Origin of the sequence: Pseudomonas sp. Root569 (assembly GCF_001427465.1) — a bacterium.
GTDB lineage: Bacteria > Pseudomonadota > Gammaproteobacteria > Pseudomonadales > Pseudomonadaceae > Aquipseudomonas > Aquipseudomonas synxantha.
In genome coordinates, this window is the sequence record NZ_LMGQ01000023.1 from 1 (window position 1) to 57671 (window position 57671).

Below are 57671 nucleotides of genomic sequence, written 5' to 3' on the forward strand. Positions count from 1 at the left end.
TATCGTCTTCTTCAATGAATCAAGCAATTCGTGTGGGAACTTATGGAGCAGCTGATGTCGTCGATTAAGGAGGTGATCCAGCCGCAGGTTCCCCTACGGCTACCTTGTTACGACTTCACCCCAGTCATGAATCACACCGTGGTAACCGTCCTCCCGAAGGTTAGACTAGCTACTTCTGGTGCAACCCACTCCCATGGTGTGACGGGCGGTGTGTACAAGGCCCGGGAACGTATTCACCGCGACATTCTGATTCGCGATTACTAGCGATTCCGACTTCACGCAGTCGAGTTGCAGACTGCGATCCGGACTACGATCGGTTTTCTGGGATTAGCTCCACCTCGCGGCTTGGCAACCCTCTGTACCGACCATTGTAGCACGTGTGTAGCCCAGGCCGTAAGGGCCATGATGACTTGACGTCATCCCCACCTTCCTCCGGTTTGTCACCGGCAGTCTCCTTAGAGTGCCCACCATTACGTGCTGGTAACTAAGGACAAGGGTTGCGCTCGTTACGGGACTTAACCCAACATCTCACGACACGAGCTGACGACAGCCATGCAGCACCTGTCTCAATGTTCCCGAAGGCACCAATCTATCTCTAGAAAGTTCATTGGATGTCAAGGCCTGGTAAGGTTCTTCGCGTTGCTTCGAATTAAACCACATGCTCCACCGCTTGTGCGGGCCCCCGTCAATTCATTTGAGTTTTAACCTTGCGGCCGTACTCCCCAGGCGGTCAACTTAATGCGTTAGCTGCGCCACTAAGAGCTCAAGGCTCCCAACGGCTAGTTGACATCGTTTACGGCGTGGACTACCAGGGTATCTAATCCTGTTTGCTCCCCACGCTTTCGCACCTCAGTGTCAGTATYAGTCCAGGTGGTCGCCTTCGCCACTGGTGTTCCTTCCTATATCTACGCATTTCACCGCTACACAGGAAATTCCACCACCCTCTACCATACTCTAGTCAGTCAGTTTTGAATGCAGTTCCCAGGTTGAGCCCGGGGATTTCACATCCAACTTAACAAACCACCTACGCGCGCTTTACGCCCAGTAATTCCGATTAACGCTTGCACCCTCTGTATTACCGCGGCTGCTGGCACAGAGTTAGCCGGTGCTTATTCTGTCGGTAACGTCAAAATTGCAGAGTATTAATCTACAACCCTTCCTCCCAACTTAAAGTGCTTTACAATCCGAAGACCTTCTTCACACACGCGGCATGGCTGGATCAGGCTTTCGCCCATTGTCCAATATTCCCCACTGCTGCCTCCCGTAGGAGTCTGGACCGTGTCTCAGTTCCAGTGTGACTGATCATCCTCTCAGACCAGTTACGGATCGTCGCCTTGGTGAGCCATTACCCCACCAACTAGCTAATCCGACCTAGGCTCATCTGATAGCGCAAGGCCCGAAGGTCCCCTGCTTTCTCCCGTAGGACGTATGCGGTATTAGCGTCCGTTTCCGAACGTTATCCCCCACTACCAGGCAGATTCCTAGGCATTACTCACCCGTCCGCCGCTCTCAAGAGAAGCAAGCTTCTCTCTACCGCTCGACTTGCATGTGTTAGGCCTGCCGCCAGCGTTCAATCTGAGCCATGATCAAACTCTTCAGTTCAAACATCTTTGGGTTTTTAAGAAACCCTAAACTTGGCTCAGCAATCGTTGGTTACATCTTTGATTTCTCGCGGAGTAACTTGYGATGCTGATAATCTTGTTGACTATCAGTCTGACTCCACAAGCACCCACACGAATTGCTTGATTCAGTTGTTAAAGAGCGGTTGGTTAAGAKCTTTCGTCTCAACCGAGGCGCGCATTCTACAGCAGCCTCATTTRCTGTCAAGTGATTATTTTCAGAAGCTTTCGAAGATTTCTTCAACAACTTCAACCACTTGCGCYTCTGATCTCTCATCAGCGGGAGGCGAATTCTACAGCGTCAACACCTCTTTTTCAACTTCCTTTTGGCTTCGATGAACTGAAGCAACTTGCYGYCGAAAACTTCATAACTCATTGTTTACCAAGGAGTTTTCCGTTTCGACTGCGCCGGAAGTGGGGCGAATTATAGACAGATATAATTCGCCGTCAACACCTAATTTCAGACTTATTCGGATTTGAGCGTAATGCGCGCAAATGCCTTCTTTCCTGCCTGGCACACATGGGTAGCGCCCAGCTCGTATATAAAGGTGCGATCAACTACCTCACCATCTATACGCACGCCGCCCGACCCCAAGAGATCACGAGCGACCGCCGAGTTCTTTACCAGGCCCGCCTTATTAAGGACAGCCGCGATCGGCATCGCCTCAACAGCCGTCAACTCAATCTCCGGCAGATCGTCAGGCAGCTCGCCATCCTTCATACGATTACCCGCAGCGCGATGAGCATTGGCCGCAGCCTCCTCACCATGGAAGCGCGCAACAATCTCTTCTGCCAGCTTGATCTTCACATCGCGAGGATTGGCACCTGCCTTTACATCCGCACGCAGCGCGTTAATTTCGTCCATCGAGCGGAAGCTCAACAGCTCGAAGTAACGCCACATCAAAGCATCCGGAATGGAAACCAGCTTGCCGTACATCACACCCGGCGCTTCCTGAATGCCAACATAGTTACCCAAGGACTTGGACATCTTCTTGACGCCATCCAACCCCTCAAGCAACGGCATGGTCAGAATGCACTGAGCCTCCTGACCATACGCACGCTGCAGCTCACGCCCCATCAGCAGGTTGAATTTCTGATCGGTGCCGCCCAGCTCAACATCCGCACGCAGCGCTACCGAGTCATACCCCTGAACAAGCGGGTAAAGGAACTCATGGATCGCGATTGGCTGATTGGTGGAGTAGCGCTTGTCGAAGTCATCGCGTTCAAGCATGCGCGCCACTGTGTACTGGGAGGTCAGGCGAATGAAGTCTGCCGGCCCCATCTTGTCCATCCAGGTGGAGTTGAACGCCACCTCGGTCTTGGCCGGATCAAGGATCTTGAACACCTGCGTCTTGTAGGTCTCAGCATTGTCGAGTACCTGCTCGCGAGTCAGCGGCGGGCGCGTCGCGCTCTTACCGCTCGGATCACCGATCATCCCGGTGAAGTCACCAATGAGGAAGATGACCTGGTGACCCAACTCCTGGAACTGACGCAGCTTATTAATAAGCACGGTGTGACCCAGGTGCAGATCCGGCGCGGTCGGATCAAAGCCAGCCTTGATACGCAGGGGCTGGCCACGCTTGAGCTTTTCAATCAGCTCAGACTCGACCAACAGTTCGTCCGCACCACGTTTTATCAGCGCTAGCTGCTCTTCAACCGACTTCATAACAGACCCGCAAGGCTCAGATTCAAAAGGGAACCAACCATACAAGATCAGGGACTAATTACAAGTTTTGCCCTGCGCACGGACACCGTTCAGCGAGCCCAGCATTCGCGAGCTTGCGCCACAGATGATTTGGTTATATTTTATACAGTTATTTCATCTTCATCATGTCATTCATCTTTTCCATTTCATCTTCAAAGTCAAAATTACCTATGACCACTGAACCGTCTAAAGCGCCGCCGCTTTACCCGAAGACCCACCTGCTCGCCGCAAGTGGTATCGCCGCCCTTCTCAGCCTGGCACTCCTGGTATTCCCTTCCAGTGACGTAGAAGCCAAACGAACATCCCTTAGCCTTGACCTGGAAAGCCCTGTTGAGCAACTGACACAAGATCAAGACGCTTCCGACGCCCAACAAGCCACAAATACCCCGACCGAATCGCCTTTCGCACAGATCGAAAGCACTCCCGAAGATACCCAACAAGCCACCCAGGACCAACCTGTGGTAGCCGCAGCCAAGAGCCCTCAGCATCGCGAGGTCATCGTCAGCAGAGGCGACACGCTATCAACGCTGTTCGAAAAGGTCGGACTGCCTGCCGCTACCGTCACCGAGGTGTTGGCCAGCGATAAGCAAGCCAAGCAATTCACCCAGCTCAAACACGGTCAAAAACTTGAGTTCGAACTGACGCCCGACGGGCAGTTGAACAATCTGCATACCAGCATCAGCGACCTGGAAAGCATCAGCCTGAGCAAAGGCGCCAAAGGCTTTGCCTTCAACCGCATCACCACCAAGCCGGTCATGCGTTCAGCCTATGTACACGGCGTGATCAACAGCTCCCTGTCGCAATCGGCCGCCCGCGCAGGCCTTTCGCACAGCATGACCATGGACATGGCCAGCGTATTTGGCTACGACATCGACTTCGCCCAGGACATCCGCCAGGGTGACGAATTCGACGTGATCTACGAGCAGAAAGTCGCCAACGGCAAAGTAGTAGGCACCGGCAACATCCTCTCTGCACGCTTCACCAACCGTGGCAAAACCTACACCGCTGTGCGCTACACGAACAAACAAGGCAATAGCAGCTATTACACCGCTGATGGCAACAGCATGCGCAAGGCCTTCATTCGCACCCCTGTGGACTTCGCCCGTATTAGCTCGCGTTTCTCCATGGGTCGCAAGCATCCAATTCTGAACAAAATCCGCGCGCACAAGGGCGTCGACTATGCCGCTCCGCGCGGTACGCCTATCAAGGCAGCTGGCGACGGCAAAGTGCTGTTGGCGGGACGTCGCGGCGGTTACGGCAATACAGTGATCATCCAGCACGGCAATACCTACCGCACGCTGTATGGCCACATGCAAGGGTTCGCCAAGGGCGTCAAGACTGGCGGCAACGTGAAACAGGGCCAAGTAATCGGCTACATCGGCACTACTGGCCTGTCCACGGGGCCGCACTTGCACTATGAGTTCCAAGTCAATGGCGTACACGTTGACCCATTGGGCCAGAAGCTGCCAATGGCCGACCCGATCGCCAAGGCCGAACGCGCACGCTTCATGCAACAGAGCCAGCCGTTGATGGCGCGAATGGATCAAGAGCGTTCCACGTTACTGGCTTCGGCGAAGCGTTAAGGTATGCCGCTCTATATCGGTGTGATGTCCGGGACCAGCCTAGACGGCCTGGATATCGCCCTCATTGAACAAGGCACGGCGATCAATCTGATCGCCACCCGCTACATTCCCATGCCCGACACATTGCGCACTGAGCTATTGAGCCTGTGCGCCAGCGGCCCAGATGAAATCGCCCGGTCTGCTATTGCCCAGCAACAGTGGGTCACGCTGGCCGCCCAAGGCATTCACGCCTTGCTGGATCAGCACAACCTGAAGCCTCAGGACATTCGTGCAATTGGCAGCCATGGCCAGACGATTCGCCATGAACCCGCCCGAGGCTTTACCGTACAGGTCGGCAACCCTGCCCTGCTCACTGAGTTGACCGGCATCACCGTAGTCAGCGACTTCCGCAGCCGTGATGTTGCCGCTGGCGGCCAGGGTGCGCCCTTGGTTCCTGCGTTTCATGAAGCCTTGTTCGGCGAACACACCGGCAACCGCGCGGTATTGAATATCGGCGGGTTCAGCAACCTCAGTCTGATTGAAACGAACAAGCCTGTCGCCGGCTTCGACTGCGGCCCGGGCAACGTCCTCCTGGATGCCTGGATTCACCTGCAGCGCGGCGAACACTTTGATCGCGACGGGCAATGGGCTGCCAGCGGCAGGGTCCAGCCCCGGCTACTCAACACATTGCTCAGCGATCCGTTCTTCTTGACCAAAGGCCCAAAAAGTACGGGTCGCGAAGTCTTCAACCTCGCCTGGCTGCAGGAGCACCTTGCCCGCTTGCCTGTCTTTGAACCTCAGGACATACAGGCCACGTTACTGGAACTGACGGCCTTCACCATCGTCGAGTCCCTGCAAAGCGCCCAACCAACCACAGAGACCTTGCTGATCTGCGGCGGCGGCGCCCATAACAAAACACTGATGGATCGACTGACAGCACTGTTGCCCACCACCCACGTCAGCAGTACAGCTATCTACGGCGTAGATCCCGACTGGGTCGAAGCCATGGCCTTCGCCTGGCTGGCACATTGCTGCCTGGAAGGCATCGCGGCCAACCGCCCCAGCGTCACCGGTGCTCGCGGGCTTCGGGTACTCGGCGCGATCTACCCCGCCTGAATCCCAGACAGCAAAACGCCGCGTGGCTAATCAAGCCAGGCGGCGTTTTTTTGTTGCGCGCGAGGCTACCGATCAGATCGAGAACGAAGAGCCGCAACCACAAGTAGTGGTGGCATTAGGATTTTTGATCACGAAACGCGAACCTTCCAGACCTTCCTGGTAATCCACCTCGGCACCTGCCAGGTACTGGAAACTCATCGGGTCCACGACCAGGCTGACGCCCTCGCGCTCGACGATGGTGTCGTCATCGGCCACATCTTCATCGAAGGTAAAACCGTACTGAAACCCTGAACAACCGCCGCCCGTAACGAATACGCGCAGCTTCAAGCGATCATTACCCTCTTCATCGACCAGGCTCTTCACCTTGTGCGCAGCACCGTGGGTAAATTGCAAAGCCGTGGGGGTGAAGGACTCAACGCTCATGCTGATAATCTCCCGGCGTAGCGCCGTCATATGCGTAATGGCCGGTATTATCCGCTTCTCCTAGAAAAGCGGTCAACTATTGTTACGGTATATCAATCTGCACAGCCGCCATTAAAAACACAAAAGGCCCGATCAACGGGCCTTTTATGTAACGGCCTATCAGCGCTAAGGCAGCATGCCCGCATGGGACAGACCAAACTTCTCATCCAGGCCGAACAGGATGTTCATGTTCTGCACCGCCTGGCCCGACGCGCCCTTGACCAGGTTGTCGATCACCGACAGCACCACGACCAGGTCGCCATCCTGCGGGCGATGCACTGCAATACGGCACACATTGGCGCCACGCACACTGCGGGTTTCCGGATGGCTGCCCGTCGGCATTACATCGACGAACGGCTCATTGGCATAACGCTTTTCAAACAATGCCTGAAGGTCTACCGAGCGGTCAGTAACGGTCGCATACAGCGTGGAGTGAATCCCACGGATCATCGGCGTCAGGTGTGGCACAAAGGTCAGGCCCACGTCCTTGCCGGCAGCGCGACGCAGCCCCTGGCGGATTTCTGGCAAGTGACGATGCCCCTTTACCGCATAGGCTTTCATGCTTTCCGACGTTTCAGAGTACAGAGAACCTACCGCCGCGCCCCGCCCCGCCCCGCTGACACCCGACTTGCAATCGGCGATCAGGCGCGAAGCATCCGCCAAACCAGCTTCCAGCAATGGCAGGAAGCCCAGTTGCGTCGCAGTCGGATAGCAACCCGGTACCGCAATCAGGCGTGCTTGCTTGATCTGCTCACGATTGACTTCCGGCAGGCCGTAGACCGCCTCCTCCAGCAACTGCGGCGCACCGTGGGGTTGGCCGTACCATTTGGCCCACTCATCGGCATCCTGCAGGCGGAAGTCCGCCGACAGGTCGATGACCTTTGTACCGGCCGCCAACAACTCACCCGCCAACGCATGGGCAACACCGTGAGGCGTGGCAAAGAACACCACATCGCAAGCGCCCAGGGTCTTGATATCCGGCACGCTGAACGCCAGGCCATCATAGTGGCCTCGCAGGTTCGGGTACATATCGGCCACGGCCAGCCCAGCTTCGGATCGGGAAGTGATGACCACCACCTCAGCCTGCGGATGCTGGGCCAACAGACGCAGCAATTCGACACCGGTGTAACCCGTGCCGCCGACGATACCGACCTTGACCATAAACCTGCCCTCAACGAACCCACTGGAAAGCCGTCGATAATAGGGGCCGCATCGTCCTGCGACAACCGTCAACGTGACGTACGGGCGCATGAGCCACTACTATCTTGGCTACCGTGAACCTGGGAATAACTAAAAATGCTCTATCTATGGATCAAAGCCTTCCACATCGTCAGCATCGTCTGCTGGTTTGCCGGTCTGTTCTATCTACCGCGCCTGTTCGTCTACCACGCCCAAAGCGAAGACACAGTCAGCAAAGAACGCTTCAGCATCATGGAGCGCAAACTGTACCGAGGCATCATGGGGCCGGCGATGGTTGCCACACTGGTCTTCGGCATCTGGATGCTGGCGCTCAATCCAGGCATTTTCCAATCCGGTGCCTGGATCCACGCCAAGTTGACCCTGGTCGTGCTACTTATCGGCTACCACCATATGTGCGGCGCGCAGGTGAAACGCTTCGCCCGTGGCGAGAACACCCGCAGCCATGTCTTTTATCGCTGGTTCAATGAGGTGCCGGTTCTGATATTGCTGGCTATCGTAATTTTGGTCGTGGTCAAACCGTTCTAACTTCAATTACTCGGGGAACCTCCAATGTCGCTGCCCGCTTTGCTGGAACAACATCTGCGCCTGCCCGTGGTGGCTGCGCCGATGTTTCTGATCTCCAACCCGCAACTGGTTCTGGCCTGCTGCCGCAATGGGGTGGTCGGGAGCTTCCCGGCGCTCAACCAACGCGAAAGCAGCGGTTTCAAGGCCTGGCTGGAAGAAATCGAAGCGGGTCTGGCGCAGCTGGACAACCCAGCACCCTATGCCGTGAACCTGATCGTGCATAACAGCAACCCACGGCTGGAGGCCGATTTGGCGATCTGTGTGGAGCACAAGGTGCCCATCGTCATTACCAGCCTCGGTGCGGTGAAGGAATTGGTAGATGCCGTCCACAGCTACGGCGGCCTGGTGTTTCATGACGTCACGACCCGACGCCATGCCGAGAAAGCCGCTGAGGCGGGCGTCGATGGCCTGATCGCCGTAGCCGCTGGTGCCGGCGGCCATGCTGGCACCTGGAGTCCCTTCTCGCTGATTGCCGAAATTCGCCAATTCTTCGACAAAACCCTGCTGCTGGCCGGTTGCCTCAACCACGGCCACGAAATTCTCGCCGCCCAGTTGCTGGGAGCCGACTTGGCGTATTTCGGCACGCGCTTTATCGGTACTACCGAAAGCCACGCGCCAGATGCCTATAAAGAGATGCTGCTCACATCGCGCGCCGCCGACATCGTGCACACTCCGGCAGTCTCCGGCGTACCTGCGAGCTTTATGCGCCAGAGCCTGGAAAATGCCGGTTTCGACCTCGCCGCGCTGCAAGGCAAAGGTGAAGTCAATTTCGGTTCCAAACTCAAACCATTGAGTGATGAGGCCAAAGCGTGGAAAACTGTATGGTCCGCCGGTCAGGGCGTCGGTGAAATCGATGATTTACCCAGCGTCGATGAACTCGTCGCCCGCCTGGATGCCGAATACCGCAAAGCACGCGAGCATGCCGCGCAACTGCGCTGGCCACGCTGACCCACTGCACGGCCCGCCGATTGGACGGGCCTGCACACCCTCCCTGATTAAGTGACAAGGATGCCCGCATGAGCGACAACCGTTTCAAGATTGTGTTTGACGGAGCCTTGCTCCCGGGTGTCGAAAGCACCACCGCCAAGCTGAACCTCGCCGAGCTGTTCAAGAGTGATGTCGAGGCGATTGAAAAACTCTTTACCGGCCGCCCGGTCGCGCTCAAACGCGACCTTTCCCGCCCCGATGCCGAAACCTATCTGACGGCATTGAAAAACGCCGGGGTCGACGCACGTATCGAAGCCGAACAACCCGTAGCATTCAGCCTGGCCGAAACCCACGAGACGAGCTCTCCTGGCTCCGACTTTTCCCGCTCCGAAGCTTCACCATATGCCCCGCCACGCGCTGCGGTTGGCGATGACTTGCCGGAGTTCGCCACCCTCAAGGTATTCACCATAAACGGGCGCATCGGCCGCCTGCGCTACCTGGCCTGGACGCTGGCACTGACCGTCGCGATGCTGGTGGCTGCTGGCATCATCAGTACCGTCGGCTTCGCGGTGGCGACTGCCTCGCCAACAATCGCCATCATTCTCGGCTCGCTGCTGGGTTTCGCGCTATTTGTTGGACTCGTCGTAGTGAGCGTGCAAATCGGTGTGCAGCGCCTGCACGACCTGGGCTGGTCTGGCTGGCTGTACTTGCTGAACCTGGTTCCACTGGTCAATAGCGTTTTCCCTATCCTGTTGCTGGTATTGCCGGGGAACGCGGGTGCCAACCAATACGGCGCACCGCCACCACCGAACTCTACTGCGGTGAAAATCCTGGCCTCGCTGTGGCTGGCGTTTATTCCATTGATGCTCATCATCGGCCTGACCCTGGGCATGAACGGTTATCTGGACCAACTTGAAGCCAATATGGACAGCAGTTACGAAAGCAGCTCCATCACCTCCGATGAAGACGTCGATCAAAGCGTGATTGTGGATGAAGCCGCAGCGCAAAGTGCTGACGACGCGGCCGAACCTGTAGACTCTCCAGAACAGTGAAGAAACGCCCGCCACCTGTGATGCCACTGTCACAGGTCGGCGGCGTTGCGATGGAGAAAGGCATGACCCGTTACGCTCTGATCACCGGTGCCTCCAGCGGCATCGGCCTGGCTTTGGCCGAAGCCCTGGCTCGACGCGGCCGCAGCTTGATTCTGGTGGCCCGCCAGCGTGATCAGTTGGAAAGCATTGCATTGGAATTGACCCAACGCTTCGGCGTCGAGGTGTTGTTTCGTGCCTGCGACCTGGGCGAACCGCTGCGTTTGTCCGGCTTTTTGCTGGAGCTTGAAGAGGGCGAGCGACAGATTGATCTTTTGGTCAACTGCGCCGGCATTGGTACCAGCGGGCCGTTCCTGGCCCAGGACTGGATGACCGAGCAGGACCTGATCGAAGTCAACATCCTGGCCCTGACCCGCATGTGCCATGCCCTCGGCAATGCCATGGCGCTGCACGGTGGCGGGCAGATTCTAAACGTTGCTTCGGTCGCAGCCTTCCAACCGGGCCCATGGATGAGCAGCTACTACGCCAGCAAAGCCTATGTACTGCACTTTTCAGAAGGCTTGCGCGAAGAGTTGAAGACGTGTGGCATCAAGGTCTCGGTACTTTGCCCGGGCCCTACGCGCACCGCCTTCTTCGGCACCGCGCAAATGGATACGGCAAAACTTGACCACAGCCAGCAACTGATGAGCCCGGAAGAAGTCGCGCTCTACACCGTGCGTGCGCTGGAAAAGAACAAAGCCATCATCATTCCCGGGCGCCGCAACCGCTGGCTCGCATTCAGCCCACGCCTCAGCCCGCGCTGGCTGACCCGCAAGATTGCCGGCGCCATCAACAAGGCCTATTGCCCTCGCTGATCGCCTGGGTACACTCACCCTGCATTTTCATAATGGAGAAACAGCTGTGGATACTCTGTTCACCAAGATCATCAACAGAGAAATACCCGCGAAGATCATCTACGAAGATGATCAAGTCCTCGCCTTCCATGATATCGCCCCGCAGGCGCCGGTACATTTTCTGGTTATTCCGAAAAAGCCCGTCCGCACCCTGAATGATCTGACTGAAGATGATAAGGCCTTGGCCGGCCATATCCTCTTTACAGCCCAACGCCTGGCCCTGGAGCTAGGGTGTGAAGAGGGTTTTCGGGTCGTGATGAATTGCAATGAGTTGGGCGGGCAGACCGTTTATCACATCCATATGCATGTGCTCGGTCAGCGTCAGATGAACTGGCCACCAGGCTGAGGGCCGGAGTCGAATTGACTCAGCGCAAACGCTTCGCCCTCTCTTGCGGTAAACTGGCCGCCGAGATTCTTCCCGGAGGTCAGCATGACTACCCAACGTCACTACTCGCCGATTGACCGTCTGTTGCTGCAAGCCGACATGGCCATGCGCACACTGCTGCCATTCAGCGGCCAACCCTACCGCCCATCGCCCGCCATCGTGCAGCCCGATGCGCAGCTGAGCGAAACGGATACCCGTCACGTGGCCGGCCTGATGCGTATCAACCATACGGGTGAAGTCTGTGCCCAGGCGCTGTATCAAGGCCAGGCGCTGACCGCCAAGTTGCCGCAGGTACGTGCAGCGATGGAGCATGCAGCCGAGGAAGAGATCGACCATCTGGCCTGGTGCGAACAGCGTATCCGCCAGTTGGGCAGCCACCCCAGCGTTCTGAACCCACTGTTTTATGGCTTGTCGTTTGGTATCGGCGCTGCCGCCGGGTTGATCAGCGACAAAGTCAGCCTCGGATTTGTCGCCGCGACCGAACATCAGGTCTGCAAGCACCTGGATGAACATCTGGAGCAGCTGCCGGCCGAAGACGAAAAGTCCCGGGCGATTCTTGAGCAAATGCGCATCGATGAAGAACACCATGCAGAAAGCGCTCTAGACGCCGGCGGCTTCCGTTTTCCAGCACCGGTGAGGTTCGGAATGAGCCTGATGGCCAAGGTCATGACCAAAAGCACCTATAGAATCTAAAAGTGCGTCAAATTCAAACCGGAAAAAGGGCGCTCGAAGCGCCCTTTCTCTTGCCTGCGATTCCAGCAGTCAGCCCAACTCGATGATTTCGTAATCATGAGTGATGACCACACCTGCGGCACCCAGCATGATCGACGCCGAGCAGTACTTCTCGGCGGACAACTCAATGGCACGCTTGACCTGGGCTTCCTTGAGCGCACGGCCCTTGACCACGAAATGCATATGGATCTTGGTAAATACCTTGGGATCCTCAGTGGCGCGCTCGGCTTCCAGGAAGGCTTCGCAGCTTTCCACGGCCTGGCGCGACTTCTTCAGGATGCTGACCACATCGAAATTGCTGCAACCACCGACGCCCAGCAGCAACATTTCCATCGGCCGCACCCCAAGGTTACGGCCACCGGCTTCCGGCGGGCCGTCCATGACCACCACATGGCCGCTACCCGACTCACCGAGGAACATGGCTTCGCCCGCCCATTGGATGCGTGCCTTCATCGCCCAGACTCCACTGCTAAAAAAGGATCGCCAGCTTAGCACAGGGCCTTAAAACCGCAGCGCTCTGGCTGAATTTGATAAATGACAGCGTTTGCCAAGCAATTTCGCTAATCGAGGCAGAATGTGTCTGGTAAGCTGGCGCCAAATCAATGGCGCATTGCCATGATTTTACAGTGCGTATCAATATTGAGACCACTGGATAAAAACAACGCCAACCACACCGCGCAGTCTTTCGGGAAACAACCATGGTTGCTCTTACTCCCACACCCAAGATCAAGAACCTCGACAAGCTGTTGATGCATTGTCAGCGCCGACGTCATCCGGCCAAGCACAACATCATTTGCGCCGGCGAGCGCTCAGAAACCCTGTTTTTCATTATCAAGGGCTCGGTCACCATCCTGATCGAGGATGAAGACGGTCGCGAAATGATCATTGCGTACCTGAACACTGGAGATTTCTTCGGGGAGCTGGGGCTGTTTGAGCAGGCGGGCAAGGAACAGGAGCGCAGTGCTTGGGTCCGCACCAAGGTTGAGTGCGAAGTCGCCGAGATCAGCTATGCGAAATTTCGCGAACTGGCTCAGCATGATCCGGATATCTTGTATGCCCTGAGCGGTCAGATCGCACAACGCCTGCGTGATACCACGCGCAAGGTCGGCGACCTGGCGTTCTTCGATGTCACCGGTCGTGTAGCGCGCTGCCTGCTGGAGTTGTGCAAACAGCCCGACGCCATGACCCATCCCGACGGCATGCAAATCAAGGTCACACGCCAGGAGATAGGGCGTATTGTCGGCTGTTCACGGGAAATGGTCGGCCGTGTGCTCAAGGACCTGGAAGAGCGCAATCTGGTACATGTCAAAGGCAAGACGATGGTGGTATTCGGCACCCGCTAACCCGGCAGGAAGCTGGCCAGCATCTGACGGTACAACCTGTCGAGCCGACTGATCGCATCCGGTGCGGGAAACGCTTCGTGCAGGGCGATATGGCTCTCGGCACGCACCCGCTGTTCCAGGCCACAGGCTTGATTGAAGCGGTTGACCGCATTGATCAGTTCTTCACGATCGTTATCCAGCAACAAGGCGCCGTGGATCAAGCCCACCGGACGACCGCCACTTTGGCGCCAACGCTGGGCGGTACCGACCATCTTGCGGCCATTGAGATTGACGTTATACCGACCATCGCAAAAAGCTCCGTCGATTTCGCCAACGGAGGCATCGCCGCCCAACTCGAGCAGAAAATCGCAGATCGGCTGGCACAAGCGCTGGTAACCGGTTTCGATGCGGCCTTGGTCGCCCTCACTGCGCGGCGGCGCATACACCAAGGCGATATTGACCGTGGCAGCGGACTGCGGCACGGGTTCACCCCCAGTTTCCCGCAGCAACACCGGCCAACCAGCATCCGCCGAGATTTGGCTGGCCACCGCAAATGCCGGCAGCCGACTCAAACGGCGCGGCATGACCAGCGCCTGATCGCTGGGCTGCCAGAACAACAACCCGAAGTCCTGCTCGCCCGCGCCAACGGCTGCCAACAGCTGCTGCTCGGCGGCAAGGCCCGCTTCTACAGGCATGATCACGGGCTGAGTCATCGAACACCTACCTCTCAGATTAAACACAAGGCCCAATGTGGGAGGGGGCTTGCCCCCGACAGCGAACCGTCAGCCGACTGATCATCAACTGAAGGAATGCTATCGGGGCAAGCCCCCTCCCATATTTTATAGCGCATTTGGATCAGTCTAATGTCGAACCGCTGACTGTCACGCCACGCTCTGGGAAGAACAGGCGTTGCAATTCCGCCCCTGGGTTCTCGGCACGCATGAACGTCTCGCCCACCAGGAACGAGTAGACGCCGCTGATTTCCATCAGCTCCACGTCGGCACGATTGACGATGCCACTTTCAGTAATAACCAAGCGATCACGGGGAATACGCGGCAACAGATCCAGGGTATTTTCCAGGCTGACTTCAAACGTATGCAGGTTACGGTTGTTGACCCCCACCAGCGGCGTGTCGAGGGTTTTCAGTGCGCGCTCAAGCTCGTCGCCGTCATGCACTTCGACCAGCACGTCAAGACCGACGCTTTTGGCCACCGCCGCCAACTCAGCCATTTTCACGTCATCCAGTGCGGAGACGATCAATAACACGCAGTCAGCGCCCAAGGCTCGGGCTTCGACGATCTGGTAAGGGTCAACCATGAAGTCCTTGCGGATCACCGGCAACTTGCATGCAGCACGAGCCTGTTGCAGGAACAGGTCGGAACCCTGGAAGTAATCAATATCGGTCAGCACGGACAGGCAAGTCGCCCCGCCCTTCTCATAGCTGGCGGCGATTTCAGCCGGTACAAAGTTTTCGCGAATGACGCCTTTGCTCGGCGAGGCTTTTTTCACCTCGGCGATCACGGCCGGCTGCTTGAGCTTGGCCTGGGCGATCAAGGCATTGGCAAAACCCCGTGGCGCATCGGCGGCCTTCGCCTGCGCCTCCAGCTCGGCCAGGCTTACGCGGGCGCGGCGCTCGGCCACCTCTTCGGCCTTTCGGGCCAGGATCTTTTCCAGAACGGTCGGCACACTCATCCTTCATTCTCCATCTTGAATACGGCAGTGAAGGCTCCCAGCTCTTCGAGCTTCTCACGAGCCAGACCAGTGTGCAGCGCATCGTGGGCCAAGGCGACACCTTCCTTAAGACTATAGGCGTGGTCGGCCGCGTAAAGTGCCGCGCCAGCATTCAGAACAATCATCTCCGCGGCCTTCTGACCGTTTTCGGTCTTACGGCGCCCCAGAGCATCACGAATCAGTTCCAGAGAAGCCGCCGGGCTTTCCACCGCCAAGCCGTGCAAGCTCTGACTCTTCATACCCAAGTCCTCAGGCTCGACCCAATACTCAGTGACCTCATCGTTCTTCAGCTCTGCGACAAAGGTCGGCGCCGCCAGGCTGAATTCGTCCAGGCCATCCTTGGAATGCACCACGAGCACATGCTTGCTGCCCAGACGCTGCAAGACTTCGGCCAGTGGCCGGCACAACGCCTGACTGAACACACCCACCACCTGATGCTTCACACCGGCCGGATTCGTAAGCGGGCCAAGCATGTTGAACAGGGTACGCAGGCCGAGGTCCTTGCGTGGGCCGGCAGCGTGCTTCATCGCGCCGTGATGGGACTGGGCAAACATGAAGCCAATGCCAACGCTGTCAATGCAGCGTGCTACTTGTACCGGCGTGAGGTTCAGGTAGATACCCGCCGCTTCCAGCAAATCGGCACTGCCGCTCTTGCCGGATACCGCACGGTTACCATGCTTGGCGACGGTGCAGCCAGCGGCAGCCACCACAAAAGATGAGGCTGTCGACACGTTGAAAATATTCGCACCGTCACCGCCGGTGCCGACCACATCGACAACGCCGTCGAGGGTCTTGAGTTCGACCCTGTCCGCCAGCTCACGCATCACCGACACCGCACCGACGATTTCATCGATGCTTTCGCTCTTCATGCGCATTGCCATCATAAAGGCGCCGATCTGCGCGTCGGTACATTGACCGGTCATGATCTCGCGCATCACATCGCTCATTTCGGCAGTGCTCAGGTCCAGATGACCGACGATACGGTTCAGGGCAGTCTTGATATCCATGAAAAGTCCTTAGCGCGTGCCGCCGCTCTGCTTGAGAAAGTTGGCGAACAGCTCGTAGCCCTGCTCGGTCAGGATTGATTCAGGGTGAAACTGCACCCCTTCGATATTCAGTGTCTTGTGACGCAGGCCCATGATCTCATCGACCGAGCCGTCCTCTAGCTGGGTCCAGGCGGTCAACTCCAGGCATTCGGGCAAGGTTTCGCGCTTGACCACCAGCGAGTGATAACGGGTCACCGTCACGGGCAGGTTCAGGCCATGAAACACACCCAGATCCTTATGGAACACCGGGCTGGTCTTGCCATGCATGACTTGGCGCGCCCGTACCACGTCACCGCCAAACGCCTGGCCGATGGACTGATGGCCCAGGCATACGCCCAGGATCGGCAGCTTGCCGGCGAAATAGCTGATGGCTTCAAGAGAGATGCCCGCTTCGGTCGGCGTGCAAGGGCCTGGCGAAACCACGATACGCTCCGGATTCAGGGCGGCAATTTCGGCGACGGTCAGTTCATCGTTGCGCACGACCTTGACCTCGGCACCGAGCTCGCCAAGGTACTGCACAACGTTGTAGGTAAAGGAGTCGTAGTTATCAATCATCAGCAACATGTGGGGTTCAAGCCTCTTGAATTCACTGATTTCAAATGACGGCCTTCCTAGAGAGTGACCCGCTGCCAGACGCACGTTCCGATTGCCGGGGGTAGCCGGCAAGGGGCGTCAGACAACGGGTGAAGAAGGCAAATCGTTACAGGTCCGGCCGGGCCGGCGGAGAAAAATGTCAGGCGCGCCAACGCCAACGGGCGTGTGCCTTGACTACTCGCATCAAGAGTTTGCTGATGATCAACACGGGGAGGGTCTCATTCATACGTTCAGGCACAGTAACGTAGCCTAGCCAGCGGTGCAATATGGAGTAGTAAATACGGGGGGGAACGTAGGCGAATTCGGTATATCCCTACAGAAAATGCCAGAAGTTTTGCTAGTGTTTGAGTTCCGATACAAAAACAACCAAATGGAACCTTGCATGTTCAGACCAGCATTTTTCGCGCCCCTTGCCAGCTGTCTCTTGTCACTGGCATGCGCCCAGGCGTTCGCAGCGCCGTCACCGTATTCAACGATGGTGGTTTTTGGTGACAGCTTGGCCGATGCGGGCCAGTTTCCCGATGGCTCGAATGGCTCCACGCTACGCTTTACCAACCGCACAGGCCCGACATTCCAGGGTGAATACGGCCTGGTTTCATCGACCCTGTTGGGCGCGAAACTGGGAGTAGCCCCCAACGACTTGAACGCCTCCACCTCACCGGTTCGCGCAGCCCAGGGGTTGCCAGATGGCAACAACTGGGCCGTCGGTGGCTACCGTACCGACGATATCCTCGACTCCATTACCTCGGTTTCAGATGCCGCCATCCCAGCCGGCAACCCTGGTGCGGGTACAGTTTTGCGCAGCCGCCAGGGATATCTGCCAGCCAACGGCGGACGTGCCGACCCCAATGCGCTGTATTTTCTCTCCGGCGGCGGCAATGACTTCCTCCAAGGCCGCGTACTGAGCCCCGAACAAGCCATCGCCGCCAGCGGGCGCCTGGCTGACAGCGCCCAGGCGCTGCAACAAGCCGGTGCGCGTTACATCATGGTGTGGATGTTGCCCGACCTTGGGTTGACACCGGCCATCAATGGCACCCCGCAGCAGGCCGCAACCTCGGCCCTGAGCACTATATTCAACCAGTCATTGGTCCAGCGCCTGTCGTACGTCGACGCCCAGGTTATCCCTTTGAATATCCCGTTGTTGCTGAAGGAAGCCTTCGCCGATCCAGCGCGCTTCGGCCTGGCCACGGGGCAGAATCTGACCGGTACCTGTTTCAGCGGAAACAGTTGTACCGCCAACCCAACCTATGGCATCGGCGGCACCAACCCGGACCCGACCAAGCTGATCTACAACGACTCGGTCCACCCCACGGTGGCGGGACAACGGTTGATTGCCGACTATGCCTATTCACTGCTGGCGGCGCCCTGGGAGCTGACCTTGCTGCCGGAAATGGCCCAAGGCACATTGCGCGCCCACCAGGACGAGCTACGCAATCAATGGCAAGCAGACAACGGCAACTGGCAAGCCGTCGGTCAATGGCGTGCAATCGTGGCCGGTGGTGGGCAGCGTCTGGATTTCGACGACCAGAGCAGTTCGGCCAGTGGCGACGGCAGCGGCTACAACCTGAATATCGGCAGCAGCTACCGGCTCGATGAAAACTGGCGTGTAGGTGTTGCCGCTGGCCTGTATCGACAGACGCTCGAAGCCGGCACTAACGACTCGGACTACAAACTCAACAGCTACATGGGCACGGCCTTCGCTCAATACCAGCAAAATCACTGGTGGGCCGATGCCGCCTTGACCGGCGGCAAACTGGACTTCGACAGCCTCAAGCGCAAGTTCGCCCTGGGCGTTAACGAAGCGTCCGAAAAAGGCGATACCGAAGGCTGGCTCTGGGCCTTGAGCGGCCGGCTGGGCTATGACCTTGCTGCACCGGGAAGCGACTGGCACCTGTCGCCGTTCATCAGCGCCGACTATGCACGCGTCGAAGTGAATGGTTATTCGGAAAAAAACAGTCGCTCCACCGCACTGACCTTCGATGATCAACAACGCGACTCCAAGCGTCTTGGCGTCGGCCTGCAGGGCAGCTACCGCATCACACCGCAAACCCAGGTGTTCGGCGAAGTGGCTCACGAACACGAGTTCGAAAATGACACGCAGAAGGTGAATATTTCGCTCAACAGCGTGCAGGGAATCGACTTCAAGCTGGACGGGTATACGCCTCGCAGCAATTCCGATCGCTTGAGCCTTGGGGTCAGCCATAAACTGACTCAAGAGCTGGCGTTACGGGCGGCGTATAACCTGAGGAAGGATGACAATTTGACCCAGCAAGGGGTCAATGTCGGGGTGAGCCTGGATTTCTGACGCAGACTCAAGGCAACGCAAAACTAATGTGGGAGGGAGTAAGCCCCCTCCCACACTTAGATCTGAATCGCCGTTAGTCCTGCGGGGTTTGCTCTGCCAGCGCCACGGCACGGAACATCGCCCGGCGCTTGTTCAGGGTTTCTTCCCATTCAAGAGCCGGCACCGAGTCAGCCACAATCCCGCCCCCGGCCTGCACATGCAGTTCGCCGTCCTTGATCACCGCGGTACGGATCGCAATCGCAGTGTCCATATTGCCGTTCCAGGCAAAATACCCCACGGCACCGCCATAGACACCACGCTTGACCGGCTCCAGTTCATCGATGATTTCCATGGCGCGGATCTTCGGCGCACCCGACAACGTGCCTGCCGGCAAGATCGCCCGCAACGCATCCATCGCCGTCAATCCGGCTTTCAGTTCGCCGGTGACGTTGGACACGATATGCATCACGTTGGAATAACGCTCGATGACCATTTTCTCGGTCAGTTTCACCGAGCCGATTTCCGAGACTCGCCCGGTATCGTTGCGGCCCAGGTCGATCAGCATCAGGTGTTCGGCGATTTCCTTGTTGTCGCTGAGCAGATCTTCTTCCAGCGCCACATCCGCTTCTTCGGTCGCGCCGCGCGGGCGAGTACCGGCGATCGGGCGCACGGTGATCAGGTTGTCTTCGACACGTACCAGCACTTCCGGCGAACTGCCCACGACGTGGAAGTCACCAAAATTGAAGAAGTACATGTAGGGCGTCGGGTTGAAGCAACGCAGCGCCCGGTACAGGTCAATCGGCGCAGCCTTGAAGTCGATGGACATACGTTGCGACGGCACCACCTGCATGCAGTCACCGGCAAGGATATATTCCTTGATGGTGTCGACCGCACGCTCGTAGTCGGCCTGGGTAAAGCTGGAACGGAACACCGGGTCGGCCGCCGGTGGACGGCTAAGGTCCAGGCCGCGACGCGGGGTGATCGGCCGGCGCAGTTTTTCCAGCAGCGCTTCAAGGCTGGCCTGGCCTTGCTCGAAGGCGGCCTCTTGGGCAGGGTCGGCGAGAACAATCGCATGCATCTTGCCGGCAAGGTTGTCGAACACCACCACCGCGTCGGAGACCATCAGCAAAATGTCCGGTACACCCAGAGGGTCCGGATTCGGACATTTCCCCAGGCGCTTTTCCACATAACGCACGCAGTCGTAGCCGAAATACCCCACCAAGCCACCGTTGAAACGCGGCAGGCCAGGAATAGTTGGCACGTTGTAGCGTGCCTTGAAGGTTTCGACAAAGGCCAGCGGGTCTTCTACGTCATGGCTTTCGATCTCGACGCCGTCATGGGTGATGCTCACATGATGGTCGTGTACCCGCAACACGGTGCGGCATGGCAGGCCGATGATCGAGTAACGGCCCCACTTCTCGCCGCCCTGCACCGACTCGAGCAGGTAGGAATTGGGCTCGTCGGCCAGTTTCAGGTAGATCGACAGTGGCGTATCGAAGTCGGCCAGGGTTTCGCAGGCCAGGGGAATACGGTTATAGCCGGCAGCGGCCAAACGCAGGAATTCTTCACGGATCATGGGGTGCCTCGTGGCATGAGGGACAAACGGTCAGGTAGGCAAACGTGCCGCAGCGCGGCGAGGATCAGTCAGGCGCGCCAACGCCAGCGGGCCAGGGCCTTGATGACTTTCATCCAGAGTTTGCGAGTGACCACCACGATGACGTTTCCAGAAGGGGACGGATCAATGTCGGGCAACGTTATCTCAGCGCCAGCTCCCAGGCAACCGGGGATTAACAGTCGCAGGTCGTCAATCACCAGGGCCGGCGATTCTTCTGCAATCGGCCGCCCATGGTTGTAGCCGTAGCTCAGGGCCACGCACTTGACTCCGGCGGCCTTTGCCGCCAGCACATCGCTGCGTGAATCGCCGACAAACAACGATTGGGACGCCGGGATATTGGCCATTTTCATCACGAAGAACAGCGCAGCCGGGTCAGGCTTCTTCTGCGGCAAGGTGTCGCCACCGATGATCCAGCGGAAATAACGACCGATCTTCATCTGGTCCAACAAGGGTGCGACAAAACGCTCCGGCTTGTTGGTGATCAAGGCCATTTCCACACCCTGCTTGCTCAACCATTTGAGCGTGTCACGCACACCGGGGTAGACAACTGTGAGCTCATGGCCACTTTCATAGGCCGCATTGAACAGCTCCAGGGCGTGTTCGGCCTCGACGTCATCTACGCCTTCGGCGTCGATATGGTTGGCCAGGGCCCGGCGCACCAGCATCTGCACCCCGTTGCCCACCCATTCACGCACCGATTCGACCCCCGCCGGCTTGCGTCCCAGCTTGAGCAGCATCTCATCCACCGCCGCCGCCAGGTCGGGCACCGAATCGATCAAGGTACCGTCCAGATCGAACATCACCAGCCGTGGCAGTTTGCCGGGGAACAACTGCTCAAAGCCGCTCATGGACGCGCCAGCGCCAGTTCGGCGCGCATTTTGTCGATGACGGCCTGGTAGTCCGGGGCGTTGAAGATTGCTGAGCCAGCCACGAAGGTATCAGCGCCAGCAGCGGCGATCTCACGGATGTTGTTGACGTTAACCCCACCGTCGATTTCCAGGCGGATATCGCGGCCGGACGCATCGATCAGTGCGCGGGCTTCGCGCAGCTTGTTCAGGGTGCCCGGGATGAACTTCTGCCCGCCGAAGCCTGGGTTGACGCTCATCAGCAAGACCATGTCGACCTTGTCCATCACGTACTCAAGCACGCTCAGCGGGGTGGCCGGATTGAACACCAAGCCGGCCTTGCAGCCCCCTTCGTGGATCAGTTGCAGGGTACGGTCGACATGCAAAGACGCCTCCGGGTGCAAGGTGATGTAGGTCGCGCCGGCCTCAACGAAGTCGCCGATGATGCGGTCCACCGGGCTGACCATCAGGTGCGCGTCGATCGGTGCGGTGATGCCGTACTTGCGCAGCGCGGCGCAGACCATCGGGCCAATGGTCAGGTTGGGCACGTAGTGATTGTCCATGACATCGAAGTGCACGAAGTCGGCGCCGGCGGCCAACACTTTGTCCACTTCTTCACCCAGGCGGGCGAAGTCGGCGGAGAGAATCGATGGAGCGATGACGAAGGGCTGCATGACGCACCTTTTTGAGCTAAATCACGATGGCGCGCATTGTATACCTCATGCTTTGCTGCGCGCACGGTGACCTATCTCAATGGTTAATAAGCCGCCCGGTAGATTTTCTCGATATCCGCCGCGCTGAGCTGACGCGGATTATTGCGCATCAGGCGCTCGATACCCGCCGCCTCCGTGGCCATGGACGCAATAGCATCTTCGGGCACCCCGAAACTGCGCAGCCCCGCCGGGATCTCCACTGCGGCACACAAGCGCGTCATGGCCTCCACGGCACGGTCGGCAGCATCGTTGACACTCAAGCCGGCCACGTTCACACCCATGGCCTGAGCAATATCTTGCATTCGTTCAACACATGCCAATTTGTTCCAATGCATGACATAGGGCAGCAGCAGCGCATTGCTCACACCATGGGCGATATTGAAGCGCCCACCCAGCGGATACGCCAGCGCATGCACGGCGCCGACCCCAGCGTTACCAAAGGCCATGCCGGCCATGAGGCTGGCGGTAGCCATGTCGTCACGAGCCTGCAGGTTGGCCGGGTTGGCGTAAGCCTTGGGCAGCGCGCGGGCAATCAACTTGATCGCACCGATGGCCAGGGCGTCAGTAATCGGCGAGGCATTCAGTGACAGGTAGGATTCGATGGCGTGCACCAGAGCGTCCACACCACTGGCGGCAGTGACGCTGCGCGGGCAGGTCAGGGTCATTTGCGGGCTGATCAGCGCCACATCCGGCAGCAGGTAGTCGCTGACGATACCTTTTTTCAGCTGTGCGGCCTTGTCGGAGAGGATCGCCACATTGGTCACTTCCGAGCCGGTGCCGGCCGTGGTGGGGATGGCGATCAGCGGCGGGCCCTTGCGCGGCACCTGGTCGACGCCGAACAAGTCCGCCAGCGCGCCGTGGTAGCCGGCATAGGCTGCCACGCTCTTAGCAATATCAATGGCACTGCCGCCGCCCACGCCAATAAGACCGTCATGCCCACCCTCGCGATACGCACGCATGCAGTCCTCGACGATGGCGATTTCCGGGTCAGGCAGCACGCGATCAAAAATTTCGTAGGCGCGATCACCCAAGTGCTCCAGGGCCAACGCTACGGTGCCGGACTTGACCAGCGCGGCATCGGTGACAATCAGCGGGTTATCGACATCCAAGCGCGTGAGCTCAGCGGCCAGTTGTTCAATGGCGCCCGCGCCGGTCAGCAGTTTGTGGGCGATCTTGAATGAGGAAGTACTCATGTGCGCGGCCTCTTATTAATGTTGGGCTGGCACAAGAATAGCTGCCCACAGGATGTTGTCTGCCATTCATTGGCTGAATGGCCAGAGGGCTCAGACGACGCTCTACTCTTCAAGGCGAACTATAAACAGCCGATAACGAGTTGAACGCGAAAACCACTCCTCACGCCACTGACAAATACCGACCAACCCATTAGGCTGCTGGAATCACTTCTGGCCGGGAATTAACGATGCTTTTTCTTCACCGCTCGGCACTGTCAGCATTGTGCCTATCGCTACTATTGACCAGCGCCCCGTCCGTGCAGGCCGCCGAAGCGCCAGCGCCTGCAGACGAAAAACCGGTTGAACGCCACCCCCTGCCCGAGCGTAGCCAGGCAGAAGCCAGCGCGCTCGAACGGCAGGTTCCGCCACAGGAACAACAACAGTTACAGGCTGGCAGCGATTCGTTTTTGGCACTCTGGAAACCCGCCAACAGTGCCGAAGCTGAAGGTGTGGTGATTATTGTGCCTGGGGCCGGGGAGAACGCTGACTGGCCGCAAGCCATCGCCCCCTTGCGGAGCAAGTTACCGGACGCTCACTGGGGTACCCTGAGCCTGTCGTTGCCGGACGTGAATGTGGACACTCTGCCGCCACGCGTTATCGAGCCGCCCAAGGCTGCGGTCGATACCAGCAGCAAGGAGGGCAGCACCGCCGCCAAACCCGTCGAACAGGCCGCCAGCGCCGAGGCCGAAGGTACTGACCCGGCGGTGGTACCGGGCGCGGATGAACAGGACAAGACCGACGCCAAGCGCATCTTCGACCGTATCGATGCCGCCGTCGCCTTTGCCCAGACCCAGAGCGCCCGCAGCGTGGTATTGCTCGGCCATGGCACCGGCGCCTGGTGGGCGGCACGTTACCTGAGCGAGAAACAGCCCTCGCAGGTGCAGAAATTGGTCATGGTGGCCGGGAAGACGCCCGCTGCGCGTCAACCAGACCTGCAGCAACTGGCGCCGAGCTTGAAGGTGCCTACGGCGGATGTGTTCTATCAAGATGGCGCCTCGGAACGTAAAAACGCCCAGGAGCGTATCCAGGCGGCCAAGCGGGCGAAGAATGACGGCTACAAACAGGTGTCGCTTACGGCTTTGCCAGGCAACAGCGCAGCAGAGCAGGAACAGTTGTATCGGCGGGTTCGTGGGTGGCTGAGCCCGCAGGCCGGCGCCAACTGATCACAAATTCGAAATCAATATAGACCAATGTGGGAGGGGGCTTGCGCCCGATAGCGGTGTATCAGTCAACATATTCATTGGCTGACAGCTCGCAATCGGGGGCAAGCCCCCTCCCACATTAGCTTGGGTTTTCAGGCCAATCGCCTCAGCGAAAATCCCGCCGCTCGCGAATCAACGCATAGGCGTTATGCAGCTCCCGGGTGCGCTCCGTCGCCTCCCGTACCTGCGCGGGGCTGGCACCGCTGCCAGCGATCTTGTCCGGATGGTGACGGCTGAGCAGGCGGCGGTAGGCGCGCTTGATCACTGAAGGTTCGGTAGTTGCCGTCACGCCTAGAATCCGCAACGCCTCCTGATAAGCCCCGCCACGACTCGCCAATGGCTTACGCTCCGGCGCGTAATCGACTGCCAGCGCCTGGAGTTGTTGCGGTGTCCAGCCCAGCCACTTGCCCCACTGGTCGATCAGGTCGCGCTCGGCATCATCCGCCCGGCCGTCCGCCCAGGCCATGCGCCAACAAGCACGCAAGACACCTTCCGCCGCATGGGGCTGGGCCTTGAGTACACGCAGGTAGCTGCGTACACGGACACTGCCGGATTTACCACGGTTGAATGCCATGATGGCGCGGCGCTGGGCCGGCTCGCTCATGTCCAACGAACGCATTTCCTGACGCGCCTGCTGGATATGCCCATCGACAACCCGTCCATTACTCTTGGCCAGCCGCCCCAACAGCACAAACAACAATTCGTCGTGGCGCAATGCCGGCCGCCCGCCCAGGCGTTCGCGCAACTGCGCCCAACTGTGCAGCTGCAGGCGACGATCCAATGCCTGCCCCAGCAATGCACCCAACAATGCCCCCGGGATACTGGCAATGGCAAAGCCAGCCCCCGCGCCAATCAGCGTCCCTGGCCACAACATCCTACTGCCCCGCTGTCAGCAGAGTTTCGACCTGTGCCAGGCGCTCCAACGTGCCGACATCAATCCAACGTCCTGTCATGTGTTCCCCCGTTACCAGCCCTTTAGCCATGGCCGCCCGCAACAGCGGGGCCAGCTTGAAGGCACCCGCGCTGCAACCCGCGAACAATTGAGGGTCTAGCACTGATATGCCACTGAAGGTCAGGTTATCGGCACCGGGCGCCGCATCATGAAGCACACCATGATCCAGATGGAAATCACCACCCGAGGCGTGATGCGCCGGGTTGTCGACCATCACCAGGTGCGCCAGGCCCTTGAGCGGTTGCTTGAGCCGGGCGAAGTCGTAGTCGGTCCAGATATCGCCATTGACCACCAGGAACGGCTCATCCCCCAGTAACGGCAGGGCCTGGAAAATCCCGCCGCCGGTTTCCAGCGGTTCGCCCTCCGGTGAATAGCGGATGCGCAGGCCGAACTGCGCACCATCGCCCAGGTAACTCTCGATCTGTTGACCGAGCCAGGCGTGGTTGATCACGATATCGGTGAAGCCGGCCTTCGCCAGCGCCTCCAGGTGATATTCGATCAGGCGCTTGCCACCGGCCTGCACCAGCGGCTTGGGCGTATGCAGCGTGAGCGGACGCATCCGCTCGCCTTTGCCCGCCGCCAGGATCATGGCCTTCATACGCTCGCCTCGGCGGGTTGGCGAAGGCTGGCAAGCAGCTCGCCCAGTTCGCTCAACTCAGGCCGGTCGGCGAGCACGGCGTCTATATAAGCGAAGAAGCGCGGCACGTCCGCCAGGTAGCGTGGCTTACCGTCGCGGTGGCAAATGCGCGAAAAGATGCCGATAACCTTGAGGTGGCGCTGCACGCCCATCAGGTCGCTGGCACGCAGGAAATCTTCAAAGTCATCCTGTACGGGAATCCCCAGCTGCCCGGCGCGCTGCCAATAGCCACGCTGCCATTCTCTCACGCGGGCCTGGGGCCAGCTGAGGAAGGCGTCCTTGAACAGGCAGGTAATGTCGTAGGTTACCGGGCCGTAGACCGCGTCCTGGAAATCCAGCACGCCAGGGCTGGGCTCGCTGATCATCAGGTTGCGCGGCATATAGTCGCGATGCACCAGCACCTTGGGCTGCGCCAGGGCACTGTCGATCAACTGCTCGCTGACACGCTGCCAGAGGGCCTGTTGCTCGGCGTCAAAGTCGATTCCCAAGTGTCGGCGTACGTACCACTCCGGGAACAATTCCAGCTCGCGGCGCAACAAGGCCACGTCATAGCTGGGCAGTGGTTGGTCCATCGGCAGCTGTTGAAACGCGAGCAGCGCATCGATGGCATCGGCAAATAACTGATCGGCGTTTTCACCGTCAATCACGTCCAGATAGGTTTTTCTGCCCAGGTCATTGAGCAAAAGAAAGCCACGGGGCAAATCTTCTGCATAAATTTTCGGCACATTTATTCCGGATTTCGCCAGCAGATGCGCGATATCGACGAAAGGTTTGCAGTTTTCCTGGGGAGGTGGCGCGTCCATGACAACGAACGTATGGTCACCGCCCTCCCAGCGGAAGTAACGCCTGAAACTCGCGTCACTGCTGGCCGCGGTCAATGTGGCCGGGGGCACGACGCCCCAATCCTGAGCGTTGAATAGGATTGGCAACTGCTCATCCAGCCAGACTTCCAGCTGTTGTAAACGTAGATCTTGCTCGGGCATTACAGAGGTCTCCGACGGCGCTAGCCGTCAAGCGGGGCATGCTTTATTATCACGCATCTTGTGCGACACGCGTAGCGTGTCTCCAGGTTGGCGGTGAGACGTCACCGTCAATGGTTTTCCCTAAGAAAACCGATAGCCCGGTAGCCAATCCGGGAAACAAAACAGCCCAGGGGTCCCACTGCTTAGAAGGACTCGTTGTCGCTGCGGCGACAATAGCGAACCCCAAAGCCGCTTAGCACTCAGAAGCGCGGCTATGGTCCGAATTTCGGACTGGGAGTGCCTACTTCACTACTGATGAGGTCTCTATGCGGAAACGTCTAGCCCTTAAAGCTGATGTATCGGCAAGTCAGACAGATATCTCCAAAGCTCTCGATGACGTCTTGTATCGACTGACTTGGAAATTTGCGGGAATGATATCGGCCTTTACGGTCGTCATTATTTGCGCCGTCTTCTACATCAGATAGCGAATCCACTCAGGCCCTAGGCCTACCCTTGCGGGATGAATCCCCGCAGGGATTCCTCCTGCCTTAAAACAGGAGGAAATACTCTTTGAGCGTGCTGCCTTGCAGTCCTCCGCTCACATCAAACCGGAGACACGAGCGAAAACTCTGTCTGTCATTGTCCAACTATCTTATTTTGAGATAGCAGCGGACTCGTTGTGCGACCAACGATAGCCTAGGAAAACATGCGTCACTGGTAACGGTGGGGTGTGAAGCTTTTCCGACAATGTAGTCCCCATCAGGGTGTGCTTTTGCCGTGAGGCAAAGTACAGACGCTCGGAGCAGTACCGGGTCGAGACGCTAGGCTGGTTGGCATGGGTAACGTAAGTGAACTGCTGATAAACGCCGTAATGATAAACATGCCAAAACTGCTGTCAGGCATGGACCAAAAGGTATGGGGCCAGTTATTCCTGTGGGATGTGGGAATACGTCGCTACAAGGCCTCCGGTGAAAAGGCAGACCCTAAACCAATCGTGTGACAGGTAGGGAACGTGGTAAGCCCGTATGGCCGCCTTCGGGCAGGTGAACCGCAAGGGGATCTGTTGGCTGTGCGGGTATGGGATCGCAGAAAAAGCGAACGCCGAGCTGTAATGGCGCGGATAGGGGTTGGAACATTACCCCACGGGAAACCGGGCAGACTTCTGCGTGGTCTTTTATCGCATGAACGCTGAGTAAACCTGTCTCAATCATCTTCGAAGTCCGGCAGTAATGGGCTTCTTATTCATCCACTCCTGACGGGAGCGTCCATTCCCGTCAGGGGATGCGTACGTCTTCTGCTCGGGAAACTTGAGAGGAAGGCAGCATGTTAGTACCTAGCCAACTGGCCGGGTCTGCGCCTTCCGGCGTTCCGCAGCATTGGCATGACATCGATTGGTGTCGTGTGCAGCAGAACGTACGGGCGATGCAGATACGGATTGCGAAGGCTTGTCGGGAAGGCAACTGGCGCCGGGTGAAAGCCCTGCAACGGATGTTAACCCGCTCTCGTTCGGCCAGATACTTGGCCATACGGCGAGTCACTGAAAACCAGGGCAAGCGCACGGCGGGAGTCGACCGCGTGCTCTGGGATACACCCGATGCCAAATGGAAAGCGGCAAATGGGTTGAAGCGCCACGGGTATAAGCCACGGCCACTACGGCGTGTGTTTATCCCGAAATCGAATGGAAAAGAACGCCCTCTGGGCATTCCAACCATGACTGACAGAGCTATGCAGGCGCTATACCTGCTAGCCCTGGCACCTATCGCTGAGACCACCGGCGATCCAAACAGCTACGGCTTTCGGATCGAACGCTCCACGGCGGATGCGATGGGACAGTTGTTCGTTTGTCTATCCAAGAAGGCTTCGGCCCAATGGGTATTGGAAGCGGACATCAAAGGCTGCTTTGATCACATCAACCATGACTGGCTGATCGAAAATGTCCCAACGGACAAAGAAATCCTCCGAAAATGGTTGAAAGCTGGAGTGATTCACAAAGGCCAGCTACAGGCAACGAATGCCGGTACACCACAGGGCGGGATTATCTCGCCCACCTTGGCTAATTTGGTGCTGGATGGACTGGAATCACAGCTCAAGCAACATCTGGGCGTGACGAAGGCGAAGAAGCTGAAAATTAACGTGGTGCGATATGCGGATGATTTTGTGATTACCGGTAGCTCGAAAGAGATGCTCGAAAATGAGATCAAACCTTGGGTTGAGCAGTTTCTCGCGGTGCGAGGATTGCAGCTGTCGCTTGAGAAAACCCACGTCGTCCACATAGATGAAGGCTTCGACTTCCTTGGTTGGAATTTCCGCAAATACGGCGGAAAACTCCTGATCAAACCTGCCAAAAAGAACGTGAAAGCGTTCTATAGGAAGGTAAAAGAGGTCATCAGCACTAACAAAGCGGTGAAACAGGAGGAGTTGATCCGCCTGCTTAATCCGATACTGCGAGGCTGGGCGCTGTATCACCAGCCTGTGGTCGCCAAGAAGGCGTACAGCCGCATGGACCACCAAATATTCCAAGCGCTTTGGCGTTGGGCGAAAAGGCGGCACCCAAACAAAAGTCTCGATTGGGTAAGGGAGAAGTATTTCCAAACCTACGAAAATCGAAGCTGGGTGTTTGCCACCACGGTCATAACGGAGTCAGGAGGCAAAGAGGCAATTCGGTTATACGCCCTAGAGGCCACGCCGATTGAGAGGCACAGGAAGATCAGCGGGGATTTCAATCCGTTTGATCCCTCTATGGAAGAAATGGGAGAGGCATTGCGGATGTCCCGGATGCTCGGGAAATTGAAGTACCGCAAACAAATTCTTCATCTATTTCAATCCCAAAAAGGACTGTGCGTACTATGCAAAAGCCCAATATCTAGGGAGACTGGGTGGCACGACCACCACATCATTTATCGCTCACAAGGCGGTGGTGACTCGCTGGACAACCGGGTACTATTGCATCCCATTTGCCACCAGCAGCTTCACGCTCGTGGACTAACAGTGTACAAACCGGCTCCCCCAAGGGGGGGCTTCGTAAAGACTTGAGCCGTATGCGCTGAAAGGCGCACGTACGGTTTTTAGGGGGGAGCAGACCAGAAATGGTCTGTTCCTACCCAACTTTCAGACCATCGAGAGGCGTGCGGCCCAAACCGCGGGCAGATGGCACGCAGGAAGCCCGGACTAATAAGATGGCATTGAAATCCCCCGCGTTTCGTAGAAAATTTCCGTTGCTGGTAACCGGCAGTCTGCTGGCCATGCAACCTTTCGCCACTTCACACGTGGTCGCCGCTGAGCAGTATGACTGCTCGGTCTCTGCTTCGGGTGCCTGGGATTGTGCGCCGAAGACCGCCGCCGCCCCGCTGCCGCCGCGTCCGGTGCATGACGGTTCCGCCGTCAGCTCGGCCAACGGTACGCCGCAAGGCGAAGCCGGCGGCAAGGTCGACGCCGAGCCGAAGACCATGCTGGTCACCGAAGCCAAGGGCCGTGGCCTGCGTTCGCGCAGCGCCGACTACAGCCACTTGGACTGGGTGCCTCGCGAGAAGCTGACCGCAGCACAGCTGGCCGAAACCGGTCCTTACTGCAGTGGTGCCTACATCGAGCCTGTTCGTCCTGGCATGAACGACAAGACGAACAAGAGCGACGCGCCGACCTTCATCGGTGCCAAGGCCTCTCGTTACGAGCAGGAGCAGCAGGTTGCGACCCTGGCCGGTGACGTGGTCATGCGCCAGGGCAGCATGCAGCTGGAGTCGGACGAAGCCAGCCTGTACCAGGCCGAGAACCGTGGCGAGCTGAACGGCAAGGTGCGTTTGCGCGACAACGGTGCGCTGATTGTCGGCGACCATGCAGAAGTGCAGCTGGACACCGGTGCCGCCCAGATCGACAACGCCGAATACGTGATGCACAAGTCACGCATCCGCGGTAACGCGCTGTACGCCAAGCGTGCAGAGAACGCGATCATCCGTCTCAAGGACGGTACGTACACCACCTGCGAGCCAGACAGCAACGCCTGGCAGCTCAAGGGCAACAACATCACGTTGAACCCGGCCACCGGTTTCGGTACAGCCACCAACGCGACGTTGCGGGTCAAGAACATCCCGATCCTGTACACCCCTTACATCTACTTCCCGATCGACGACCGTCGTCAATCCGGCTTCCTGCCGCCGAGCTTCAGCACCGGTGGCGAGACGGGCTTCACCCTGGTGACGCCGTACTACTTCAACCTGGCGCCGAACTATGACGCTACGTTGTACCCGCAATACATGACCAAGCGCGGCTTGTTGATGGAAGGCGAATTCCGCTACCTGACCAAGTCGAGTGAAGGGCAGTTTGGTGGGGCGTATCTGAACGACGACAACGACGAGCGCAAGAACCAGACCGATTACGAAAAAACCCGCTATATGCTCAACTGGCAGCATAAGGGTGGGTTGGATTCACGTCTGACTTCCCAGGTGGATTACACCAGGATCAGCGACCCTTACTACTTCCAGGATTTGAAGTCGTATGAGGAAGGGGTTGAGAGCCAGGACGCTCTGAACCAACAGGGCTCCCTGACATATCGGGGCGACTCTTATCAGGCCCGCTTGAATGTGCAGGCCTATCAGCTGGCGACAATCACTCAGATCACCCCATATGACCGCCTGCCCCAGCTCACCTTAAATGGCCAACTGCCATTTCATCCGGGCGGCCTGGATTTCAGCTATGAAACCGAAGCCGTACGTTTTGATCGGGATCTGGAGAACGGTAACTTTACCGACGAAAATGGCCTGGTGTCGCGTCGACTCGATACCAACGTTACTGGCCTGACCCGTGCAAACGGTACGCGCCTGAACCTCGCGCCAGCTGTTTCGTATCCGATGAACTGGTCCTACGGCTTTTTGACGCCGAAGTTGAAGTACGTTTATACCAAGTACGATTTGGACCTTGACGGTACAGGCAAGAGCCAAATGGCTGCTGGAGGTCAAACCTTCAATAGCTCGCAGGATCGCTCAGTACCTATCGCAAGTATCGACAGCGGCCTGTACTTCGACCGCACGACCAATTGGTTCGGCAAAGACTATAACCAGACCCTCGAACCTCGCGCGTTCTACCTCTACGTGCCGAATAAAGACCAAACCGAGATCCCTGTTTTCGACACGAGCGAAAACTCGTTCAGCTACTCCTCACTGTTCCGAGATAATCGCTTCAGCGGCTCCGACCGCATCGGCGACGAGAACAAGCTGTCCTTTGGCCTTACCAGCCGTTGGATCGAAGAGAATGGTTTCGAACGTCAACGCGCGTCCATCGGCCAAGCGGTGTACTTCAAGGACCGTGAAGTTCAATTGCCAGGCATCGATGCCAAGACGCGTGATGATGCGCATTCGAACGTCTCACCAGTTGCTCTGGAATACGAATTCCGTTTCAACCGCGACTGGCGCGCTACGGCCGACTACAACTGGGATACCGAAAGCCATAGCCCTCGTTCCGGTAGTGCAATGTTCCACTACCAGCCGGAAGACAACCCGAACAAGGTCGTCAACCTCGGCTACCGCTATCGTAATGACCAGGTCGTCTACAACCAACTGACCGGTAAATGGCAGTTCGGCGGCGACTTCGGCAGCCCAGGTCAAGAGAATTACGTGAAGGATTACTACAAAATCCAGCAACACGACTTCTCGATGATGTGGCCGATCATTCCGCAGTGGAACCTGATCACCCGTTGGCAGTATGACTATGCCCGCAACCGCACGCTGGAAGCCTTCGGTGGCTTCGAATACGACAACTGCTGCTGGAAGCTTCGTGTCATCAACCGTTACTGGGTTTCCAACGACGAATACACGCAGATCGCCCCGCAGAACGAAAAGGGTGACCACGGGCTCTTCCTCCAGATCGTCCTTAAAGGACTCGGCGGCCTGACCGGCGCCAAGGTAGAGAGCTTCCTCGACAAAGGCATTGAAGGTTATCGTGAACGTGAAGACAAAGCTTTCTGAGTGTTTGCGCCCGCTAGTGCTGGGCGCGCTGTTCCTGGGTACTGTTACGGCACACGCCGCGGTCCAACAGCTGGATAAAGTAGCGGCCATCGTCGATAACGACGTGATCATGCAGAGCCAGTTGGACCAACGGGTCAAGGAAGTACAGCAAACCATCGCCAAGCGTGGCGGTGGCGTGCCGCCGACCAGCGTCCTGGAACCCCAGGTACTGGAGCGTCTGATCGTCGAAAACCTGCAACTGCAGATCGGCGAACGCTCCGGTATCCGAATCTCGGATGAAGAGCTGAACCAGGCCGTCGGCACCATCGCTCAACGCAACAACATGAGCATCGATCAGTTCCGCGCCGCCCTGGCTCACGACGGGTTGTCCTATGAGGACGCCCGTGAGCAGATCAAGCGCGAAATGATCATCAGCCGTGTGCGCCAGCGCCGCGTGGCCGAACGAGTCCAGGTGTCCGAACAGGAAGTGAAGAACTTCCTGGCCTCGGACCTTGGCAAGATGCAGCTCTCCGAAGAACTGCACCTGGCCAATATCCTGATCCCGACGCCAGACAGCGCCAGCGCCGAGCAACTCAACGCCGCAGCCGCCAAGACTCAAGCGGTATACGACCGCCTGAAGGCCGGCGCTGACTTTGCCCAGACCGCGATTGCCGTCTCCGGCAGCGATAACGCCCTGGACGGCGGTGACATGGGCTGGCGTAAAGCCGCGCAACTGCCACCTCCGTTCGACCGTGAACTGAGCGCCATGAACGTGGGTGACATCACCCAGCCAGCACGTACGCCAGGCGGTTTCATTATCCTCAAGCTGCTGGGCAAGCGCGGCGGCGAGACCTCGCTGAAAGACGAAGTACACGTTCGTCATATCCTGGTCAAACCGAGCGAGATCCGCACCGAGGCACAAACCAAGGAACTGGCGCAGAAGATCTACGACCGCATCGAAAGCGGCGAAGACTTCGCCACCCTGGCCAAAAGCTTCTCGGAAGACCCAGGTTCTGCCCTCAACGGCGGCGACTTGAACTGGATCGACCCAAAAGCCCTCGTGCCGGAGTTCCAACAAGTCATGGCCGATACCCCGCAAGGCGTGTTGTCCAAACCGTTCAAGACCCAATACGGCTGGCATGTACTGGAAGTCCTTGGCCGTCGCGCCACGGACAACACCAACCAGGCCCGCGAGCAGCAAGCCCTGACCGTACTGCGTAACCGCAAATACGACGAAGAGCTGCAAACCTGGCTGCGTCAGATCCGTGACGAAGCTTATGTAGAAAACAAGCTGCCAGGCGCCGAGCAAACAGGCACCGACCAGGCCACCCAGTGAAACCCCAGCGTTTCGCGGTGACACCCGGCGAGCCGGCCGGCATTGGTCCAGATCTTTGCCTGCTGCTTGCCTCGCAACTCCAGCCACACCCCCTGATTGCCATCACCAGTCGCGACCTGCTCCTCGAGCGGGCCGCGCAACTGGGTGTGGCTGTCAACCTGTTGGACGTGGCGCCGGGCAACTGGCCTGACCTGCCGGCGCCCGCAGGCAGCCTGTATGTGTGGGATACCCCGCTGCACGCCAAGGTTGTTGCCGGGCAACTGGACAAGGCCAATGCGGCGTTTGTGCTGGAAACCCTGACCCGTGCGGGCCAAGGCTGTATCGACGGTGACTTCGCCGGCATGATCACCGCTCCGGTACACAAAGGCGTGATTAACGAATCCGGCATCGCCTTCTCCGGCCATACCGAATTCCTCGCCGAGCTGACCCACACCGCTCAAGTAGTCATGATGCTCGCCACCCACGGCCTGCGCGTCGCCTTGGTGACGACTCATCTGCCGCTGCGTGAAATCGCCGACGCCATAACCGCCGAGCGCCTCGAGCGTGTCACGCGCATCCTGCACGCCGACCTGCAACAGAAATTCGGCATTGCCCAACCGCGTATCCTGGTCTGCGGGCTCAACCCCCACGCCGGTGAAGGCGGTCACTTGGGCCATGAAGAAATCGACATCATTGAACCGACATTAGAGCGCCTGCGCCAAGAAGGCATGGACCTGCGCGGTCCATTGCCCGCAGACACTCTGTTTACCCCCAAATATCTGGAGCACTGCGACGCAGTGCTGGCGATGTACCATGACCAGGGGCTGCCCGTGCTGAAATACAAAGGCTTCGGCGCCGCAGTCAACGTGACGCTGGGCCTGCCGATCATCCGCACCTCCGTCGACCATGGCACCGCCCTGGACCTGGCGGGCAGCGGCAAGATCGATACCGGCAGCCTGCACGTGGCCCTGGAAACCGCCTATCAGATGGCCGAGACCCGTATATGACTGAGCATTACCAACACCGGGCGCGCAAGCGCTTCGGGCAGAACTTCCTGCACGACGCTGGCGTGATCGACCGCATCCTGCGCTCCATCCATGCCAAACCCGAGGACCGCCTGCTGGAAATCGGCCCGGGTCAGGGCGCGCTGACCCAGGGCTTACTCGCCAGTGGTGGGCAACTGGACGTGGTGGAACTGGACAAGGACCTGATCCCGATCCTCAACCAGCAATTTGCCGGCAAGCCCAACTTCAACCTGCACCAGGGCGACGCACTGAAGTTCGACTTCAACAGCCTCAATGCCTCGCCCAACAGCCTGCGGGTAGTGGGTAACCTGCCGTACAACATCTCCACACCGCTGATTTTCCACCTGCTGAACAACGCCGGGATCATCCGCGACATGCACTTCATGCTGCAAAAAGAAGTGGTGGAACGCCTGGCTGCCGGGCCTGGCGGCGGCGATTGGGGTCGTTTGTCGATCATGGTCCAGTACCATTGCCGTGTGGAGCACCTGTTCAATGTGGGCCCTGGCGCGTTCAACCCTCCGCCGAAGGTCGACTCGGCCATCGTGCGCCTGGTGCCTCACGCCGTGCTGCCGCACCCGGCCAAGGACCATAAATTGCTGGAACGCGTGGTACGCGAAGCGTTCAACCAACGTCGCAAGACCCTGCGCAATACCCTCAAGGCTCTGCTGAGCACCGCTGAAATCGAGGCCGCCGGCGTCGATGGCAGCCTGCGCCCCGAGCAGTTGGACCTGGCCGCATTTGTACGCCTGGCCGACCAGTTGGCTATCCAGCCTGCTCCGACGGCGGAATAAGACAAAAGGACAACATGATCCAAATGTGGGAGGGGGCTTGCTCCCGATAGAGGAGTATCAGTGGATACATTTTCAACTGACACACCGCTATCGGGAGCAAGCCCCCTCCCACATTCTGGATCACGTCATCCCAGACGGCATGTCTGGCCTAGTGCCCACCTGATGGCCTAGACTGAGCCGCATCTGCTGTCCTCCGCTTTTAAGGCCTCTTGCATGTCCGATCCTCGCTACCAGATCGACGTCAGCGTCGTCACCCGCTTCCTGGCGGACCAATCGCAACCTGAACATAACCGTTTCGCCTTTGCCTACACCGTCACAGTGAAAAACAACGGGCTGGTACCGGCCAAGCTGCTGTCACGGCACTGGGTGATCACTGACGGTGATGGCCAGGTCGAGGAAGTGCGCGGCGCCGGCGTGGTGGGCCAGCAACCCTTGATCGACAGCGGTGCCAGCCATACCTATAGCAGTGGCACGGTGATGACCTCCAAAGTCGGCACCATGCAAGGCTCGTATCAAATGAAGGCCACCGACGGCCACTTGTTCGACGCCACCATCAAGCCCTTCCGCCTCGCGGTGCCCGGAGCCCTGCACTGATGGCGACGTACGCGGTCGGTGATCTGCAAGGGTGCCTGGAGCCCCTCAAGTGCCTGCTGGAGCGCGTAGCCTTCGACCCGGCTGAGGATCGCCTGTGGCTGGTGGGGGATTTGGTCAACCGTGGCCCTCAATCCCTGGAAACCCTGCGCTATCTCTATAACCTGCGTGATTCCCTGGTGTGCGTACTGGGCAACCACGACCTGCACCTGCTGGCCGCTGGCAATAATATCGAGCGTCTGAAAAAGGGCGATACCTTACGGGAAATCCTTGATGCGCCCGATCGCGTCGAGCTGCTCGACTGGCTGCGTCGCCAAAAAATCATGCATTACGACGAAGGCCGCAACATCGCCATGGTCCATGCGGGTATCCCGCCCCAATGGACGTTGAAGAAAGCCCTCAAGTGCGCCGCCGAAGTCGAAAGCGCACTTGCTGACGACAACCTGTATACGGCATACCTCGACGGCATGTACGGCAATGACCCGGTGAAGTGGGACAACGACCTCACCGGCGTGACCCGCCTGCGTGTGATCACCAACTACTTCACGCGCATGCGTTTCTGCACCGCCGAGGGTAAGCTGGATCTCAAGAGCAAGGAAGGCGCCGACACTGCGCTGCCGGGTTATAAGCCCTGGTTTGCCCACCCGGAACGCAAGACCCGTGACACTCGGATCATCTTCGGTCACTGGGCCGCCCTGGAAGGCAAGTGCGACGAGCCCGGCGTGTTCGCCCTTGACACCGGTTGTGTGTGGGGCGGCGCCATGACCCTGATGAACATCGACACCGGCGAGCGTCATGACTGCCAGTGCCAAGCCCCCCTTCCCATTACCCAGCCGGCCACCGCCAAGCCTTAGGAGCCCGCCATGAGCGAATTCAAACGTATCCCTCCCGAACAAGCCCAGGCCTTGCGCGAGCAAGGTGCAGTGGTGGTTGATATCCGTGACCAGCCGACTTACGCAGCCGCCCACATCAGCGGCGCCCGGCACCTGGATAACGTCAATATCGCCGACTTCATCCGCGCCGCCGACCTTGATGCGCCCCTGATCGTAGCCTGCTACCACGGCAATTCCAGCCAAAGCGCGGCCGCCTACCTGGTCAGCCAGGGCTTCTCCGACGTCTACAGCCTGGACGGCGGCTTTGAGCTGTGGCGTGCGACTTACCCTTCGGAAATTTCCTCAGGCGATTCGCAATAATTTTTTTCACACCCCGCTACCCCGCGTGACGCTTGGGCTTGCGCCGTTTCTGACGAACGGCGCAGCCAAACTAATTGCGCATCACCCCTTTACCTCCCGGATTCCGAACTATCCTTAAGCGCAGGCCATCCGAATCAGGGGAGAGCCGGTACACCGGCGTACGGGTCATCGGTAGCGTTTCAGGGTGTTCTGGGGGGAAAACAGCCATTGGCGTCCGTCAATGACTGCCAGCATCGACTGATTGATCCGACGTCGGCTCCACGTATCGAGCGAGGTGACGACGTCATGAGTATTTTCAGCCACTTCCAACAACGCTTCGCGTCCACGCAGCAGGAGGAACTCACCCTTCAAGAGTATCTCGAGCTGTGCAAGCAGGACCGCAGCACCTACGCATCTGCGGCCGAGCGCCTGCTACTGGCGATCGGTGAGCCGGAGTTGGTGGAAACCGCCAACAATTCGCGGCTGTCGCGAATATTCTCCAACAAGGTGATCCGCCGCTATCCGGCCTTTGAAGACTTCCATGGCATGGAGGAATGCATCGATCAGATCGTTTCCTACTTCCGCCATGCTGCCCAAGGGCTTGAGGAGAAGAAGCAGATCCTCTATCTGCTCGGCCCCGTCGGTGGCGGTAAGTCGTCCTTGGCCGAAAAACTCAAGCAATTGATCGAGAAGGTGCCTTTCTACGCGATCAAGGGCTCGCCGGTCTTCGAGTCGCCCCTGGGCCTGTTCAACGCCACGGAAGATGGCGCGATCCTTGAAGAAGACTTCGGTATCCCTCGACGCTATCTCAATACCATCATGTCGCCGTGGGCTACCAAGCGCCTGGCCGAGTTTGGTGGAGATATCAGCCAGTTCCGCGTAGTAAAACTCTACCCGTCGATCCTCAACCAGATCGGGGTCGCCAAGACCGAACCGGGCGACGAGAACAACCAGGATATTTCGGCGCTGGTGGGCAAGGTCGATATCCGCAAGCTTGAAGAATTCCCGCAGAACGACGCCGACGCCTACAGCTACTCAGGCGCGCTGTGCCGGGCCAACCAAGGCCTGATGGAGTTTGTGGAGATGTTCAAGGCACCGATCAAGGTGCTCCACCCACTGCTCACCGCGACCCAGGAAGGCAATTACAACAGTACCGAAGGCCTGGGGGCCATTCCCTTCACCGGGATTCTGCTGGCCCACTCCAACGAATCGGAATGGCACACTTTCCGCAACAACAAGAACAACGAAGCCTTCATCGACCGGATCTACATCGTCAAGGTGCCGTACTGCCTGCGGGTCAGCGATGAAATCAAGATCTACGACAAACTGCTGTTCAACAGCTCCCTGGCCAAGGCCCATTGCGCGCCCGATACCCTGAAGATGCTCGCCCAGTTCACCGTGCTGTCGCGCCTCAAGGAGCCGGAGAACTCGAATATCTATTCTAAGATGCGCGTATACGACGGCGAAAACCTCAAGGATACCGATCCCAAGGCCAAGTCGATCCAGGAGTACCGCGATACCGCCGGCGTGGACGAGGGTATGAACGGCCTGTCGACCCGCTTTGCGTTCAAGATCCTGTCCAAGGTCTTCAACTTCGACCCGCATGAGATTGCCGCCAACCCGGTGCACCTGCTCTATGTACTGGAACAGCAGATTGAACAGGAACAGTTCCAGGCCGAAACCCGTGAACGCTATCTTCGATTCCTCAAGGAATACCTGGCACCGCGCTACATCGAGTTTATCGGCAAGGAAATCCAGACCGCGTACCTGGAGTCCTACAGCGAGTACGGCCAGAACATCTTCGACCGCTACGTGCTTTACGCCGATTTCTGGATTCAGGACCAGGAGTACCGCGATCCGGAAACCGGCGAAATCCTCAACCGCGTGGCCCTCAACGAGGAGCTGGAAAAAATCGAGAAACCAGCCGGCATCAGCAATCCGAAGGATTTCCGCAACGAAATCGTCAACTTCGTACTGCGCGCCCGGGCCAATAACAACGGCAAGAACCCTACCTGGCTCAGCTACGAGAAGCTGCGGGTGGTAATCGAGAAGAAAATGTTCTCCAACACCGAAGACCTACTGCCGGTCATCAGCTTCAACGCCAAGGCCAGCAAGGAGGACCAACAAAAACACAACGACTTCGTTACTCGAATGGTCGAGCGAGGCTACACCGACAAACAGGTACGGCTGCTCTCCGAGTGGTATCTGCGGGTGCGCAAATCGCAGTAAGGCAGCGACAAGTGTGCACTGCCAGGCCGTTGGCCTGGCAGCCGACCGCTTGTCCCGAAGCTTCCAGCTAGCAGCTTGAAGCTTGTAACGTGAAGCTGCCCGGAGGGCTCCCTATGAGCTATGTGATCGACCGACGCCTCAATGGCAAGAACAAGAGCACGGTAAACCGCCAGCGTTTCCTGCGGCGTTACCGTGACCACATCAAAAAGGCCGTCGAAGAAGCCGTCAGCCGCCGCTCCATCACTGACATGGAGCACGGCGAACAAATCAGTATCCCGGGGCGGGACATTGACGAGCCGGTGCTTCACCACGGCCGCGGCGGCAAACAGACCGTCGTGCACCCCGGCAACAAGGAATTCACCACCGGCGAACACATCCAGCGCCCACAAGGTGGCGGTGGCGGTAAAGGTCCGGGCAAGGCCGGCAACTCCGGGGAAGGCATGGATGAATTCGTATTCCAGATCACCCAGGAAGAATTCCTCGAATTCATGTTCGAGGATCTGGAACTGCCAAACCTGGTCAAGCGCAACCTGACCGGGACCGACACCTTCAAGACCGTGCGCGCCGGGATCAGCAACGAGGGTAATCCATCGCGCATCAATATCATCCGCACCTTGCGTTCAGCCCATGCACGGCGCATCGCCTTGTCCGGCAGCAGCCGCGCCAAACTGAAGCAGGCCAAGGAGGAGTTGGCGCGCTTGAAGCGTGAAGAACCGGATAACTTCGGCGATATCCAGGAAATCGAGGCAGAAATAGAGAAACTCAGCGCACGCATCCACCGCGTACCGTTCCTCGATACCTTTGATTTGAAATACAACCTGTTGGTCAAACAACCCAACCCAAGCTCCAAAGCGGTGATGTTCTGCCTGATGGACGTGTCCGGCTCCATGACCCAGGCGACCAAGGATATTGCCAAGCGCTTCTTTATCCTGCTGTACCTGTTCCTGAAACGAAATTACGACAAAATCGACGTCGTGTTCATTCGCCATCACACCAGCGCCCGGGAAGTGGATGAAGAAGAGTTCTTTTACTCGCGGGAAACCGGCGGCACCATCGTTTCCAGTGCACTGAAGCTGATGCAGGAGATCATGGCCGAGCGCTACCCTGCCAACGACTGGAACATTTACGCCGCCCAAGCTTCCGACGGCGACAACTGGAACGACGACTCGCCGATCTGCCGTGACATCCTGATCAACCAGATCATGCCGTTTGTGCAGTACTACACCTATGTCGAAATCACCCCCCGTGAGCACCAGGCCCTGTGGTTCGAGTACGAGCGCATCGGCGAAGCCTTTGCCGATACGTTCGCCCAGCAGCAACTGGTCTCGGCCGGCGATATCTACCCGGTCTTCCGTGAACTCTTCCAGCGCAGGTTAGTGACATGACCGCCAAAAAAGAGAACAAGCGTCAACCCATTTCCACCGGTTCCGAGTGGACCTTTGAATTGATCCAGGCCTATGACCGGGAAATCAGCCGTATTGCGGCGGGTTATGCCCTGGATACTTACCCCAACCAGATTGAGGTCATCACCGCCGAGCAAATGATGGATGCCTATGCCTCCGTGGGCATGCCGTTGGGTTACCACCATTGGTCCTATGGCAAACACTTCCTCAGTACCGAGAAGTCGTACACGCGAGGACAGATGGGCCTGGCCTACGAGATCGTGATCAATTCCGACCCGTGCATCGCCTATCTGATGGAAGAAAACACTATCTGCATGCAGGCGCTGGTGGTGGCTCATGCCTGCTATGGACACAACAGTTTTTTCAAGGGCAACTATCTGTTTCGCACCTGGACCGACGCCAGCTCGATCATCGATTACCTGGTGTTTGCCAAGCAGTACATCATGCAGTGTGAGGAACGCCACGGTATCGATGCGGTGGAAGACCTTCTGGACTCCTGCCATGCCCTGATGAATTACGGGGTCGACCGCTACAAACGCCCCTACCCCATTTCCGCCGAAGAGGAACGCTTGCGCCAAAAGGAGCGTGAGGAGCACCTGCAGAAACAGATCAACGACCTATGGCGCACAATCCCCAAACGTGCCGGCAAAAACAACGACAAGGACAATGCGCGCTTCCCCGTCGAACCCCAGGAAAACATCCTCTATTTCCTGGAAAAACATGCTCCGCTGCTAGAGCCTTGGCAACGGGAAATTGTGCGCATCGTACGCAAGATTGCCCAGTACTTTTATCCACAGCGCCAGACCCAGGTGATGAACGAAGGCTGGGCGACTTTCTGGCATTACACGCTGATGAACGATCTGTACGACGAAGGCTTGGTCACTGACGGCTTCATGATGGAGTTTCTTACCTCCCACACCAGCGTGGTGTTCCAACCCGGCTTCGACAGCCCGTATTACAACGGTATCAACCCCTATGCCCTGGGCTTTGCCATGTACCGCGACATCCGCCGCATGTGCGAACACCCCACGGAAGAAGATCGCCGCTGGTTCCCGGAGATCGCTGGCAGCGACTGGTTGTCGACCATCAAGTTCGCCATGAGCAGTTTCAAGGATGAGAGTTTTATCCTGCAATACCTGTCACCTCAGGTGATTCGCGACCTCAAGCTGTTCAGCATCCTCGATGACGACCTCAAGGACGACCTGGTGGTCCCGGCCATCCACGACGAACCGGGGTACCGCATCATTCGCGAAACCCTGGCCGCCCAGTACAACCTGGGCAATCGCGAGCCTAACGTGCAGATCTATAGCATCGATGTGCGCGGCGACCGTTCGCTGACCCTGCGTCACCAGCAGCATGATCGCAAGCCTTTGGGCGAATCCACCGAGGAAGTGCTCAAGCACCTGCATCGACTGTGGGGGTTCGACATCCACCTGGAAACGCTACAGGGCGATCAGGTCATGAAAACCCATCATGTGCCGCCACGCAGCGATCACAACGACAATGACTACGGCCGCCTGGACATGGCCGTCGTTCATCTCTGAAGCAGCAAAGCCTCCACTGGCCAGGCACAGGCGTTATCCTGTGGCGCTAATGGAGGCTTTTTCATGAAAATCTACAAAGTCGGCGGCGCCGTGCGTGATCGCCTTCTAGGCATCAAGGTCACCGATATCGACCGCGTCGTCGTCGGCACAACCACCGAGGAAATGCTCGCCAAAGGCTATAAGCCGGTGGGCGCCGATTTCCCGGTATTTCTCGATCCGAAAAATGGTGATGAATACGCCCTTGCCCGCACCGAACGCAAGAGCGGCAGGGGTTACGGTGGCTTTGTGTTTCACGCAAGCCCCGAGGTCACCCTGGAAGAAGACTTGATCCGTCGTGACCTGACCATCAACGCCATGGCGGAAGATGACGATGGCAACCTGACCGACCCTTATCACGGCCAACGCGATCTTGAAGCGCGTATATTGCGTCATGTTTCCCCCGCGTTCGCCGAAGATCCGCTCCGCGTGCTGCGCGTTGCCCGCTTTGCCGCGCGTTATGCACACCTTGGCTTCAAGGTCGCACCCGAGACACTCGAGCTGATGCGTCAACTCAGTGATTGCGGCGAACTCCAGGCCCTTACCCCCGAACGCAGCTGGAAAGAAATCTCACGGGCGCTGATGGAGGATCACCCTCAGGTATTTATCCAGGTACTGCGCGACTGCGACGCACTGAAAACCCTGATGCCGGAGGTAAACGCGCTGTTCGGTGTGCCCCAACCCGAGGCTCATCATCCGGAAATCGATACCGGCATTCACACATTGAGCGTGCTGGAACAAGCCGCTTTGCACAGACAACCGCTGACAGTGCGCTGGGCCTGCCTGCTGCACGATTTGGGCAAAGGCCTGACGCCTGTGGATAAGTTGCCGCAGCATATTGCCCACGAACACCGCGGCTTAAGGCTGATCAAGGCGGTGAATGAGCGCTTCAAGGTGCCCAGGGATTGCCAGGAACTGGCATTGCTGGTGGGCGAATTTCATACCCACGGCCATCGCGCACTGGAACTCAAAGCCTCGACATTACTGGAATTACTGCAGAGTTTTGACCTGTACCGGCGGCCGCAACGCTTCGAAGAGTTTCTAGTAGCCTGCGAAATGGATGCCCGGGGCCGCAAAGGCTTTGAACAACGCAGTTATCCACAGGCAGATTATTTGCGCGGCGCGGCAAAGGCCGCACGCGAAGTACCGGTTGCACCATTGCTGGAAAAAGGTTTCAAAGGCCCAGAGCTGGGAGCGGCACTCAAGCGCGAACGGCTGAACGCGCTGAAAGCCTACAAGGAACAATACAAGCCTTTGTAGGAACGAGCTTGCCCGCGAAAAACGTCAATGATAAGGCAGCGCCCTCAGGTTTTTTGCGAGCAAGCTCAGCTCCTACAAGAGAGCTTGCGGCGTCAGTTGTCGGCCTTGCCACTCAAAGCCGACAGGCGCCAGCACCTGGTCGATCTGCGCATCGCGCCACAGCTCGGCCATTGTCTTGCCTGCCTCAGGGTGCATACGATCCGGCGCCATCATCGACAGCGGCCACAATACAAAAGCGTTTTTCAGGATTTCTGCCCGTGGCAGGATCAATCCATCGAAATTACCCACCAAATCTCCATACAGCAACACGTCGATATCCAGCGGCAGGCCCTTGCGGTTGGGCGCATAACGGCCATTATCGGCCTCGATGAGTTTCAGTCGGCGATCTAACTCCAACAACGGCAGGTCGGTATAGGCCGACACCACCAAGTTGAAAAATGGCCCGCTCTTGATCCCCACCGGCTGGCTTTCGAACACCGCTGAACAGCGCATATCCGTCAAGAACCCCGCCAGCGCATCCAGGCCGGCGCATAGACGGCTTTCGCGCTCAACATTGCTGCCAAGCCCAAGGTAAATCTGAGTCAACGACATCCGCGCTCGATCTCCACGCCCACGCCCTTGGCAGCCGGCACGGCGCCTGGCTTGGTCAATTTGAGGTGCAGCCAGGGAATCTGGAATTCGCTCATCAGCACCTCGGCCAAGCGCTCGGCGAAGGTTTCCACCAACTGATACTGGGACTGCTCGGCAAAAGCCTGGATACGCGCGGACACGCTGGCGTAATCCAGCGCCAGCGCCAGGTCATCACCTGCAGCGGCCGGGCGATTATCCCAGGCGAAGCTCAGGTCCAGGCGCAAGCACTGCCGGATCCCGCGCTCCCAGTCGTAGGCCCCAATCACGGTGTCGACTTCCAGGCCTTCGATAAACACTCTGTCCAAGTACTCTTCTCCGCAGCACGACAAGGGCGCGATGCCCCGTTAGAATCAGGGCATCCTCGCCCGGAATAGTTAGCATGTTTTGGTCACTGGCGATTCTCGCCTACCTGCTCGGCTCGCTGTCCTTCGCCATTTTGCTCAGCCGCCTGACGGGAAATCCCGACCCGCGAATGAGTGGCTCAGGCAATGCCGGCGCCACCAATATGTTGCGCCTGGCCGGCAAGAAACTTGCCGTCCTGACGTTGCTGGGCGACGTGTGCAAGGGCTTGCTGCCCGTGCTGATCGCCAGCCTCCTCGGCCTTTCCTTGCAACAGCAAGCCTGGGTGGGCGTGTGCGCCGTCCTGGGCCACCTGTTCCCGCTGTACTTCCGTTTTCGCGGCGGTAAAGGCGTTGCCACAGCGGCCGGTATGCTGCTGGGCATCTACCCACCGGCCGCGTTACTGGCCATGCTCGCCTGGCTGCTGACGTTCTACCTGACCCGAACCAGCTCGCTGGCCGCGCTGATCGCCACCCCGCTGACCCTGCCGCTGTTGGCCTGGCAGGAACCGCAGGCCTTGCTGCCGATGAGCATGCTGACCCTGCTGATCGTCTGGCGTCACCGCGGCAATCTACGCGACCTGTTTGCCGGGCGCGAACGGCATTTTTAAATCCGCCCTTGCGTCGGCTCTTACAACGGCGGCAACTGTTCCATTGGCCAACGTGCCTGCACGCTGATCGCCAGGCTTTCGTGCTGTCCGGCCTGCAAGCGCTGGCAACCGGCATAGGCGATCATCGCGCCGTTATCAGTGCAGAACTCAGGGCGTGCGTAGAACACATGACCATTCATGTCGCCGAGCATTTTCTCCAAGGACACGCGCAGTGCCTTGTTGGCACTGACGCCGCCAGCAATCACCAGCCGCTTCATACCCGCCTGCTTCAGGGCGCGCTTGCACTTGATGGTCAAAGTCTCCACCACGGCCTGCTGGAACGCCAGAGCGATGTCGCAACGGGCTTGTTGACCGTCGTCCCCGGCACTGACGCTCTGCTGCCAGGTGTTCAAGGCGGAGGTTTTCAAACCGCTGAAACTGAACATCAGGCCAGGGCGATCACACATCGGACGCGGGAAGGTGTAGCGCCCGGCCACGCCTTTCTCGGCAAGACGGGCGATTTCCGGGCCACCTGGATAATTGAGCCCCATCATCTTCGCAGTTTTATCGAAAGCTTCGCCGGCGGCGTCGTCCAGGGACTCACCCAGCAAGGTGTATTGGCCGATACCATCGACCTGAACCAGCTGCGTATGGCCGCCCGAAACCAACAAAGCGACGAACGGGAACTGCGGTGGTGTTTCTTCCAGCATGGGCGCCAGTAAATGGCCTTCCATATGGTGCACGCCAAGAGCCGGAATGCCCCAGGCAAAAGCCAGCGCCTGGGCGCAAGAGGCCCCAACCAGCAGGGCTCCAACCAATCCAGGGCCCGCAGTGTAGGCGATGGCATCGATCTCGGTCGCCACACAATCGGCCTCGTCCAGCACCTGGCGAATCAACGGCAGCATGCGCTTGACGTGATCACGGCTGGCAAGCTCCGGCACCACGCCACCATAGGCACGGTGCAGGTCGATCTGACTGAACAGCGCGTCGGCCAAAAGCCCGCGTTCACTGTCGTATAGGGCGACGCCGGTTTCGTCGCAGGAGGTTTCAAGTCCCAGTACTAGCATGGGTTTGCGCCTTGTAGAGGCTGAATTCGAAGGCGCGCATGATAGTCCCCGCTCCCCCTCCCGACTAGCGGTTTTCGATCAGAGGCTTTGCATTCCGGGCAATGAGGGGTTAACATCCGCAACCCTTAAAAACCGACGACCTCAGCCGCGAATTTTTTGCGACGAGAACGTTGATTCCCGGTAATGAAAGAAGGTAGCTCTGGATGCCAGCCGTCAAAGTAAAAGAGAACGAACCCTTCGACGTAGCTCTGCGTCGTTTCAAGCGCTCCTGCGAAAAAGCCGGTGTTCTGGCTGAAGTTCGTAGCCGCGAATTTTATGAGAAGCCAACTTCTGAGCGTAAGCGTAAAGCAGCAGCCGCTGTTAAGCGTCACGCCAAGAAAGTTCAGCGCGAACAGCGCCGCGCCGTTCGTCTGTACTAATACACAGACGTTCGTAGCAAGCTTCTGCCAAGCCCGGCCCTCAGCCGGGCTGTTGGCATTTGCGGATATCGCTTGATGCTTCACCGTCGACGCCGCACATGCGACCGAGACACTGCTTCAAACGTCAGGGCTGGCTCTTTTGCCAGCGGTGCACGTCTCTTCTGACGAGCCTAACAAGGCTACTGACGAGCACACCTATTCTTCAAGCAGGCGATCAACTGTGTCGGCTGTGCCCATCGATGCGCTTCCGAGGCCTTCATCGGCCAAGACCGGACGCCCGGGCAACATTTCCATGCCGAAGACTGATCAGAAACTACCGTCAGTGAATGCTCGGCAGATACACTTTCCTGACAACCCAAGCAGACGATGATGATCGAGCACTCGATACGTGCGCTTGAACACTTCACGGGCCCTCATTTACACGCAGTGATGACGAGAACGCCATGGCCGGGCTGATTCCCCAGAGCTTTATTGACGACCTTCTGAACCGCACCGACATCGTCGATGTTGTCAGCTCACGCGTACAACTGAAAAAAGCCGGCAAGAACTACACCGCCTGCTGCCCGTTCCATAAAGAAAAAACCCCATCGTTCAGCGTCAGCCCCGACAAGCAGTTCTATTACTGCTTCGGTTGCGGCGCCGGCGGCAATGCCCTCGGCTTCCTGATGGACCACGACAACCTGGACTTCCCCCAGGCCGTCGAGGATCTGGCCAAAGCCGCCGGCATGGAAATCCCCCGCGAAGAAAGCGGCCGCCCGCACAAACCCAGGCAGCCCACCGACTCGCCGCTCTATCCGCTGTTGACGGCCGCTGCTGATTTTTATCGTCAAGCGCTCAAGAGCCATCCGCAGCGCAAGGCCGCCGTCGATTACCTCAAGAGCCGTGGCCTTACCGGTGAAATCGCCCGCGACTTCGGCCTCGGGTTCGCCCCGCCGGGCTGGGACAATCTATACAAGCACCTGAGCAGCGATACCCTCCAGCAAAAAGCCATGATCGATGCCGGCTTGTTGGTGGAGAACGCCGAGACCGGCAAGCGCTACGATCGTTTTCGCGACCGTGTGATGTTTCCGATTCGCGACAGCCGTGGCCGTATCATCGCCTTTGGTGGCCGTGTACTCGGGGACGACAAGCCCAAGTACCTGAACTCCCCGGAGACCCCGGTGTTCCACAAGGGCCAGGAACTCTACGGCCTGTTCGAAGCACGCAAGAACAACCGCAACCTCGACGAGATCATCGTGGTTGAAGGCTACATGGACGTAATCGCCCTGGCCCAGCAAGGCCTGCGCAACGCGGTGGCAACCCTCGGCACCGCCACCAGCGAAGAGCACTTGAAGCGCCTGTTTCGCGTGGTGCCCAGCGTGCTGTTCTGCTTCGACGGTGACCAGGCCGGCCGCAACGCCGCCTGGCGCGCGCTTGAGGCCACGCTGTCGAGCCTGCAGGACGGGCGTCGTGCACGCTTCCTGTTCCTGCCCGAAGGCGAGGACCCGGACACACTGGTGCGCTCGGAAGGCACTGACGCGTTTCGTGCGCGCATCAATCAACATGCGCAGCCCCTGGCAGATTATTTTTTCCAGCAACTGACCGAAGAGGCTGACCCGCGCTCCCTCGAGGGCAAGGCCCATATGGCCACCCTCGCCGCACCGCTGATCGACAAGGTCCCGGGCGCCAACTTGCGCACCCTGATGCGCCAGCGCCTGCTGGAGATCACCGGTTTGAGCGGCGAAGCCGTAAGTCAGCTGGTGCACAGCGCACCACAGGATGCACCGCCGGCCTACGACCCCGGCATGGATTACGACGCCATGCCGGACTATGCCGACTTCCACCAACCCCAGGAGGCCTTTGCGCCCCAGCAGGATTGGACACCAAAGAAACCCGGCGCCGGCGGCAAGAAATGGGACAAGAAGCCCTGGAGCAAGAACGGCAAGCGCGGCGATCGCGATGAAGCCTACGCTCCACGCACGCCGGTGGCGGTAGAAGCCCCGACACTTATTGCGCTGCGTACATTGATTCACCACCCGCAATTGGCCGGCAAGGTTGAAAGTGCCGACCATTTTGCCAACGAGAGCAACACCTATGCCCAGGTGCTGATTGCCCTGATCGAGGCGGTGCAAAAAAATCCTAAGCTAAACTCAATTCAGCTTATGGCTCGCTGGCATGGCACGGAACAGGGCCGTTTATTGAAAGCCCTGGCGGAAAAGGAGTGGCTAATTGACGGCGATAACCTTGAACAACAGTTTTTAGACACCATTAATAGGTTATCCGCGGGTCAGCATACGCAGACCCTCGATGAGCTCATCAAGAGAGCCAGGCAGCCGGGATTGTCGGCTGAAGAGCAAATTCAGATAGCAAAACAGATGCGCGACCTCTTAAAACAGAATGTTTCCGCATCAAACCCGACCTCAGCTGGCGTGTGAGGTCATAGCTCGGGTATAATCCTCGGCTTGTTTTTTGCCCGCCAAGACCTTCAGTGGATAGGGTGTTATGTCCGGAAAAGCGCAACAGCAGTCTCGTATCAAAGAGTTGATCACACTAGGTCGTGAGCAGGGTTACCTGACTTACGCGGAGGTCAACGACCACCTGCCTGAGGATATTTCAGATCCAGAGCAGGTGGAAGACATCATCCGCATGATTAACGACATGGGGATCAACGTATTCGAAGTCGCGCCAGATAAGGACTCCCTTATGCTGGCCGACGCTGATACCGACGAGGCCGCCGCTGAGGAAGCTGCTGCCGCGCTGGCTGCAGTAGAGACCGATATCGGCCGCACGACGGACCCTGTACGCATGTATATGCGTGAAATGGGTACGGTCGAGCTGCTGACTCGCGAAGGCGAAATCGAAATCGCCAAGCGTATCGAAGAGGGCATCCGTGAAGTGATGGGCGCAATCGCGCACTTCCCTGGCACGGTTGACCACATTCTCTCCGAGTACACCCGCGTCACCACCGAAGGTGGCCGCCTGTCCGACGTCCTGAGCGGTTATATCGACCCGGACGACGGCATTGCGCCGCCTGCCGCCGAAGTACCGCCGCCGGTCGACCCGAAAGCGCCGAAAGCGGACGACGACACCGACGACGACGAGGCTGAAGCCAGCAGCGACGACGAAGATGAAGTCGAAAGCGGCCCGGACCCTGTTGTCGCGGCACAGCGTTTTGGTGCGGTTTCCGATCAAATGGAAATCACCCGCAAGGCTTTGAAGAAGCACGGTCGCGGCAACAAGCAGGCAATTGCCGAGCTGGTCGCCCTGGCTGAGCTGTTCATGCCGATCAAGCTGGTGCCCAAGCAGTTCGAAGGCCTGGTTGAGCGCGTTCGCAGTGCTCTTGAGCGTTTGCGTGCCCAAGAACGTGCAATCATGCAGCTCTGTGTGCGTGATGCGCGTATGCCGCGTACCGACTTCCTGCGCCAGTTCCCGGGCAACGAAGTTGACGAAAGCTGGACCGACGCACTGGCCAAGGGCAAGGCGAAATACGCCGAAGCCATCGGTCGCCTGCAGCCGGACATCATTCGTTGCCAGCAGAAGCTGATCGCGTTGCAGACCGAAACCGGTCTGACGATTGCCGAGATCAAGGACATCAACCGTCGCATGTCGATCGGTGAGGCCAAGGCCCGCCGCGCGAAGAAAGAGATGGTTGAAGCGAACTTGCGCCTGGTGATCTCCATCGCCAAGAAGTACACCAACCGTGGCCTGCAGTTCCTCGACCTGATCCAGGAAGGCAACATCGGCCTGATGAAGGCGGTGGACAAGTTCGAATACCGTCGCGGCTACAAGTTCTCGACCTATGCCACCTGGTGGATCCGTCAGGCGATCACTCGCTCGATCGCCGACCAGGCCCGCACCATCCGTATCCCGGTGCACATGATCGAGACCATCAACAAGCTCAACCGTATTTCCCGGCAGATGTTGCAGGAAATGGGTCGCGAACCGACCCCGGAAGAGCTGGGTGAACGCATGGAAATGCCTGAGGATAAAATCCGCAAGGTATTGAAGATCGCTAAAGAACCGATCTCCATGGAAACGCCGATTGGTGATGACGAAGACTCCCACCTGGGTGACTTCATCGAAGACTCGACCATGCAGTCGCCAATCGATGTCGCCACCGTTGAGAGCCTCAAAGAAGCAACCCGCGACGTGCTGTCCGGCCTCACTGCCCGTGAAGCCAAGGTACTGCGCATGCGTTTCGGCATCGACATGAATACCGACCACACCCTTGAGGAAGTCGGTAAGCAGTTTGACGTGACCCGCGAGCGGATCCGTCAGATCGAAGCCAAGGCGCTGCGCAAGTTGCGCCACCCGACGCGAAGCGAGCATCTGCGCTCCTTCCTCGACGAGTGATACCAGAACCCCCGGCCCAGGCCGGGGGTTTTGTTTTGAATAGATAAAATTCGTCGCAACCTCCCTCCCCTGAAATGCCCGTCTACACTCGATTCATTCCCCGTGCCATAACGAGACCGTTATGCCCAGATTGCCGACCGTGTTACTACTGTCGCTGCTGACCTGGACCGCAACGGCTGGCGCGTTGACTCTTACGGATGATGAGCGTAGCTGGTTGGCGGACCATCAGGAGCTGCGCCTCGGTGTGGATGCGTCGTGGCCACCTTTCGAATACCGTGATGAAAACAGCCGTTACCAGGGCCTGGCCGCTGACTATGTACGCCTGATCCAGGACCGCCTGGGTGTGCGGATCAAGCTGATCGAGCCGGCCAACTGGACCGCTGCGCTTGAACAAGCCCGGAGCAACCAGCTCGACCTGCTACCCGGCATCATGTCCACCCCGGAGCGCCAAGGTTTCCTGGCCTTCACACGTCCCTACCTGGACTTTCCCATTATCATCCTTGCCCATGAAGGCGGCGCAAAACCACGCAACCTCAGGGATTTGTACGGACTGAAAATTGCCGTGGTGGAAAACTACGCGCCCCATGAGTTGCTGCGTACCCACCATCCGGACCTGAACCTCGTCGCAATGCCCAACGTCAGCTCGACGCTGCAAGCGCTGGCCACCGATGAAGTGGATGCGGTAGTCGGCGACCTGGCCTCCAGTGTCTGGAGCCTGCGCCAACTCAAACTCGATGGCTTGTACGTCAGCGGTGAAACGCCCTACCGCTACCAATTGGCGATGGGCGTCCCGCGGGATGAAAAAATACTGGTGGGTATCCTGGACAAAGTCCTCGCCGACCTCAGCCCAGCCGAAACCGAAGCGATCCAGCAACACTGGGTGGGCAGCTTCACGGATCACCGCACGCTCTGGGCGGACCTGCTGATGTACGGCCTGCCAGCGGTGTTGCTACTGAGCACCGTGTTGGCAGTGGTCATTCGCATCAATCGCCGGCTCAGCTCGGAAATCTCCCGTCGGGTCGCCCTTGAGCAAGAACTGCGTAGTAGTGAGTACCACTATCGTGGCCTGGTGGAGAGCTTGTCTGCCATTGCCTGGGAAGCGAGCATCAGCGACTTCACCTACAGCTATGTGTCACCCCATGCCGAAGATCTGCTCGGCTATCCCCGCGCCCATTGGCTGATTCCAGGCTTCTGGCGCAATATTATCCACCCCGCTGACCTGACCCACACCGAGGCGTATTGCTACCGGGAAACCCGTGCCAATCGCGATCATAGCGTCGACTATCGCGTCATCACCGCTGATGGCCGCTGCCTGTGGGTCCGCGATATCGTCAGCCTGATCGAACATGGCCATGAACCAGTGCTACGCGGCTTGATGATCGACATCAGCGAAGCCAAGGGCACCGAAGAAGCCCTGCAACTGTCCGAGCAGAAGTTTGCCTCAGTGTTTCAGCAATGCCCGGACATCCTGGTGATTGCGCGGCTGTCCGATGGCTGCCTGCTGGAGGTCAATAAGGCATTCGAGGACCAGATTGGCCTGAGCGCCAACGAGGTCATAGGCAAAACCGCCACTGAGCTGAATATATGGGACGTTCAAGGCATTGGCCCGGATTTGCTGCACCGGGTGCAGACCACCAGTATCCGCAACCTGGAAATGCAATTTCTGCGCAGCAACGGCCAGGCATTTACCGGGCTGATCTCGGCTGAGCCCTTCCAACTCGACACCACCGAAGCGCTGGTGGTGGTGGTGCGCGACATCACTCAACTCAAGGAAACCCAACAGCGGCTGCAAACCTCCGAAGAGAAATTCGCCAAGGCGTTCCACGCCTCCCCTGATGGCTTGCTGCTGAGCCGCCAGAGCGATGGACTGCTGATTGAGGTAAACGAAGGTTTCAGCCATCTGACCGGCTTCACCAGCGCCACCTCACTGGATCAATCAGCTTCGGACCTGGGCATCTGGGTCGACCTCAGCGAACGTAAGCACATGCTGGAGTTGATGCATCGCGACGGCTTTGTCCGCGATTTCGTCTGCCATATCCGCCGCGCTGACGGCCAGATTCGTCTCTGCGAAGTGTCCAGCCGCCCGCTGCCCATTGGCGACGACGATTGCATGCTGACCATCGCCCGGGACATCACCGAACGCCAGTTAATGCAGGAAAAACTGCAACAGGCCGCCACGGTGTTCGAAAGCACCGCCGAAGGCGTCTTGATCACCGACACCCGACAGAACATCAGCGCCGTCAATCGCGCCTTTAGTGAGATTACCGGCTACAGCGAGACCGAAGCCCTCGGCCATACCCCACGCCTGCTTGCCTCCGGCCTGCATGACAGCGCGTTCTACGCGGCGATGTGGCACCAACTGACGGCCCACGGTCACTGGCAAGGCGAAATTTCCAACCGCCGCAAAAACGGCGAAGTGTATCCAAGTTGGCTGACCATCAGCGCCGTGCGTAACCGCGACCAGTTGATCACACACTTCGTGGCCGTGTTTGCTGACATCTCCAGCCTCAAGCTGGCCCAGGCACGCCTGGACTACCAGGCCCACCATGACCCGTTGACCGGCCTGCCCAACCGCACTCTGTTTGAAAATCGACTGCAGGCCGCCCTCAACGGCCAGCAGGACAGCGGCAAACAGGGCGCCGTTCTGTTTCTCGACCTGGACCGCTTCAAACACATCAACGACAGCCTCGGCCACCCGGTAGGCGACCTGCTGCTCAAAGACATCGCCGTACGCCTCAAGGAGCAACTGCGGGACGTGGACACCGTGGCCCGCCTGGGCGGCGATGAATTCATCATCCTGCTTCCCGGCTTGCAACAGGCCAGCGATGCTCAGCACCTGGCGAATAAACTGCTCGATTGCTTTACACCGCCGTTCCAGGCCGGAGAGCATGAGTTCTTTATCAGCGCCAGTATCGGCACCAGCCTGTATCCACAGGACGGCACCGACGTTGCCACCCTGGTCAAAAACGCCGATGCCGCGATGTACCGCTCCAAAGCCAAGGGCCGCAACCGGGTCGAACACTACACCCGCGACCTGACAGCCCAGGCCAATGAACGCGTGGCGCTGGAACACGAACTGCGTCGCGCCATCGAACGTGAAGAATTGAGCCTGTGTTACCAACCCAAGCGCAGCCTGGTGACCCAGGAACTGATCGGCGCCGAAGCCTTGATCCGCTGGCACCACCCGACCTTGGGCGAAGTCCCGCCCGAACACTTCATTGCCCTGGCCGAAGAGAACGGCATGATCCTGCAGATTGGCGACTGGGTACTGGAACAGGCCTGCCGCCAGCTGCATGTATGGCAGCAGGCTTTCGACGATTTCGGTCCACTGTCGGTCAATCTTGCTGGCGCTCAACTGCGGCACCCCAAGCTGCTGTCACGCATCGAACAGCTGCTGCGCGATTACTGCCTGGAACCCGGCTGCCTGCAGTTGGAGATCACCGAAAACTTCATCATGAGCCAGGCCGAAGAAGCCCTGGGGGTGCTGCATCAACTCAAGCGCCTGGGCGTCCAATTGGCTATCGACGATTTCGGCACCGGTTATTCGTCCCTCAGCTACCTCAAGCGCCTGCCCCTGGACTTCCTCAAGATCGATCAATCCTTCGTCCGCGGCCTGCCCGATGACCCCCACGACGTCGCCATCGTGCGCGCCATCATCGCCCTCGGCCACAGCATGCAATTCACCATCATCGCCGAAGGCGTGGAGAACACCGCACAGCAGGCCTTCCTCGCCGCCGAAGGGTGTGAACAGATGCAAGGCTACATCGTCAGCCTGCCCCTGCCACCGGCGCTTTTTGCCGCAAACTTCCTTCGTACAAGGCAGGAGGATTTTTCGGATGGCACAGTGAAGAAACCATCGTTATAATCCGCGACCTACTGAGGGCCTATAGCTCAGTTGGTTAGAGCAGAGGACTCATAATCCTTTGGTCGTAGGTTCGAGTCCTACTGGGCCCACCAAACAAGAAAGCCGCGCATTGCGCGGCTTTTGCGTGTCTGGCGTAGCGGTTCTTTCAGCCGGACCAAGCCTGTACCATGCTTGCTCATTGCCGTCCGCACTGGAGCCTCCCCCCTTGCCCCCCCTAGACGAAATCGACCGCCAGCTTATCGCCGCCCTGCAGCTCAACGCTCGCGAAAGCGTGGCCATGCTCGCCCGGCAGTTGGGCATTGCGCGTACCACGGTGACGTCGCGTCTGGCGCGCCTGGAGAAAACCCAGGTGATCACCGGGTATGGCGTGCGCCTGGGCCAACGCGTTGCAGATGGGGGATTGCAGGCTTATGTGGGCATTACCGTACAACCGCGCTCCGGTAAAGAAGTGCTGCGCAGGCTGAGTGCCATGGCGCAAGTACAGCAGTTGTGCGCGGTGAGTGGCGAGTTCGATTATGTGGCCTGGCTGCGCACCGATTCGCCGGAGCAGTTGGACCAGTTGCTCGACCAGATCGGCACTGTCGACGGTGTAGAAAAAACCACCACCTCGATCATCCTCAGCAACAAACTGGATCGCGGCCAACCAATCTGACCACTGGATTCGTCATATTGACAAAAATCAGTGCAATCCGACGACACATTGCGTCTTATTAACGAGCGCAACGCTCCCTAAACTGGCTGCCATCTTTTCCTATACTCAACGGGCCATATCCCGCCGAGCCGTCAGTAAGGTCAGCCATGAGCATTCCGTCCAGCACCATCAGCAAGACCAATCGCCACCCCGCAGACGGCAAGAAACCCATCACCATTTTTGGTCCGGATTTCCCCTTTGCCTTTGATGACTGGATCGAACACCCCGCCGGGCTGGGCAGTATTCCCGCCGCCCACCATGGCGCCGAGGTGGCGATCGTGGGGGCCGGTATAGCGGGCCTGGTTGCGGCCTACGAGCTGATGAAGCTGGGCCTCAAGCCGGTGGTGTATGAAGCTTCGAAAATGGGTGGGCGTTTGCGCTCCCAGGCCTTTGAAGGCGCCGAGGGCATCATCGCCGAGCTGGGTGGCATGCGTTTTCCCGTGTCGTCCACCGCGTTCTACCATTACGTGGACAAGCTGGGCCTGGAGACCAAACCCTTCCCCAACCCGCTGACCCCGGCGTCCGGCAGTACCGTGATCGATCTGGAAGGCCAGACCCACTACGCACAAAAACTTTCGGATTTGCCGGCACTGTTCCAGGAAGTGGCCGATGCCTGGGCCGATGCCCTGGAAGCCGGCTCGCAGTTCGGTGATATCCAGCAGGCGATCCGCGATCGCGACGTGCCGCGCCTCAAGGCACTATGGAACAAGCTGGTGCCGCTGTGGGATGACCGTACCTTCTACGATTTCGTCGCCACCTCCAAGGCCTTTGCCAAGTTGTCGTTCCATCATCGCGAGGTGTTTGGCCAGGTCGGCTTCGGCACGGGTGGCTGGGACTCGGACTTCCCCAACTCCATGCTGGAAATCTTCCGTGTGGTGATGACCAATTGCGATGACCATCAACACCTGGTCGTCGGCGGCGTGGCGCAAGTACCCATGGGCATCTGGCGACACGTGCCGGAGCGTTGCGCCCACTGGCCAGCCGGCACCAGCCTCAGCTCGCTGCATAGAGGCGCACCACGGGCAGGCGTGAAACGCATTGCCCACGCCGCCGACGGCCGTTTCGCCGTCACCGACAACTACGGCGACACC

48 protein-coding genes, 1 tRNA gene and 1 rRNA gene (1 of these 50 running past the window's edge) are annotated in these 57671 nt (G+C 58.5%); 31 read left to right on the top strand and 19 right to left on the bottom strand.

Annotated features, from left to right (window positions below):
• Positions 1-65: 65 nt before the first annotated feature.
• Positions 66-1602 (bottom strand): 16S ribosomal RNA (locus tag ASD70_RS15585).
• Between the two features lie 483 nt (positions 1603-2085).
• Positions 2086-3285, bottom strand: a complete 1200-nt coding sequence (gene tyrS / locus ASD70_RS15590) for a tyrosine--tRNA ligase (protein ID WP_046069771.1) — start codon at positions 3283-3285, stop codon at positions 2086-2088.
• Between the two features lie 209 nt (positions 3286-3494).
• Here tyrS and ASD70_RS15595 point away from each other — a divergent pair, with 209 nt between their 5' ends.
• Together ASD70_RS15595 and ASD70_RS15600 are read left to right on the top strand one after the other, a co-directional pair.
• Entirely contained in the window at positions 3495-4907 is a 1413-nt protein-coding gene (locus ASD70_RS15595) for a peptidoglycan DD-metalloendopeptidase family protein (RefSeq protein WP_046069772.1), read from the top strand.
• A 3-nt stretch (positions 4908-4910) separates the two neighbouring features.
• On the top strand, positions 4911-6002 hold the full coding sequence (locus tag ASD70_RS15600; RefSeq protein WP_046069773.1) for an anhydro-N-acetylmuramic acid kinase: 1092 nt from the start codon (positions 4911-4913) through the stop codon (positions 6000-6002).
• 72 nt (positions 6003-6074) lie between these two features.
• On the opposite strand, the gene erpA is transcribed toward ASD70_RS15600, so the two are convergent.
• Together erpA and argC are read right to left on the bottom strand one after the other, a co-directional pair.
• Positions 6075-6425 carry an iron-sulfur cluster insertion protein ErpA gene (erpA, locus tag ASD70_RS15605; RefSeq protein ID WP_003176443.1) on the bottom strand — a complete coding sequence of 117 codons (351 nt, stop codon included), beginning with the start codon at positions 6423-6425 and terminating at the stop codon, positions 6075-6077.
• Between the two features lie 165 nt (positions 6426-6590).
• Positions 6591-7625 (bottom strand): N-acetyl-gamma-glutamyl-phosphate reductase, encoded by a 1035-nt coding sequence (argC, locus tag ASD70_RS15610; RefSeq protein ID WP_046069774.1) that lies wholly within the window; start codon positions 7623-7625, stop codon positions 6591-6593.
• 135 nt (positions 7626-7760) lie between these two features.
• On the opposite strand from argC, the gene hemJ reads away from it, so the two are divergent.
• The 6 genes from hemJ to coq7 all read left to right on the top strand — a co-directional run bounded on the left by hemJ (position 7761) and on the right by coq7 (position 12175).
• Positions 7761-8189, top strand: coding sequence for a protoporphyrinogen oxidase HemJ (gene hemJ / locus ASD70_RS15615; RefSeq protein ID WP_046069775.1), 429 nt, complete (start codon positions 7761-7763; stop codon positions 8187-8189).
• Positions 8190-8213: 24 nt separating this feature from the next.
• Positions 8214-9176, top strand: a complete 963-nt coding sequence (locus ASD70_RS15620; protein WP_046069776.1) for an NAD(P)H-dependent flavin oxidoreductase — start codon at positions 8214-8216, stop codon at positions 9174-9176.
• A 68-nt stretch (positions 9177-9244) separates the two neighbouring features.
• Positions 9245-10207, top strand: a complete 963-nt coding sequence (locus tag ASD70_RS15625; protein ID WP_056846878.1) for a DUF805 domain-containing protein — start codon at positions 9245-9247, stop codon at positions 10205-10207.
• A 62-nt stretch (positions 10208-10269) separates the two neighbouring features.
• Positions 10270-11058 (top strand): SDR family NAD(P)-dependent oxidoreductase, encoded by a 789-nt coding sequence (locus ASD70_RS15630; protein ID WP_046069777.1) that lies wholly within the window; start codon positions 10270-10272, stop codon positions 11056-11058.
• A 46-nt stretch (positions 11059-11104) separates the two neighbouring features.
• The gene (locus ASD70_RS15635) at positions 11105-11443 is read left to right on the top strand and encodes a histidine triad nucleotide-binding protein (RefSeq protein ID WP_017128660.1); all 339 of its coding nucleotides are present in this window, start codon (positions 11105-11107) and stop codon (positions 11441-11443) included.
• A gap of 84 nt (positions 11444-11527) precedes the next feature.
• Positions 11528-12175: a 2-polyprenyl-3-methyl-6-methoxy-1,4-benzoquinone monooxygenase gene (coq7, locus tag ASD70_RS15640; protein WP_056846879.1), complete on the top strand. Its 648-nt coding sequence runs from the start codon at positions 11528-11530 to the stop codon at positions 12173-12175.
• 69 nt (positions 12176-12244) lie between these two features.
• Here the strand turns inward: coq7 and ASD70_RS15645 are convergent, their stop codons facing one another.
• Entirely contained in the window at positions 12245-12667 is a 423-nt protein-coding gene (locus tag ASD70_RS15645; RefSeq protein ID WP_003194686.1) for an OsmC family protein, read from the bottom strand.
• 245 nt (positions 12668-12912) lie between these two features.
• Between ASD70_RS15645 and crp the strand changes: the two genes are divergently transcribed.
• Positions 12913-13557, top strand: a complete 645-nt coding sequence (gene crp / locus ASD70_RS15650; protein WP_005792020.1) for a cAMP-activated global transcriptional regulator CRP — start codon at positions 12913-12915, stop codon at positions 13555-13557.
• On the opposite strand, the gene ASD70_RS15655 is transcribed toward crp, so the two are convergent.
• From ASD70_RS15655 to ASD70_RS15670, 4 genes are all read right to left on the bottom strand, one after another.
• Positions 13554-14249, bottom strand: coding sequence for a lipoate--protein ligase family protein (locus tag ASD70_RS15655; protein ID WP_056846880.1), 696 nt, complete (start codon positions 14247-14249; stop codon positions 13554-13556). The genes crp and ASD70_RS15655 overlap by 4 nt on opposite strands.
• A 142-nt stretch (positions 14250-14391) precedes the next feature.
• Entirely contained in the window at positions 14392-15228 is an 837-nt protein-coding gene (trpC, locus tag ASD70_RS15660; protein WP_046069780.1) for an indole-3-glycerol phosphate synthase TrpC, read from the bottom strand.
• On the bottom strand, positions 15225-16274 hold the full coding sequence (gene trpD / locus ASD70_RS15665; protein WP_043051166.1) for an anthranilate phosphoribosyltransferase: 1050 nt from the start codon (positions 16272-16274) through the stop codon (positions 15225-15227). The genes trpC and trpD overlap by 4 nt, the downstream gene beginning before the upstream one ends.
• A gap of 9 nt (positions 16275-16283) precedes the next feature.
• Complete coding sequence (locus tag ASD70_RS15670) at positions 16284-16877, bottom strand: aminodeoxychorismate/anthranilate synthase component II (RefSeq protein ID WP_046069781.1); 594 nt, start codon at positions 16875-16877, stop codon at positions 16284-16286.
• A 412-nt stretch (positions 16878-17289) separates the two neighbouring features.
• Here ASD70_RS15670 and estP point away from each other — a divergent pair, with 412 nt between their 5' ends.
• Entirely contained in the window at positions 17290-19212 is a 1923-nt protein-coding gene (gene estP / locus ASD70_RS15675; protein ID WP_056846881.1) for an esterase EstP, read from the top strand.
• 73 nt (positions 19213-19285) lie between these two features.
• Here the strand turns inward: estP and trpE are convergent, their stop codons facing one another.
• The 4 genes from trpE to ASD70_RS15695 form a co-directional block, all read right to left on the bottom strand.
• The gene (gene trpE / locus ASD70_RS15680; RefSeq protein ID WP_056846882.1) at positions 19286-20767 is read right to left on the bottom strand and encodes an anthranilate synthase component I; all 1482 of its coding nucleotides are present in this window, start codon (positions 20765-20767) and stop codon (positions 19286-19288) included.
• A 68-nt stretch (positions 20768-20835) separates the two neighbouring features.
• On the bottom strand, positions 20836-21654 hold the full coding sequence (locus ASD70_RS15685) for a phosphoglycolate phosphatase (protein ID WP_046069784.1): 819 nt from the start codon (positions 21652-21654) through the stop codon (positions 20836-20838).
• Positions 21651-22325 carry a ribulose-phosphate 3-epimerase gene (rpe, locus tag ASD70_RS15690; protein WP_056846883.1) on the bottom strand — a complete coding sequence of 225 codons (675 nt, stop codon included), beginning with the start codon at positions 22323-22325 and terminating at the stop codon, positions 21651-21653. The genes ASD70_RS15685 and rpe overlap by 4 nt, the downstream gene beginning before the upstream one ends.
• 83 nt (positions 22326-22408) lie before the next feature.
• The gene (locus ASD70_RS15695) at positions 22409-23557 is read right to left on the bottom strand and encodes an iron-containing alcohol dehydrogenase (protein WP_043051160.1); all 1149 of its coding nucleotides are present in this window, start codon (positions 23555-23557) and stop codon (positions 22409-22411) included.
• A gap of 227 nt (positions 23558-23784) precedes the next feature.
• On the opposite strand from ASD70_RS15695, the gene ASD70_RS15700 reads away from it, so the two are divergent.
• Positions 23785-24759 carry an alpha/beta hydrolase family protein gene (locus ASD70_RS15700; RefSeq protein WP_056846884.1) on the top strand — a complete coding sequence of 325 codons (975 nt, stop codon included), beginning with the start codon at positions 23785-23787 and terminating at the stop codon, positions 24757-24759.
• 145 nt (positions 24760-24904) lie between these two features.
• On the opposite strand, the gene ASD70_RS15705 is transcribed toward ASD70_RS15700, so the two are convergent.
• From ASD70_RS15705 to ASD70_RS15715, 3 genes are read right to left on the bottom strand one after another with little or no spacing between them, the layout of a single operon-like run.
• Positions 24905-25672 (bottom strand): TerB family tellurite resistance protein, encoded by a 768-nt coding sequence (locus ASD70_RS15705; protein WP_056846885.1) that lies wholly within the window; start codon positions 25670-25672, stop codon positions 24905-24907.
• 1 nt (position 25673) lies between these two features.
• The gene (gene murU, locus ASD70_RS15710) at positions 25674-26348 is read right to left on the bottom strand and encodes an N-acetylmuramate alpha-1-phosphate uridylyltransferase MurU (RefSeq protein ID WP_056846886.1); all 675 of its coding nucleotides are present in this window, start codon (positions 26346-26348) and stop codon (positions 25674-25676) included.
• Entirely contained in the window at positions 26345-27370 is a 1026-nt protein-coding gene (locus ASD70_RS15715) for an aminoglycoside phosphotransferase family protein (protein WP_056846887.1), read from the bottom strand. The genes murU and ASD70_RS15715 overlap by 4 nt, the downstream gene beginning before the upstream one ends.
• A gap of 1302 nt (positions 27371-28672) precedes the next feature.
• On the opposite strand from ASD70_RS15715, the gene ltrA reads away from it, so the two are divergent.
• The 12 genes from ltrA to ASD70_RS15775 all read left to right on the top strand — a co-directional run bounded on the left by ltrA (position 28673) and on the right by ASD70_RS15775 (position 44648).
• On the top strand, positions 28673-30382 hold the full coding sequence (gene ltrA / locus ASD70_RS15720) for a group II intron reverse transcriptase/maturase (protein WP_033938807.1): 1710 nt from the start codon (positions 28673-28675) through the stop codon (positions 30380-30382).
• Positions 30383-30525: 143 nt separating this feature from the next.
• Positions 30526-33303: an LPS-assembly protein LptD gene (locus ASD70_RS15725; protein ID WP_056846888.1), complete on the top strand. Its 2778-nt coding sequence runs from the start codon at positions 30526-30528 to the stop codon at positions 33301-33303.
• Positions 33284-34618 carry a peptidylprolyl isomerase gene (locus ASD70_RS15730; protein ID WP_145916492.1) on the top strand — a complete coding sequence of 445 codons (1335 nt, stop codon included), beginning with the start codon at positions 33284-33286 and terminating at the stop codon, positions 34616-34618. Before ASD70_RS15725 ends, ASD70_RS15730 begins: the two co-directional genes overlap by 20 nt.
• Complete coding sequence (gene pdxA, locus ASD70_RS15735; RefSeq protein ID WP_056846889.1) at positions 34615-35604, top strand: 4-hydroxythreonine-4-phosphate dehydrogenase PdxA; 990 nt, start codon at positions 34615-34617, stop codon at positions 35602-35604. The genes ASD70_RS15730 and pdxA overlap by 4 nt, the downstream gene beginning before the upstream one ends.
• A complete protein-coding gene (rsmA, locus tag ASD70_RS15740; protein WP_056846890.1) occupies positions 35601-36413 on the top strand; it encodes a 16S rRNA (adenine(1518)-N(6)/adenine(1519)-N(6))-dimethyltransferase RsmA in 813 nt (270 codons plus the stop codon). The genes pdxA and rsmA overlap by 4 nt, the downstream gene beginning before the upstream one ends.
• A gap of 213 nt (positions 36414-36626) precedes the next feature.
• Positions 36627-37007 carry a Co2+/Mg2+ efflux protein ApaG gene (gene apaG / locus ASD70_RS15745; protein WP_043049712.1) on the top strand — a complete coding sequence of 127 codons (381 nt, stop codon included), beginning with the start codon at positions 36627-36629 and terminating at the stop codon, positions 37005-37007.
• Entirely contained in the window at positions 37007-37858 is an 852-nt protein-coding gene (locus ASD70_RS15750; protein ID WP_046069793.1) for a symmetrical bis(5'-nucleosyl)-tetraphosphatase, read from the top strand. Before apaG ends, ASD70_RS15750 begins: the two co-directional genes overlap by 1 nt.
• 9 nt (positions 37859-37867) lie before the next feature.
• The gene (gene glpE / locus ASD70_RS15755; protein WP_046069794.1) at positions 37868-38197 is read left to right on the top strand and encodes a thiosulfate sulfurtransferase GlpE; all 330 of its coding nucleotides are present in this window, start codon (positions 37868-37870) and stop codon (positions 38195-38197) included.
• A 285-nt stretch (positions 38198-38482) separates the two neighbouring features.
• A complete protein-coding gene (locus ASD70_RS15760) occupies positions 38483-40405 on the top strand; it encodes a PrkA family serine protein kinase (protein WP_003194732.1) in 1923 nt (640 codons plus the stop codon).
• 113 nt (positions 40406-40518) lie between these two features.
• Positions 40519-41790, top strand: coding sequence for a YeaH/YhbH family protein (locus tag ASD70_RS15765; RefSeq protein ID WP_034116083.1), 1272 nt, complete (start codon positions 40519-40521; stop codon positions 41788-41790).
• Positions 41787-43352 (top strand): SpoVR family protein, encoded by a 1566-nt coding sequence (locus tag ASD70_RS15770; protein WP_046069795.1) that lies wholly within the window; start codon positions 41787-41789, stop codon positions 43350-43352. Before ASD70_RS15765 ends, ASD70_RS15770 begins: the two co-directional genes overlap by 4 nt.
• A gap of 63 nt (positions 43353-43415) precedes the next feature.
• A complete protein-coding gene (locus ASD70_RS15775; RefSeq protein ID WP_046069796.1) occupies positions 43416-44648 on the top strand; it encodes a multifunctional CCA addition/repair protein in 1233 nt (410 codons plus the stop codon).
• Between the two features lie 72 nt (positions 44649-44720).
• On the opposite strand, the gene folK is transcribed toward ASD70_RS15775, so the two are convergent.
• Positions 44721-45239 carry a 2-amino-4-hydroxy-6-hydroxymethyldihydropteridine diphosphokinase gene (gene folK, locus ASD70_RS15780; RefSeq protein ID WP_046069797.1) on the bottom strand — a complete coding sequence of 173 codons (519 nt, stop codon included), beginning with the start codon at positions 45237-45239 and terminating at the stop codon, positions 44721-44723.
• Entirely contained in the window at positions 45230-45583 is a 354-nt protein-coding gene (folB, locus tag ASD70_RS15785) for a dihydroneopterin aldolase (protein ID WP_046069798.1), read from the bottom strand. Before folB ends, folK begins: the two co-directional genes overlap by 10 nt.
• Positions 45584-45657: 74 nt before the next feature.
• On the opposite strand from folB, the gene plsY reads away from it, so the two are divergent.
• Entirely contained in the window at positions 45658-46227 is a 570-nt protein-coding gene (plsY, locus tag ASD70_RS15790) for a glycerol-3-phosphate 1-O-acyltransferase PlsY (RefSeq protein ID WP_046069799.1), read from the top strand.
• 20 nt (positions 46228-46247) lie between these two features.
• Here the strand turns inward: plsY and tsaD are convergent, their stop codons facing one another.
• A complete protein-coding gene (gene tsaD, locus ASD70_RS15795) occupies positions 46248-47273 on the bottom strand; it encodes a tRNA (adenosine(37)-N6)-threonylcarbamoyltransferase complex transferase subunit TsaD (RefSeq protein WP_046069800.1) in 1026 nt (341 codons plus the stop codon).
• Between the two features lie 203 nt (positions 47274-47476).
• Here tsaD and rpsU point away from each other — a divergent pair, with 203 nt between their 5' ends.
• From rpsU to ASD70_RS15830, 7 genes are all read left to right on the top strand, one after another.
• On the top strand, positions 47477-47692 hold the full coding sequence (gene rpsU, locus ASD70_RS28415; RefSeq protein WP_002551877.1) for a 30S ribosomal protein S21: 216 nt from the start codon (positions 47477-47479) through the stop codon (positions 47690-47692).
• 443 nt (positions 47693-48135) lie between these two features.
• Positions 48136-50106 (top strand): DNA primase, encoded by a 1971-nt coding sequence (dnaG, locus tag ASD70_RS15805; protein WP_056846891.1) that lies wholly within the window; start codon positions 48136-48138, stop codon positions 50104-50106.
• 67 nt (positions 50107-50173) lie between these two features.
• Positions 50174-52024, top strand: coding sequence for an RNA polymerase sigma factor RpoD (gene rpoD, locus ASD70_RS15810; RefSeq protein WP_046069802.1), 1851 nt, complete (start codon positions 50174-50176; stop codon positions 52022-52024).
• Positions 52025-52145: 121 nt separating this feature from the next.
• Positions 52146-55889 (top strand): bifunctional diguanylate cyclase/phosphodiesterase, encoded by a 3744-nt coding sequence (locus ASD70_RS15815; protein WP_056846892.1) that lies wholly within the window; start codon positions 52146-52148, stop codon positions 55887-55889.
• A gap of 15 nt (positions 55890-55904) precedes the next feature.
• A tRNA-Ile gene (locus ASD70_RS15820) sits at positions 55905-55981 on the top strand.
• A 113-nt stretch (positions 55982-56094) separates the two neighbouring features.
• On the top strand, positions 56095-56541 hold the full coding sequence (locus ASD70_RS15825; RefSeq protein WP_046069804.1) for an Lrp/AsnC family transcriptional regulator: 447 nt from the start codon (positions 56095-56097) through the stop codon (positions 56539-56541).
• A 167-nt stretch (positions 56542-56708) separates the two neighbouring features.
• A protein-coding gene (locus tag ASD70_RS15830) for a flavin monoamine oxidase family protein (RefSeq protein ID WP_043049753.1) crosses the window boundary here: on the top strand, positions 56709-57671 show its 5' portion. Its footprint extends 720 nt past the window's final position; the window shows 963 of its 1683 coding nt (coding positions 1-963); its start codon is at positions 56709-56711; the stop codon falls past the right edge of the window.

Excerpts from the sequence above, each read along its gene's own strand:
- ASD70_RS15685 (WP_046069784.1), bottom strand. The coding sequence starts at position 21,654 with ATGAGCGGCTTTGAGCAGTTGTTCCCCGGCAAACTGCCACGGCTGGTG.
- murU (WP_056846886.1), bottom strand. The coding sequence starts at position 26,348 with ATGAAGGCCATGATCCTGGCGGCGGGCAAAGGCGAGCGGATGCGTCCG.
- ASD70_RS15695 (WP_043051160.1), bottom strand. The coding sequence starts at position 23,557 with ATGAGTACTTCCTCATTCAAGATCGCCCACAAACTGCTGACCGGCGCG.
- ASD70_RS15715 (WP_056846887.1), bottom strand. The coding sequence starts at position 27,370 with ATGCCCGAGCAAGATCTACGTTTACAACAGCTGGAAGTCTGGCTGGAT.
- estP (WP_056846881.1), top strand. The coding sequence starts at position 17,290 with ATGTTCAGACCAGCATTTTTCGCGCCCCTTGCCAGCTGTCTCTTGTCA.
- trpD (WP_043051166.1), bottom strand. The coding sequence starts at position 16,274 with ATGGATATCAAGACTGCCCTGAACCGTATCGTCGGTCATCTGGACCTG.
- tyrS (WP_046069771.1), bottom strand. The coding sequence starts at position 3,285 with ATGAAGTCGGTTGAAGAGCAGCTAGCGCTGATAAAACGTGGTGCGGAC.
- ltrA (WP_033938807.1), top strand. The coding sequence starts at position 28,673 with ATGTTAGTACCTAGCCAACTGGCCGGGTCTGCGCCTTCCGGCGTTCCG.
- folK (WP_046069797.1), bottom strand. The coding sequence starts at position 45,239 with ATGTCGTTGACTCAGATTTACCTTGGGCTTGGCAGCAATGTTGAGCGC.
- ASD70_RS15630 (WP_046069777.1), top strand. The coding sequence starts at position 10,270 with ATGACCCGTTACGCTCTGATCACCGGTGCCTCCAGCGGCATCGGCCTG.
- ASD70_RS15620 (WP_046069776.1), top strand. The coding sequence starts at position 8,214 with ATGTCGCTGCCCGCTTTGCTGGAACAACATCTGCGCCTGCCCGTGGTG.
- ASD70_RS15750 (WP_046069793.1), top strand. The coding sequence starts at position 37,007 with ATGGCGACGTACGCGGTCGGTGATCTGCAAGGGTGCCTGGAGCCCCTC.
- rpsU (WP_002551877.1), top strand. The coding sequence starts at position 47,477 with ATGCCAGCCGTCAAAGTAAAAGAGAACGAACCCTTCGACGTAGCTCTG.
- glpE (WP_046069794.1), top strand. The coding sequence starts at position 37,868 with ATGAGCGAATTCAAACGTATCCCTCCCGAACAAGCCCAGGCCTTGCGC.
- trpC (WP_046069780.1), bottom strand. The coding sequence starts at position 15,228 with ATGAGTGTGCCGACCGTTCTGGAAAAGATCCTGGCCCGAAAGGCCGAA.
- ASD70_RS15655 (WP_056846880.1), bottom strand. The coding sequence starts at position 14,249 with ATGACTCAGCCCGTGATCATGCCTGTAGAAGCGGGCCTTGCCGCCGAG.
- ASD70_RS15725 (WP_056846888.1), top strand. The coding sequence starts at position 30,526 with ATGGCATTGAAATCCCCCGCGTTTCGTAGAAAATTTCCGTTGCTGGTA.
- ASD70_RS15600 (WP_046069773.1), top strand. The coding sequence starts at position 4,911 with ATGCCGCTCTATATCGGTGTGATGTCCGGGACCAGCCTAGACGGCCTG.
- hemJ (WP_046069775.1), top strand. The coding sequence starts at position 7,761 with ATGCTCTATCTATGGATCAAAGCCTTCCACATCGTCAGCATCGTCTGC.
- crp (WP_005792020.1), top strand. The coding sequence starts at position 12,913 with ATGGTTGCTCTTACTCCCACACCCAAGATCAAGAACCTCGACAAGCTG.
- ASD70_RS15700 (WP_056846884.1), top strand. The coding sequence starts at position 23,785 with ATGCTTTTTCTTCACCGCTCGGCACTGTCAGCATTGTGCCTATCGCTA.
- ASD70_RS15705 (WP_056846885.1), bottom strand. The coding sequence starts at position 25,672 with ATGTTGTGGCCAGGGACGCTGATTGGCGCGGGGGCTGGCTTTGCCATT.
- tsaD (WP_046069800.1), bottom strand. The coding sequence starts at position 47,273 with ATGCTAGTACTGGGACTTGAAACCTCCTGCGACGAAACCGGCGTCGCC.
- ASD70_RS15625 (WP_056846878.1), top strand. The coding sequence starts at position 9,245 with ATGAGCGACAACCGTTTCAAGATTGTGTTTGACGGAGCCTTGCTCCCG.
- rsmA (WP_056846890.1), top strand. The coding sequence starts at position 35,601 with ATGACTGAGCATTACCAACACCGGGCGCGCAAGCGCTTCGGGCAGAAC.
- apaG (WP_043049712.1), top strand. The coding sequence starts at position 36,627 with ATGTCCGATCCTCGCTACCAGATCGACGTCAGCGTCGTCACCCGCTTC.
- argC (WP_046069774.1), bottom strand. The coding sequence starts at position 7,625 with ATGGTCAAGGTCGGTATCGTCGGCGGCACGGGTTACACCGGTGTCGAA.
- ASD70_RS15765 (WP_034116083.1), top strand. The coding sequence starts at position 40,519 with ATGAGCTATGTGATCGACCGACGCCTCAATGGCAAGAACAAGAGCACG.
- trpE (WP_056846882.1), bottom strand. The coding sequence starts at position 20,767 with ATGATCCGTGAAGAATTCCTGCGTTTGGCCGCTGCCGGCTATAACCGT.
- rpoD (WP_046069802.1), top strand. The coding sequence starts at position 50,174 with ATGTCCGGAAAAGCGCAACAGCAGTCTCGTATCAAAGAGTTGATCACA.
- plsY (WP_046069799.1), top strand. The coding sequence starts at position 45,658 with ATGTTTTGGTCACTGGCGATTCTCGCCTACCTGCTCGGCTCGCTGTCC.
- erpA (WP_003176443.1), bottom strand. The coding sequence starts at position 6,425 with ATGAGCGTTGAGTCCTTCACCCCCACGGCTTTGCAATTTACCCACGGT.
- ASD70_RS15670 (WP_046069781.1), bottom strand. The coding sequence starts at position 16,877 with ATGTTGCTGATGATTGATAACTACGACTCCTTTACCTACAACGTTGTG.
- ASD70_RS15645 (WP_003194686.1), bottom strand. The coding sequence starts at position 12,667 with ATGAAGGCACGCATCCAATGGGCGGGCGAAGCCATGTTCCTCGGTGAG.
- ASD70_RS15770 (WP_046069795.1), top strand. The coding sequence starts at position 41,787 with ATGACCGCCAAAAAAGAGAACAAGCGTCAACCCATTTCCACCGGTTCC.
- ASD70_RS15775 (WP_046069796.1), top strand. The coding sequence starts at position 43,416 with ATGAAAATCTACAAAGTCGGCGGCGCCGTGCGTGATCGCCTTCTAGGC.
- dnaG (WP_056846891.1), top strand. The coding sequence starts at position 48,136 with ATGGCCGGGCTGATTCCCCAGAGCTTTATTGACGACCTTCTGAACCGC.
- ASD70_RS15815 (WP_056846892.1), top strand. The coding sequence starts at position 52,146 with ATGCCCAGATTGCCGACCGTGTTACTACTGTCGCTGCTGACCTGGACC.
- ASD70_RS15595 (WP_046069772.1), top strand. The coding sequence starts at position 3,495 with ATGACCACTGAACCGTCTAAAGCGCCGCCGCTTTACCCGAAGACCCAC.
- rpe (WP_056846883.1), bottom strand. The coding sequence starts at position 22,325 with ATGCAGCCCTTCGTCATCGCTCCATCGATTCTCTCCGCCGACTTCGCC.
- coq7 (WP_056846879.1), top strand. The coding sequence starts at position 11,528 with ATGACTACCCAACGTCACTACTCGCCGATTGACCGTCTGTTGCTGCAA.
- ASD70_RS15760 (WP_003194732.1), top strand. The coding sequence starts at position 38,483 with ATGAGTATTTTCAGCCACTTCCAACAACGCTTCGCGTCCACGCAGCAG.